General features: G+C 38.4%; 54 protein-coding genes (2 of these 54 running past the window's edge). 31 read left to right on the top strand and 23 right to left on the bottom strand.

The window, feature by feature from the left end; translation table 11 throughout:
• Window positions 1–243 carry the 3' end of a DNA-processing protein DprA gene (dprA, locus tag P0077_RS07860; protein ID WP_276168566.1) on the top strand. 861 nt of this gene lie to the left of the window's left edge, so only the last 243 of its 1104 coding nucleotides appear in the window; the start codon falls outside the window, past its left edge; it ends in the stop codon at window positions 241–243.
• A gap of 182 nt (window positions 244–425) precedes the next feature.
• Here the strand turns inward: dprA and trpS are convergent, their stop codons facing one another.
• A complete protein-coding gene (gene trpS, locus P0077_RS07855) occupies window positions 426–1394 on the bottom strand; it encodes a tryptophan--tRNA ligase (RefSeq protein ID WP_276168565.1) in 969 nt (322 codons plus the stop codon).
• A 72-nt stretch (window positions 1395–1466) separates the two neighbouring features.
• Between trpS and P0077_RS07850 the strand changes: the two genes are divergently transcribed.
• The gene (locus P0077_RS07850) at window positions 1467–2228 is read left to right on the top strand and encodes a lysophospholipid acyltransferase family protein (protein ID WP_194525263.1); all 762 of its coding nucleotides are present in this window, start codon (window positions 1467–1469) and stop codon (window positions 2226–2228) included.
• On the opposite strand, the gene P0077_RS07845 is transcribed toward P0077_RS07850, so the two are convergent.
• The 6 genes from P0077_RS07845 to recA form a co-directional block, all read right to left on the bottom strand.
• The gene (locus P0077_RS07845; RefSeq protein WP_276168564.1) at window positions 2225–3145 is read right to left on the bottom strand and encodes a YeiH family protein; all 921 of its coding nucleotides are present in this window, start codon (window positions 3143–3145) and stop codon (window positions 2225–2227) included. The two genes, P0077_RS07850 and P0077_RS07845, sit on opposite strands and share 4 nt — an antisense overlap.
• 75 nt (window positions 3146–3220) lie before the next feature.
• On the bottom strand, window positions 3221–4105 hold the full coding sequence (locus P0077_RS07840) for a LysR substrate-binding domain-containing protein (protein ID WP_276168563.1): 885 nt from the start codon (window positions 4103–4105) through the stop codon (window positions 3221–3223).
• 57 nt (window positions 4106–4162) lie between these two features.
• Complete coding sequence (locus tag P0077_RS07835; protein ID WP_276168562.1) at window positions 4163–5758, bottom strand: outer membrane beta-barrel protein; 1596 nt, start codon at window positions 5756–5758, stop codon at window positions 4163–4165.
• Window positions 5759–5814: 56 nt separating this feature from the next.
• Window positions 5815–6387 (bottom strand): RNA polymerase sigma factor, encoded by a 573-nt coding sequence (locus tag P0077_RS07830; protein WP_194525259.1) that lies wholly within the window; start codon window positions 6385–6387, stop codon window positions 5815–5817.
• Between the two features lie 93 nt (window positions 6388–6480).
• Window positions 6481–6909 (bottom strand): hypothetical protein, encoded by a 429-nt coding sequence (locus P0077_RS07825; RefSeq protein ID WP_276168561.1) that lies wholly within the window; start codon window positions 6907–6909, stop codon window positions 6481–6483.
• Between the two features lie 152 nt (window positions 6910–7061).
• Window positions 7062–8069 (bottom strand): recombinase RecA, encoded by a 1008-nt coding sequence (recA, locus tag P0077_RS07820; RefSeq protein WP_194525257.1) that lies wholly within the window; start codon window positions 8067–8069, stop codon window positions 7062–7064.
• A gap of 614 nt (window positions 8070–8683) precedes the next feature.
• Between recA and trhO the strand changes: the two genes are divergently transcribed.
• Window positions 8684–9715 (top strand): oxygen-dependent tRNA uridine(34) hydroxylase TrhO, encoded by a 1032-nt coding sequence (gene trhO, locus P0077_RS07815; RefSeq protein WP_276168560.1) that lies wholly within the window; start codon window positions 8684–8686, stop codon window positions 9713–9715.
• Between the two features lie 3 nt (window positions 9716–9718).
• On the opposite strand, the gene P0077_RS07810 is transcribed toward trhO, so the two are convergent.
• Window positions 9719–10888 (bottom strand): MFS transporter, encoded by a 1170-nt coding sequence (locus P0077_RS07810; protein WP_276168559.1) that lies wholly within the window; start codon window positions 10886–10888, stop codon window positions 9719–9721.
• A gap of 174 nt (window positions 10889–11062) precedes the next feature.
• On the opposite strand from P0077_RS07810, the gene P0077_RS07805 reads away from it, so the two are divergent.
• The 6 genes from P0077_RS07805 to P0077_RS07780 all read left to right on the top strand — a co-directional run bounded on the left by P0077_RS07805 (window position 11063) and on the right by P0077_RS07780 (window position 17079).
• Complete coding sequence (locus P0077_RS07805) at window positions 11063–12328, top strand: PSP1 domain-containing protein (RefSeq protein WP_276168558.1); 1266 nt, start codon at window positions 11063–11065, stop codon at window positions 12326–12328.
• Window positions 12321–12806 carry a gliding motility lipoprotein GldH gene (locus P0077_RS07800; RefSeq protein WP_276168557.1) on the top strand — a complete coding sequence of 162 codons (486 nt, stop codon included), beginning with the start codon at window positions 12321–12323 and terminating at the stop codon, window positions 12804–12806. Before P0077_RS07805 ends, P0077_RS07800 begins: the two co-directional genes overlap by 8 nt.
• Before the next feature lie 6 nt (window positions 12807–12812).
• On the top strand, window positions 12813–15161 hold the full coding sequence (locus P0077_RS07795; protein ID WP_276168556.1) for a penicillin-binding protein 1A: 2349 nt from the start codon (window positions 12813–12815) through the stop codon (window positions 15159–15161).
• A gap of 115 nt (window positions 15162–15276) precedes the next feature.
• The gene (locus tag P0077_RS07790) at window positions 15277–15978 is read left to right on the top strand and encodes a CoA transferase subunit A (RefSeq protein WP_276168555.1); all 702 of its coding nucleotides are present in this window, start codon (window positions 15277–15279) and stop codon (window positions 15976–15978) included.
• Between the two features lie 50 nt (window positions 15979–16028).
• Window positions 16029–16379 carry a four helix bundle protein gene (locus tag P0077_RS07785; protein ID WP_276168554.1) on the top strand — a complete coding sequence of 117 codons (351 nt, stop codon included), beginning with the start codon at window positions 16029–16031 and terminating at the stop codon, window positions 16377–16379.
• A gap of 46 nt (window positions 16380–16425) precedes the next feature.
• Window positions 16426–17079 (top strand): 3-oxoacid CoA-transferase subunit B, encoded by a 654-nt coding sequence (locus tag P0077_RS07780; RefSeq protein WP_276168553.1) that lies wholly within the window; start codon window positions 16426–16428, stop codon window positions 17077–17079.
• A gap of 364 nt (window positions 17080–17443) precedes the next feature.
• On the opposite strand, the gene P0077_RS07775 is transcribed toward P0077_RS07780, so the two are convergent.
• Window positions 17444–18601: a methionine aminotransferase gene (locus P0077_RS07775; protein ID WP_276168552.1), complete on the bottom strand. Its 1158-nt coding sequence runs from the start codon at window positions 18599–18601 to the stop codon at window positions 17444–17446.
• Window positions 18602–18713: 112 nt separating this feature from the next.
• Between P0077_RS07775 and P0077_RS07770 the strand changes: the two genes are divergently transcribed.
• Together P0077_RS07770 and P0077_RS07765 are read left to right on the top strand one after the other, a co-directional pair.
• Window positions 18714–19688 carry a ThuA domain-containing protein gene (locus P0077_RS07770; protein WP_276168551.1) on the top strand — a complete coding sequence of 325 codons (975 nt, stop codon included), beginning with the start codon at window positions 18714–18716 and terminating at the stop codon, window positions 19686–19688.
• Between the two features lies 1 nt (window position 19689).
• Window positions 19690–20079, top strand: coding sequence for a DUF2721 domain-containing protein (locus P0077_RS07765; RefSeq protein WP_276168550.1), 390 nt, complete (start codon window positions 19690–19692; stop codon window positions 20077–20079).
• A gap of 262 nt (window positions 20080–20341) precedes the next feature.
• On the opposite strand, the gene P0077_RS07760 is transcribed toward P0077_RS07765, so the two are convergent.
• Both P0077_RS07760 and P0077_RS07755 read right to left on the bottom strand, forming a co-directional pair.
• Window positions 20342–21331, bottom strand: a complete 990-nt coding sequence (locus P0077_RS07760; protein ID WP_276168549.1) for a succinylglutamate desuccinylase/aspartoacylase family protein — start codon at window positions 21329–21331, stop codon at window positions 20342–20344.
• 30 nt (window positions 21332–21361) lie between these two features.
• The gene (locus P0077_RS07755) at window positions 21362–22252 is read right to left on the bottom strand and encodes a RimK family alpha-L-glutamate ligase (protein ID WP_276168548.1); all 891 of its coding nucleotides are present in this window, start codon (window positions 22250–22252) and stop codon (window positions 21362–21364) included.
• A gap of 256 nt (window positions 22253–22508) precedes the next feature.
• Here P0077_RS07755 and P0077_RS07750 point away from each other — a divergent pair, with 256 nt between their 5' ends.
• The 5 genes from P0077_RS07750 (at window position 22509) to P0077_RS07730 (ending at window position 27136) form a co-directional block, all read left to right on the top strand.
• Window positions 22509–23177: a succinate dehydrogenase cytochrome b subunit gene (locus tag P0077_RS07750; protein WP_276168547.1), complete on the top strand. Its 669-nt coding sequence runs from the start codon at window positions 22509–22511 to the stop codon at window positions 23175–23177.
• 2 nt (window positions 23178–23179) lie between these two features.
• Window positions 23180–25183, top strand: a complete 2004-nt coding sequence (locus P0077_RS07745; protein WP_276168546.1) for a fumarate reductase/succinate dehydrogenase flavoprotein subunit — start codon at window positions 23180–23182, stop codon at window positions 25181–25183.
• Between the two features lie 6 nt (window positions 25184–25189).
• Window positions 25190–25936: a succinate dehydrogenase/fumarate reductase iron-sulfur subunit gene (locus tag P0077_RS07740; protein ID WP_194525242.1), complete on the top strand. Its 747-nt coding sequence runs from the start codon at window positions 25190–25192 to the stop codon at window positions 25934–25936.
• 89 nt (window positions 25937–26025) lie between these two features.
• A complete protein-coding gene (locus P0077_RS07735) occupies window positions 26026–26496 on the top strand; it encodes a very short patch repair endonuclease (RefSeq protein ID WP_194525241.1) in 471 nt (156 codons plus the stop codon).
• Window positions 26497–26590: 94 nt separating this feature from the next.
• Window positions 26591–27136, top strand: coding sequence for a type 1 glutamine amidotransferase domain-containing protein (locus P0077_RS07730; RefSeq protein WP_276168545.1), 546 nt, complete (start codon window positions 26591–26593; stop codon window positions 27134–27136).
• A gap of 365 nt (window positions 27137–27501) precedes the next feature.
• Here P0077_RS07730 and P0077_RS07725 read toward each other — a convergent pair whose 3' ends face one another.
• On the bottom strand, window positions 27502–30390 hold the full coding sequence (locus P0077_RS07725) for a VPS10 domain-containing protein (protein ID WP_276168544.1): 2889 nt from the start codon (window positions 30388–30390) through the stop codon (window positions 27502–27504).
• A 379-nt stretch (window positions 30391–30769) separates the two neighbouring features.
• On the opposite strand from P0077_RS07725, the gene P0077_RS07720 reads away from it, so the two are divergent.
• Window positions 30770–32062 carry an aminopeptidase P family protein gene (locus tag P0077_RS07720; RefSeq protein ID WP_276168543.1) on the top strand — a complete coding sequence of 431 codons (1293 nt, stop codon included), beginning with the start codon at window positions 30770–30772 and terminating at the stop codon, window positions 32060–32062.
• A gap of 50 nt (window positions 32063–32112) precedes the next feature.
• Here P0077_RS07720 and brnQ read toward each other — a convergent pair whose 3' ends face one another.
• Window positions 32113–33399 (bottom strand): branched-chain amino acid transport system II carrier protein, encoded by a 1287-nt coding sequence (gene brnQ, locus P0077_RS07715; protein WP_276168542.1) that lies wholly within the window; start codon window positions 33397–33399, stop codon window positions 32113–32115.
• Window positions 33400–33644: 245 nt separating this feature from the next.
• On the opposite strand from brnQ, the gene P0077_RS07710 reads away from it, so the two are divergent.
• Together P0077_RS07710 and P0077_RS20980 are read left to right on the top strand one after the other, a co-directional pair.
• Window positions 33645–33767, top strand: coding sequence for a hypothetical protein (locus P0077_RS07710; protein WP_276168541.1), 123 nt, complete (start codon window positions 33645–33647; stop codon window positions 33765–33767).
• 10 nt (window positions 33768–33777) lie between these two features.
• Window positions 33778–33996 carry a DUF1660 family phage protein gene (locus P0077_RS20980; RefSeq protein ID WP_038236978.1) on the top strand — a complete coding sequence of 73 codons (219 nt, stop codon included), beginning with the start codon at window positions 33778–33780 and terminating at the stop codon, window positions 33994–33996.
• Between the two features lie 209 nt (window positions 33997–34205).
• Here P0077_RS20980 and P0077_RS07700 read toward each other — a convergent pair whose 3' ends face one another.
• From P0077_RS07700 to P0077_RS07690, 3 genes are all read right to left on the bottom strand, one after another.
• Window positions 34206–35231, bottom strand: a complete 1026-nt coding sequence (locus tag P0077_RS07700) for an alpha/beta fold hydrolase (RefSeq protein WP_276168540.1) — start codon at window positions 35229–35231, stop codon at window positions 34206–34208.
• An 11-nt stretch (window positions 35232–35242) separates the two neighbouring features.
• On the bottom strand, window positions 35243–36292 hold the full coding sequence (gene thiL, locus P0077_RS07695) for a thiamine-phosphate kinase (RefSeq protein WP_276168539.1): 1050 nt from the start codon (window positions 36290–36292) through the stop codon (window positions 35243–35245).
• A gap of 94 nt (window positions 36293–36386) precedes the next feature.
• Window positions 36387–37265, bottom strand: a complete 879-nt coding sequence (locus P0077_RS07690) for a glycosyltransferase family protein (RefSeq protein ID WP_276168538.1) — start codon at window positions 37263–37265, stop codon at window positions 36387–36389.
• A 337-nt stretch (window positions 37266–37602) separates the two neighbouring features.
• Here P0077_RS07690 and P0077_RS07685 point away from each other — a divergent pair, with 337 nt between their 5' ends.
• The 10 genes from P0077_RS07685 (at window position 37603) to P0077_RS07640 (ending at window position 46102) form a co-directional block, all read left to right on the top strand.
• On the top strand, window positions 37603–37932 hold the full coding sequence (locus P0077_RS07685; RefSeq protein WP_194525232.1) for a HesB/IscA family protein: 330 nt from the start codon (window positions 37603–37605) through the stop codon (window positions 37930–37932).
• 62 nt (window positions 37933–37994) lie between these two features.
• The gene (sufB, locus tag P0077_RS07680; RefSeq protein WP_215913352.1) at window positions 37995–39440 is read left to right on the top strand and encodes a Fe-S cluster assembly protein SufB; all 1446 of its coding nucleotides are present in this window, start codon (window positions 37995–37997) and stop codon (window positions 39438–39440) included.
• Between the two features lie 48 nt (window positions 39441–39488).
• Window positions 39489–40241, top strand: a complete 753-nt coding sequence (sufC, locus tag P0077_RS07675; protein ID WP_194525230.1) for a Fe-S cluster assembly ATPase SufC — start codon at window positions 39489–39491, stop codon at window positions 40239–40241.
• A 71-nt stretch (window positions 40242–40312) separates the two neighbouring features.
• A complete protein-coding gene (sufD, locus tag P0077_RS07670; protein WP_276168537.1) occupies window positions 40313–41629 on the top strand; it encodes a Fe-S cluster assembly protein SufD in 1317 nt (438 codons plus the stop codon).
• Window positions 41630–41768: 139 nt separating this feature from the next.
• Window positions 41769–42359 (top strand): outer membrane protein, encoded by a 591-nt coding sequence (locus P0077_RS07665; RefSeq protein WP_276168536.1) that lies wholly within the window; start codon window positions 41769–41771, stop codon window positions 42357–42359.
• A 140-nt stretch (window positions 42360–42499) separates the two neighbouring features.
• Window positions 42500–43714 (top strand): aminotransferase class V-fold PLP-dependent enzyme, encoded by a 1215-nt coding sequence (locus P0077_RS07660; protein ID WP_276168535.1) that lies wholly within the window; start codon window positions 42500–42502, stop codon window positions 43712–43714.
• A 74-nt stretch (window positions 43715–43788) separates the two neighbouring features.
• The gene (locus P0077_RS07655; protein WP_276168534.1) at window positions 43789–44211 is read left to right on the top strand and encodes a SufE family protein; all 423 of its coding nucleotides are present in this window, start codon (window positions 43789–43791) and stop codon (window positions 44209–44211) included.
• 49 nt (window positions 44212–44260) lie between these two features.
• Window positions 44261–44590: an SUF system Fe-S cluster assembly protein gene (locus P0077_RS07650; RefSeq protein ID WP_276168533.1), complete on the top strand. Its 330-nt coding sequence runs from the start codon at window positions 44261–44263 to the stop codon at window positions 44588–44590.
• 6 nt (window positions 44591–44596) lie between these two features.
• A complete protein-coding gene (locus tag P0077_RS07645) occupies window positions 44597–45103 on the top strand; it encodes a DUF2480 family protein (RefSeq protein ID WP_276168532.1) in 507 nt (168 codons plus the stop codon).
• Between the two features lie 66 nt (window positions 45104–45169).
• A complete protein-coding gene (locus P0077_RS07640) occupies window positions 45170–46102 on the top strand; it encodes a DUF3078 domain-containing protein (RefSeq protein ID WP_276168531.1) in 933 nt (310 codons plus the stop codon).
• An 892-nt stretch (window positions 46103–46994) separates the two neighbouring features.
• Here the strand turns inward: P0077_RS07640 and hflX are convergent.
• Window positions 46995–48206 (bottom strand): GTPase HflX, encoded by a 1212-nt coding sequence (gene hflX, locus P0077_RS07635; protein WP_276168530.1) that lies wholly within the window; start codon window positions 48204–48206, stop codon window positions 46995–46997.
• A 77-nt stretch (window positions 48207–48283) separates the two neighbouring features.
• On the opposite strand from hflX, the gene P0077_RS07630 reads away from it, so the two are divergent.
• Window positions 48284–49258 carry an endonuclease/exonuclease/phosphatase family protein gene (locus tag P0077_RS07630; protein ID WP_276168529.1) on the top strand — a complete coding sequence of 325 codons (975 nt, stop codon included), beginning with the start codon at window positions 48284–48286 and terminating at the stop codon, window positions 49256–49258.
• 6 nt (window positions 49259–49264) lie between these two features.
• On the opposite strand, the gene P0077_RS07625 is transcribed toward P0077_RS07630, so the two are convergent.
• The 5 genes from P0077_RS07625 to hemB all read right to left on the bottom strand — a co-directional run bounded on the left by P0077_RS07625 (window position 49265) and on the right by hemB (window position 54342).
• On the bottom strand, window positions 49265–49978 hold the full coding sequence (locus P0077_RS07625) for a 3'-5' exonuclease (RefSeq protein WP_276168528.1): 714 nt from the start codon (window positions 49976–49978) through the stop codon (window positions 49265–49267).
• Between the two features lie 370 nt (window positions 49979–50348).
• Complete coding sequence (locus tag P0077_RS07620) at window positions 50349–50822, bottom strand: methylated-DNA--[protein]-cysteine S-methyltransferase (protein ID WP_276168527.1); 474 nt, start codon at window positions 50820–50822, stop codon at window positions 50349–50351.
• 21 nt (window positions 50823–50843) lie between these two features.
• A complete protein-coding gene (locus P0077_RS07615; RefSeq protein ID WP_276168526.1) occupies window positions 50844–51947 on the bottom strand; it encodes a CNNM domain-containing protein in 1104 nt (367 codons plus the stop codon).
• Between the two features lie 52 nt (window positions 51948–51999).
• Window positions 52000–53331: a serine hydrolase domain-containing protein gene (locus tag P0077_RS07610; RefSeq protein ID WP_276168525.1), complete on the bottom strand. Its 1332-nt coding sequence runs from the start codon at window positions 53329–53331 to the stop codon at window positions 52000–52002.
• Window positions 53332–53352: 21 nt separating this feature from the next.
• Entirely contained in the window at window positions 53353–54342 is a 990-nt protein-coding gene (hemB, locus tag P0077_RS07605; protein WP_276168524.1) for a porphobilinogen synthase, read from the bottom strand.
• 69 nt (window positions 54343–54411) lie between these two features.
• Between hemB and P0077_RS07600 the strand changes: the two genes are divergently transcribed.
• Complete coding sequence (locus P0077_RS07600; protein ID WP_276168523.1) at window positions 54412–57054, top strand: DEAD/DEAH box helicase family protein; 2643 nt, start codon at window positions 54412–54414, stop codon at window positions 57052–57054.
• Here the strand turns inward: P0077_RS07600 and P0077_RS07595 are convergent.
• Window positions 57041–57671, bottom strand: partial view of a hypothetical protein gene (locus P0077_RS07595; protein WP_276168522.1) — the 3' portion only. It continues 26 nt past the right edge of the window; 631 of the gene's 657 nt are visible here — the last part of the coding sequence; its start codon lies beyond the right edge, outside the window; its stop codon occupies window positions 57041–57043. The two genes, P0077_RS07600 and P0077_RS07595, sit on opposite strands and share 14 nt — an antisense overlap.

Here is a 57671-nt window from a genome sequence, read left to right as displayed (position 1 = left end):
TATTTGTTAGGATGGGACGTTGCCAAAAAAGCCACACCAACAATTCAAAAACAACTCTTTATAGAACTGGAGCCAACGGAGCAATCTATTTATGATTATTTGCAAAAAGATGGGAAGCAGTTGTTGGATAGTATTGCCCTTGAATGCCAGTTGCCTATTTTTAAAGTTTCATCAACATTGTTAAATATGGAAATGAAAGGAGTCATTCGTCCCTTACCGGGAAAACTGTATGAAGCTATTTAACAAAAACATAAATTTCTAATAGAAAACTACCGACCAGCTAGTCTGTACATTTATACTTAAAGCATGAAAGGTTGGTACTATAGACCTTTATCGATAAAAAACTTCTAAAAATCGGCTAAAAAGTAAAGTGTAAAATCACCTTCTAAAAGCAGAACCGACTCATGAGTCGGTTCTGTTAAAATTTAATAACCCAATTTTTCGCGTACTCTTTCAAGAACACCATCGGCAACTTTACGTGCTTTTTCAGCACCAATGGCCAAGGCTTCGTCCACTTCTTGAAGGTTGTTCATATAGTATTCATACTTCTCACGGGCATCACCAAACTTATCTACAATAACTTCGTAAAGCGCTTGTTTGGCATGGCCATAACCATAGTTTCCTGCAAGGTAGCTGGCACTCATTTCTTCAATCTGTTCTTGAGCGGCTAATATTTTATATAAGGCAAAAACGTTGTCGTTAGTCGGGTCCTTTGGTTCCTCCATAGGCGTACTGTCCGTCTGTATACCCATGATCTGTTTCCTTAGTTTTTTATCGGTCTGAAAAAGATTGATCAGGTTGCCCCTACTCTTGCTCATTTTCTCTCCATCCGTACCGGGAATGTACATGGTACTTTCTTGAACCTTACCTTCGGGTAGAACAAAGGTTTCTCCCAGTTGTGCATGAAAACGAGAAGCTACATCACGAGTAATCTCAAGATGCTGCATCTGGTCTTTTCCAACGGGTACAATATTGGCATCGTATAAAAGAATATCCGCGGCCATTAACATAGGGTAGGTAAACAATCCAGCGTTAACATCTTCTAAGCGGTCTGCTTTGTCCTTGAACGAATGCGCCAAGGTGAGCCTCTGAAACGGAAAAAAACAACTTAGGTACCAGGAAAGCTCCGTAGTCTGCGGTACGTCGCTCTGTCTATAAAAAACAGTTTGATCAATATCCAGTCCAAAAGCAAGCCAAGTAGAAGCTATAGCATAGGTATTTCTGCGTAATTCTTCCGCATTTTTAATCTGGGTGAGCGAATGCATATCCGCTATAAACAAGAACGATTCGTTCTTTGGGTCTTGAGCCATTTCTATCGCGGGTATGATAGCACCTAAGATATTTCCTAAATGTGGGGTGCCCGTACTTTGTATTCCTGTTAAAATTCTTGCCATTTGCTTATTTTCAAAGAAGCCCAAAGATAAAAGAAATGGGTTATACCTCATAAAATTGTTACTTTTGATTTTATGCCCAAACCACTTAAAAAAATAGGCTATACTTTGTACCGCATTTGGTTCTATATTCTGGTTGCCTTGCCCATCCTTTTGTTTTTTCCTTTTTTATTATTGAGTACGTTGTCCGAGAAATGGTATCCGCAGTTTTTTTGGATGGCCAGAAACCTTTGGGCCATGCCTATTTTGTATGGAATGGGGTGTCCGCCAAAAATATCTTGGGAGCAAAAAATCACGATGGGAAAAAGTTATATGCTCGTTGCAAACCATACCAGCATGTTAGATATAATGCTTATGCTTTATATCAGCAAAAATCCTTTTGTTTTTGTGGGTAAAAAGGAATTACAGAAGATACCCCTTTTTGGATTTTTCTTTAAACGGGTGTGTATTATGGTAGACCGAAGCGACGCTAAGAGTAGAACAGCGGTTTACAGGCGTGCACAAAAACGATTGAGCCAAGGATTGAGTATCTGCATTTTTCCCGAAGGTGGAGTTCCGGATGATGAAAGCATTCTTTTGGATGATTTTAAAGACGGAGCCTTCAGAATGGCTATTGCCCATAAAATACCGGTCGTTCCCATGACGTTCTATGATAACAAAAAGCGATTCTCATTTTCATTTTTTAGTGGAGGTCCTGGGCTGGTTCGTGCTAAAGTGCATCGGTTTTTTGAAACTAAAAAACTTTCCGAAGAGAATAAGGCGGGACTACGCGAAGAGGTGAGAGCGGTCATTTTGAATGAGCTTCAAATAAAACAACCGCTGCATAACCAAGACTAGTATAATATATAGACTAGGGATAGTACTGAAATAAATATCCAAAGAAGAACGGCCAAAACCATGGGACGGATACCTGTTTTCTTCAAGTCGTTTATAGAAATAGTCGAACCCACTAGAAACAAGGTCAATACCAAAAGATGTTTAGAGCCTGATACTAGAAGACTAGTTGCCGGTGCAGGGATAAGGTGGTAACTGTTTACGAGTATCGCTCCAATAAATAGAAGGATGAAATACGGCCACTTCACTTTTTCGCCTTTGGTTTTAAAAACAAACATAGAGAGAAGGGATAGTGGAATAATCCAGAGCATACGCGATAACTTCACGGTAGTAGCAATTCTTAATGCTTCATCACCATAGCCTAAAGCGGCACCAACCACAGAACTTGTATCATGTATTGCCACAGCACACCAGAGTCCAAATTGGTGTTGAGTGAGGTGCAGGTAATGCCCAACAGCCGGAAAAACAAATAAAGCTACAGAGTTTAACAGGAACACGACGCCTAAGGCAATACTTATGCTTTTACTTTTTGCGTTGATTACGGGAGAAATGGCCGCAATGGCACTACCACCACAAACTGAAGTTCCAGAGGTAATCAAATGTCCTAGTTTGGTGTCTAATTTTAGAAGTTTTGTGAGGAGAAAGCCTAGGCTTACGGTTAAAAGAATGGATAAGAAAGTTAAGGTAAAACCTTCTTTACTGGTCTCCAAGGTTTCTTTTATGAACATACCAAACCCTAAACCTACTACAGATATCTTAAGAAAGGAATGAATGGCCTTATGGCAATATGCCTTAAACGGGTTATTAAAAAATAAGGTAAAACCAAAACCAAGAAGTAGTGCCGTAGGGCTATTTACCCATCCGCTAACTACTAATAATGCTAATCCTATAAATATTGCTTTTGTCATTCTATCTTTCATATCAACTTCATTTACTGATACAAAAATAGGGGCGTTAAATTACTTTTAAGCAATTTAATATGCTATATGAAATAACTAAAAGTTATAGTTGTTTCTGGCGAATTTTTCAAAGTAGTCCATTACGTTAGATTGATAGCCTGTTCTAGAAACAAAGTAAAACCAACGTTCAATGGTAATATTCTTAATGTCTATAATTTTCAATTTATTGGCAATGAGGTCTTCATTTATAGCATGAATGGATAGTAGGGCAAAAGTATCCGAGTGGTAGAGATAATGTTTAATAGCTTCGGTGCTATTTAGGGTAACAATGTTGTTCAGTTTTTTAATCTGATGCTCTTTTAGAAAATCATAGATAATTTCTCTGGTACCGGAACCCATTTCCCGCTCGATCATAGGTAGTTTCTGAAGGGTCTCTGTGGGTATCGTATTTTGTTTGAAAGCCGAATTTTTGACGCTGGTAACCAGTACAATTTCGTCTTTTATAAATTTTTTATAGTGCAGTTTGCGGTTGGTGTTGCTGCCTTCCGTGATGCCAAAATTTAATTGTTGGTTTAGAATGGATTCTTCTATTTCTTCTGAATTGCCACTTTTTATATCAAAATGGGTATGTGGATGCTGCGTTCTAAATTTCGCAATAATCTTTGGAACTATATGGTTGATTAAGGTGGTACTTGCTCCAAAGTGAATGGAATCGGGAATATGTTCTTTCTGATGCAGAAACTGATTTTCTATTTCGGAATGTATATCTAGTATTCTATTGGCATAGACTAGAAAAGCTTTTCCGTCTTCTGTAAGTTCAATTGAATTCCGTTTTCTAAGAAAGAAAGTGGTTTTGTATTCATCTTCAATAGTACGGATGGCTTTGGATACGGCTGGCTGTGATATAAAAAGTTGCTCTGCCGCTTTTGTGAAACTAGAGTGAAATGCCACCGCCTTAAAAATTTGAAGCTTCTGTTTCATCAATTAGTTTTTACAGTGTGCAAACTACCTAAAAATAAAGAAGGGCTGAGAATAAATTTAGAATTTAAAATTAAGTCCACTGTAAACCCCAATGGTAAACGGATTGAAATCTCCGGATACATCTGAGAAGGTATTCAATTGATATTTAAAAACTGGTTCTACGTTAAAACGTATTTTAGGAGTGAATTTGTAATTAACACCAAACCCAATGTTGGTACTAAAGTTAACGGAGTTCACATTGTTCGCTTCACCTATTTCGGTTGTTAACTCCCCCGATGTAAGGGTTACGGAGTTGTCTATTAGAAACAATGAGCTTACACCGCCTAGTATATTCAAGCCAAATTTGCGATCTATCAATGCATAGTCAAGCTCTAAAGGCACTTCTAAATATCCAAATTGCTGTGCCATGGTGCCGTTTCTTTGGTTAGGATTAGCGTCTGTGACTTCAAAAGCAAACATAGCATCGGCATTTGCCAGACTATTAAAATTACTATTTTGGCCGGTGACCACTATGTTTTTTGCAGTACTGGCATAGTTAAGATTCTGTATTTTTTCTGAGGAGGCTTCTTGTAAGGTAGAGGTAAACCCAACATCGTTGGTGTCATACCCATAGTCTACTTTATTTACCCCGGAACGTATGCTTAATTTATCATTTAAAGCATAGGCGACGGTTAGACCGTAGCTAAGGTTAGTATTCCCGGATTTAGAATTTTCATTAAAAATGGAATTTACTGGCGAACCGTCACCAATTGCATTGTAATAAACGGGAGCAACATTAGGTCCTGCAGACCAACGACCGGTTTTTTCAGTGCTTACAATTTTTTCCTCAGCTTCAATTTCATCAAAAATGGATTTCTTTTCGTTTTCCTCTTTCTCTTTTTGAACGGACGTGATATTTTCTGCTATTTCTGTTTCGGAGACTGAAGCTGGACCATCTTCTTTTCGCAGTTTTGTTGCTGGGCTATCTCCATTGTTTATGTTTGAAGCTATGCCGATTGCATCACTAACATTAGTTTTTGATGTTTCTATATGCTCTTCGTTTGATGGAGAATGGTTTGATGCTGTTATAGGTTGATTGTCTTTCTCCAGGTTCGAAGCATAGTCAGCTTTGTTAGAGGTACTCGTAATGGTTCTAGCATTTTGGGTACCATTTGGTTTTTTTTCTGTTTGAGCAACTTCTGAAGTTATATTTGATTTCAAACCGGACTTTTCGTACGTACTTTTTTGAGAATTAGTTTGAATCTCATCAGCATTCAAAGTAGTCGTAGTTTTGTGCTCTGTTTCCTTATTTGAGGACTCTGGGGTTATTTCAGAATTTGTGGATATACTAGACTCACCTTCAGCAACTTCGTCTGTGTTGTCTAAAATAAACTCATTGGTATTTTCAAGGGTGTTTTCAATTGTATTTTCCTTTTGGTCAACATCTGTGAAACTACTAGGAGCTTCGTTTTTAGTCTCAAAGGGATAGAAAGCAACTAATCCAATAACCAATGCCGCCGCAGCTCCGCCCAGGGTCCACCAGATAGGAAAGGCCCTTTTCTTTTTCTTCTTGTTCAGAGAGGCTTCAATGGATGTCCAGACCCTTGGGTCCGGCACCTCCTCAAAGTCGCGAAACTTCTCCTGAAACAGGTTTTGTATATTTTTTTTACTCATTATTCAATGCTTAGGTACTTGGTATTTTGTTTTTTTGATGTACTCTTTTTCACAGGTCAAACGCAAAATCCTATCAAAAGGAAGATGAGTAGGCCAATGATGGCTTTATTCTTTGTAATCTCTATTTTTTCTTTTAACAACTTGCGTGCTCTGGCCAGATTACTTTTTGAAGTGCCCTGGGTGGTACCTAAAAGCTCGCTGATTTCTTTGTGGGTATACCCGTCTAAAACATATAGGTTGAATGTAAGGCGGTATTTATCCGGTAATTCTTGAATGTGTTTTAGTAATACGTCTAAACTTAAATTTTCATAGCTGCTATCCAATACCGTTTCTGTATCTTCAATTGCATCGCTTACTAAGCTTAAAGGCTCATCTTTACGGTATTTTTGAAGTACGGTATTGACGGTAATACGCTTTAGCCACCCTTCAAAAGAGCCCTTGTGCTTAAACTGCCCCACTTTTTCATAAATGACCAAAAAACTGTCATGCAAATTGTCTTCGGCTTCCGTGCGGTTACGCGAATACTTTAAGCAGATACCGAACAAGGTGCGAGAATAATCGCGATACAATTGTTCTTGTGCCTTGCGGTTTCCTTTCTTGCAATTAATAATGAGTTCTTCTAGACCCAAAGTGACGGCGTGTTTTTTAAAACATTTGGTTAATCGTTATATACTTGCTTAAAAAAGTTCTTGTGAAGTACTTACGATTTAGGTTAAAGATAATTATTCTTTCACTGGCACTTCAATTTCTATAAATTCAGCTTCTCCCTCAACATCATCGCCCGTATAAAATCTAAAAATATAAGGTTCGGTATAAAGAACTTCAAACTGAAATAAATCTTCAATTTCATCATTAGCCTCGGCGCAAGAATCTTTCTCTAAAGCAATACCAATGGCAGAAACGGTCCTAATTTGACTAGTGTCCGTAAAAGAACGGGTCACATCAAACCGATCAAATAAATTACAATCGTTAGTTCTTAGAATGTTAACGTTTACGTCATATACTTCTCCGAGTTCAAAGGTATCGGGCAAGGTGGCTCCTGTAATTTCTAAAGGCGTATACTTAAAGTTTATATCGTCATCATTTAAACTACAAGATACTGTAGTTAGCGCACATGCAATTGTTAAAAGCTTAAGGTACAATTTACCCATAGTATTCAAATTTTTTATAATAGATGGAAAATTGTTACAAGGGTTGCGTGAAGTATTCTTAAGCTTAGGTTAAAGCGTTGCGCCGTTATTATACGATTATCAATAGTCGTATAATAACGGCGCAAGGTACTCTTAAAAGAAGATGTTCCTAATTATTCTTTTAGAGCTTTAATAGCAGCTCTGATTTTTCCGTCCAATTCTTCAAAAAGTTCTGGGTTGTCTAATAACAAGGACTTTACGGCATCACGGCCTTGTCCTAGTTTTGTGTCTCCATAACTGAACCAAGAACCGCTTTTCTTAACGATTTCATACTCCACGCCAAGGTCGATTATCTCTCCGACTTTAGAGATTCCTTCGCCATACATAATATCAAACTCAGTAGTTCTAAATGGTGGTGCAACTTTGTTCTTCACAACTTTTACACGGGTTTTGTTCCCTTGAACATTACCATCAGTATCCTTAATTTGTGTAGATCTACGAATGTCAAGTCGAACCGAAGCGTAGAATTTTAATGCGTTACCACCAGTAGTTGTTTCAGGGTTACCGAACATTACGCCAATTTTCTCACGTAACTGGTTAATGAAGATTACGGTACAATTGGTTTTACTGATAGAACCGGTAAGCTTCCGAAGTGCTTGTGACATTAACCTTGCGTGAAGCCCCATTTTAGAGTCTCCCATTTCACCTTCAATCTCACTTTTAGGGGTCAACGCAGCAACGGAGTCAATAATAACAATATCAATAGCACCCGAACGAATCAAGTTATCGGCAATTTCCAATGCTTGCTCACCATTATCCGGTTGAGAAATAATCAGGTTGTCAATATCAACACCTAGCTTTTGCGCATAAAAACGGTCAAAAGCGTGCTCTGCATCAATAAAAGCTGCAATTCCTCCGTTTTTTTGAGCTTCGGCAATAGCGTGTAAGGTCAAAGTGGTTTTACCCGATGATTCCGGACCGTAAATTTCAATGACTCTACCACGTGGGTAACCACCTACGCCTAAGGCTATATCTAGGCCTAATGAACCGGAAGGGATGATTTCAACATCTTCCACCACTCTATCGCCCATTTTCATTACGGCACCTTTTCCGTAAGTCTTATCTAATTTATCTAAGGTTAACTTAAGGGCTTTTAGTTTTGCATCTTTTTCCGAGCTCATATTTTCTTTTTTTTAAGGGATGCTAAATTAGCATTTCTTTTATCATAATGCCAGTTCTGCCATTCATTTTCTAAAAATAGGCAGCTAGTTTTTTGTGTGTTCGCAATGCGTTAAAATTTATATAAATAATATAAAGGTTGGTAAGGAATCTGTTTGTTACACGTCTAAAACATAAGTGTTTATTAAAAAAGTTGTTCCTATTACGCAACCTTGAAGGCGGTGTAGTATCTTATTGAAAATATTGTTCCGGTAATTAATCGGAAACTAACTCAAATAAGTGCCCCCTTTTTAGTTTTAGGGGACAATGGTGATCGTTTCCTTTTTTAATGTTCTTTAAAGATGCTATGAAGAAGAAAAATTGGAACGGTCAATAAAGAGCCTTGATTTTGTCAGGGCTCTTTTTTATTTTTTACTCGATAATCAAGTTGAATATTCCAATGCTTTACTTGAAATCTAAGTGTATTCTATTTTATTGTTTCTTGGATCTACCCAAGGTAGTTTACGGTTGATGTGTGTCTTTTTGCTTCCGTTCTACCGTTATTAAAAAAATCCTCAATATTTCTTATCTTTGCCCACTTAAATTATTCTTTACAAACTTAAAACATTGGTATAGCATGCAACTGTACAATAACTTAAGTGCAAAAGAAAGAGCGGCACTTATTGAAGAAGCCGGTCAAGAACGTTTGACTATCTCTTTCTACAAATATGCACAGATCGGTAATCCGGAAATATTTAGAAATCATCTTTTCATCAGCTGGAACGAATTGGACGTTCTTGGGCGAATTTACGTAGCTCACGAAGGGATAAATGCCCAATTATCCGTACCTGCCGAAAATTTTGAAGAATTTAAAACCCATTTGGACAGTATTTCTTTTTTGGAAAATGTTCGACTTAACATCGCCATAGAGCAAGACAATCTCTCTTTCTTAAAACTAAAGGTAAAAGTGAGAAAAAAGATTGTGGCAGATGGTCTTGTTGATACTACTTTTGATGTTACCAATAAAGGAATACATGTTGGTGCTGAAAAATTCAATGAACTTATAGAAGACCCGGATACGGTATTGGTGGATATGCGTAATCACTATGAGAGCGAAATTGGTCATTTTAAAAATGCTATTACCCCAGATGTTGATACGTTCAGGGATTCATTGGATATTATTGAAAAAGACCTTGCGGACCATAAAGAGGATAAAAAGCTGGTCATGTACTGCACAGGGGGTATACGGTGCGAAAAGGCCAGTGCCTACTATAAACACAAAGGTTTTAAACAGGTTTACCAATTAGAGGGTGGCATTATAGATTATACCCGCCAGGTAAAAAGTAAAAATCTTGAAAATAAATTTTTAGGTAAAAACTTTGTTTTTGATCACCGGCGCAGTGAACGGATTTCCGATGATGTGATCGCAAGCTGTCACCAGTGTGGTAAACCATGTGACAACCATGTAAATTGTGCTAACGAAGCTTGTCACCTTTTGTTTATTCAATGTGATGAGTGCGCCCAAAAGATGGACAATTGCTGTTCGGACAGTTGTCAAGAAATAAATGCCTTGCCTTTTGAGGAACAGAAAGAACTGAGAAGAGGAAAAGGGGCTAGCAACAAGATTTTCAAAAAGGGAAGGTCAGAAGTCTTAAAGTTTAAAAAGTAAGATTTAAATTTTCTTATCCCCAAAACCCAGATGGACTATTAGTGATACAATTGAAAGGATTAGACCAAGAGTGGATACACCCATCCATTGGTAGTGCTGCCACGCGTAAGCGCCTAACACGGTTCCAAGGGCACCTCCTAAGAAAAAGATAACCATATAAACTGTATTTACACGGTTACGGGCGTTCTCATTTCGGGAGAATATAATGTTCTGATTGGCAATATGAAGTGATTGTTGGCCAAGGTCTACCAGGATAACACCAATTATAATGCCTATGATGGAGTGATGGGAAAACAAAAATACCGCCCAAGAGAGAATTAAAACTAAGGTAGATATAATAACAATTCGGTTTTTGCTCATACGGTCGCTTAGTTTTCCTACTACTGTGGCTGCTAATGCACCTACCACTCCAATAAGGCCAAACATACCGGTAATACCACTTCCATAGCCAAAATTATCCTCCATTAGAAAAACTAAAGTCGTCCAAAAAGCACTCAGCCCTGCAAATGAAAGTCCGCCTCTTACTGCTGCAAGTCGCAATGGAGGTTCGGTTTTAAAGAAATGAATTAATGATTTCATCAAGTCTTTATAACTGCCCTCATAAACAGGTTTGATCTGTGGCAATTTTAATTTTAAAACAATAAAGAGAATGAGCATCATTGCCGTGGCTACAAAATACATGGTGCGCCAACCGAATTGCTCCCCTACAAAACCGCTAATGACACGGCTTGCTAAAATACCTATTAACAATCCGCTCATAACTATGCCAATGGCGCGCCCCCTATTTTGCTCATTGGATAATTGTGCTGCCATAGGAACGAACAATTGAGGCAGGGCAGAGGTACACCCAATAAAGAAACTGGCAATAACAAGGAGCCATAATGAAGTAGAGAATCCTGCAGCCAATAGGGATAACAGCATGAGGACAAAATCGATTTTCAATATTTTTTGATTGGATATCATATCACCCAAAGGGACTACAAAAAGTAACCCAAATGCATAGCCCAACTGAGAGGCCAGTGCAATATTGCTCACTGCAGATTCCGTAACCCCCAGACTTACTGAAATCATGTGCAGCAAAGGTTGGTTGTAATAGAGGTTTGCCACAATTAAGCCAGCCGATAGGCTCATGAGATAGAGAACGGTATTGCTTAGGTATTTTTGTTTTTCCATAAATCTGAGCATCTATTTTTTTGAACATAGAGCTTACGAGCACAAAGGAACGAAGAACCCGCCTAAGTGAGATAACTTTCTATCACATTAAAAATTTAGTACCTTTACATATAAAATTAGTACGAACCTTATTTGGTCAAAAACCCCCGTTTAGACCAAACCAACATATAAAATATGGGCTGTAGCAGTTGTTCGACCGGTAAGGACGGACAACCTTCTGGTTGCAAGAATAATGGAACTTGTGGTACCGATGGTTGTAATAAATTAACCGTCTTTGATTGGCTTTCCAACATGTCGCTTCCTAATGGTGAAAAGCCGTTTGATTGCGTAGAAGTTCGATTTAAGAACAGTAGAAAAGAATTCTTTAGAAATAGCGAAAATTTATCATTATCAATAGGCGATATTGTGGCGACGCAGGCACAATCGGGTCACGATGTGGGTATGGTTACCCTTGTTGGTGAATTGGTAAAAGTGCAAATGAAACGAAAGAAGGTGAATTTCAAAGATGAAAACCTTCCGAAAATTCATAGAAAAGCATCGCAGAACGATATTGATAAATGGCAAAAGTGCCGTGACAGAGAGGAAGGAATAAAGAAGCGTGCAAGAGAGATAGCGATTATTCTGAAGCTTCAAATGAAGATTTCAGATGTTGAATTTCAAGGTGATGGTTCCAAGGCCACGTTTTATTATACGGCAGAGGATCGTGTTGATTTTAGGCAGTTAATCAAAGATATGGCCAAGGCTTTCGGTATTAGAATCGAGATGCGCCAAATCGGGTATCGGCAAGAAGCCCAACGTTTAGGTGGTATAGGTTCTTGCGGTAGAGAATTATGTTGCTCTACTTGGTTGACCGATTTTAGATCCGTAAGTACCTCTGCAGCCCGTTACCAACAGTTATCATTAAATCCACAAAAATTGGCTGGCCAGTGTGGAAAACTCAAGTGTTGTTTAAACTATGAGTTAGATATGTATTTGGATGCGCTTAAAGATTTCCCTGCACAAGACACTAGGTTATTTACTGAAAAAGGACTCGCATTCTGCCAAAAAACAGATATTTTCAAAGGAATGCTCTGGTTTTCCTATAAAGATGACCCGGCAAATTGGCATACGTTGACCAAGGAGCAGGTTCAGGAAATTCTTACCAAAAATAAAAAGAAAGAAAAAGTTGCCAGCCTAGAGGAATATACGGTAGATAATTTCGTTAAGGAAGAAAAGGTGTTCGAGAATGTGGTTGGGCAAGATAGCCTTACCCGTTTTGATAGACCTAAGCGATCTTCAAGAAATAGAAATCGTAAGAAAAATAAAGCCAAAGCAAATAGTGGCGGAAACCACAATAACAACAATAAGAATAGAGGCAATAAACCTGCCAGTGCAACAAATGCTACAAAGAACAAAAGAAGGAGAAATAATAACCCTAAACGGCAGCAAAAAAATGGCTAGGTTTTTACTGGTTTTTGCTGTTGTAGCCTTATGTTTTGCATGTAATGATAATTTGGTTAAATCTGAATTTCAGGCTACTAAAGGCGGTTCATGGGGCAAAGCGGATAACATTGTTTTTTCGTTTTCTGAAATAGATACTACACAAAGACATAACATGTTTATTACCGTGCGCAATGACGCTACCTTCCCGTACAACAACCTGTTTTTAATTGCAGAACTGGAATTTCCATCGGGAGAAACGGTGAAAGATACGTTGGAGTACGAGATGGCTTTACCAGATGGTACTTGGTTGGGAAAAGGATATGGTAGCATTAAAGAAAATAAATTATGGTACAAGGAAAACATCGTTTTTCCTTCCTCTGGCGTATATAATTTACGTATCTGGCATGCCATGCGAAAAAATGGTAGTGTTAACGGGGTTGAAAATTTAAAAGGCGTTACAGACGTCGGGTTTGAAATAGAAAAAAGTAACGAGTAACGTATTATGGCCAAGAAGGTGGTTAAAAAGAAAAAAACCAATGGGTATTTTAAATACATCAAATGGTTCTGGATCCTGTTCACTTCAGGTATTCTATTAGTGGCATTAATATTTTTATTGGCTTCTGAAGGTCTTTTGGGCATAGATATGCCTGAATATGAATATTTAGAAAACCCACAGACCAATTTGGCTACCGAAATTATTTCTTCGGATGCCAAAACATTGGGTAAGTTTTATTTGGATGATAACCGTACACCAGTGCCTTATGATAGTCTCCCTCAAAATTTGGTAAACGCACTTATCGCCACAGAAGATGCTCGTTTTTACGACCATTCCGGTATTGATGCTTTCGGGTTTATGAGAGCACTGGCGTATCTTGGTAAAAAAGGAGGTGCCAGTACCATTACACAGCAGTTGGCACGTCAACTTTTTGTGGGTGTACGCTCTAAAAACAAGGTTGAGGCTATCCGACAAAAAATAATGGAATGGGTATTAGCTACCCGTTTGGAAAGGCAGTATACCAAAGAAGAGATTATTGCCATGTACCTTAATCAATATGATTTTCTTAATAATGCAGATGGCATACGTTCTGCAGCAAAAATCTATTTTGGAAAAGAGCCGCAGGAATTGAAAACCGAGGAGTCTGCCGTATTGGTGGGAATGCTTAAAAATTCGTCCTATTTCAACCCTATAAGAAGAGAAGAGTTGGTCACGAATCGTAGAAATACGGTGTTGGGTCAAATGGCGAAGTACGATTATATCACGGAACACGAGAAAGACTCATTGCAGGCCACGAAGATGGATATCAACTTTAATCCAGAATCGCATAAAGAAGGTTTGGCTACCTATTTTAGAATGTATTTGCAAGGTTTTATGAACGATTGGATTTCCAAAAACCCTAAACCTGCTTTAGAAGGAGGCAGGGACAAATGGAATTTGTATCTAGATGGCCTTAAAATATATACGACTATAGATTCACGGATGCAGACCAATGCTGAAGACGCGGTTCGTAGTCATATGTCTAACCTTCAAGATGAATTCTTTCATCAAAATACACCGGACAGAAACCCAACGGCACCATTTTTGGATTTAGAGAAGTCTGATATAAATCGAATTTTGGAGCGTGCAATGAAAAACTCTCATCGTTGGCGACAAATGAAATCTGAGGGTAAATCTGAAGAGGTAATCCGAGAATCTTTCAAGAAAAAGACAGAGATGACCGTTTTTGATTGGAATAGTGACGGTCGTGAGCGTGATACAATTATGACGCCTTTAGATTCTATTAGATACTATAAAACATTCCTAAGAGCGGCAATGATGTCTATGGAACCGCAGACAGGTCATGTAAAAGCTTGGGTAGGTGGTATTGATTATAGACACTTTCAGTATGATAATGTTATTCAAGGATCGCGTCAAGCAGGGTCTACTTTCAAGCCTTTCGTTTATGCTGCGGCTATAGATCAATTACGATTATCGCCTTGTGATGAACTACCGGATACGCAATATTGTATAGAAGCCGGAAAACATGGTAATATGGAGCCTTGGTGTCCAAAAAATGCCGATGGAAAATACTCTGGTAAAAATTATACGTTAAAAGCGGCACTGGCAAATTCGGTTAATACTGTAACGGCACAATTAATAGACCGTGTAGGTCCAAGGTCCGTGGTTTCCATTGTAAACAACCTAGGTCTGAACCGGGAAATTCTAGAGGTACCTTCCATAGCATTGGGTACCCCTGAAATAAATGTGTACGAGATGGTTGGGGCGTATGGCGCATTTGCCAATCAAGGAGTCTATGTAAAGCCCGTTATGGTAACCCGCATAGAAGATAAAAATGGTACGGTTCTGTATGAATATGTTCCAGAAACCAAAGATGTATTGAGTAAAGATGTTGCCTATGCCATGGTAGATCTAATGCAAGGTGTTACCGAAGGTGGTTCGGGTACGAGATTAAGGCATTCTTACCAGAAAAACACTACGGCATATAAAGAGGTTATAACAGGGTATCCTTACGGATTTACGAACCCAATAGCGGGTAAGACCGGTACGACACAAAATCAGAGTGATGGTTGGTTTATGGGTATGGTGCCTAACCTGGTAACCGGTGTTTGGGTAGGTGGTGAAGAAAGATCGGTTCACTTTAAATCCATAACGTATGGTCAAGGGGCTTCTATGGCGCTACCTATTTGGGGGCTGTACATGAAAAAGAACTATGAGAATAAGGATTTAGGCATTTCCGATGGGGAATTTGATAAACCTGAAAACATGTCCATAAATATAGATTGTAGTAAAGTTGAAGAGGATAATGATGAAAATGAAGGTTTGGATGATGATTTAGACGACTTGGATTTTTAAAGAATAGAAGCAGATAAATGCTTGATAAATTGCCCGTGACTTTCACCGAAAGTCACGGGCAATTTCGTTTTAAAATTGTAACTTGACTGCAATAGAAATCTTTTATTCCTTTAGTATGATCTCTAAAAAAGTAACTGATGTAAAAGAAGCCTTGCAGGGTATTCAAGACGGAATGACCTTTATGTTAGGTGGTTTCGGGCTGTGTGGAATTCCGGAAAACGCGATTACCGCACTTGTAGAATCCAACATCAAGGATATTACTTGTATTTCCAATAATGCCGGGGTAGATGATTTTGGGCTAGGATTGCTATTGCACAAGCACCAGATTAAAAAAATGATATCTTCTTATGTAGGAGAGAACGAAGAGTTTGAACGGCAAATGTTAAGTGGCGAATTGGAAGTGGAATTGACTCCGCAAGGTACATTAGCCGAAAAATGCCGTGCGGCACAAGCAGGTTTTCCTGCTTTCTATACGCCGGCGGGTTATGGTACCGAAGTTGCTGCAGGTAAGGAAACCCGGGAGTTTAACGGAAAAATGTATGTGCTGGAGGAAGCGTTTAATGCGGATTTTGCATTTGTAAAAGCATGGAAGGGAGATGAAGCCGGAAATCTGATTTTTAAGGGTACCGCCAGAAACTTTAACCCCTGTATGTGTGGAGCGGCCAAAATTACCGTTGCCGAAGTTGAAGAGCTTGTTCCTGCAGGTGAATTGGATCCCAACCAAATTCATATTCCCGGAATATTCGTGCAGCGTATTTTTCAAGGGAAAAACTATGAAAAACGGATTGAACAACGAACTGTGCGGTCGCACAATTAATAAATGATTCAATGTGTCAATCTAACAATTGGGTGTTTTAAAGCTATAATATGGTAAAAAAAGAAAACCCAGTTGTTGTGAAATCTATTGATTTTGCCTTGAAAATTATAAGTTTTTGTGAATTATTGAAAGAAAAGGGAAAGTATATTATTGCCAATCAACTTTTAAAGGCGGGAACTAGTATTGGAGCAAATATCCATGAAGCGCAAAATGCTGAGAGTAGGGCGGATTTTATACATAAAATGAAAATAGCTCTTAAGGAACTAGAGGAAACCAAATATTGGTTGATATTATGTGAAAGAGCTACCACATATCCTTTTAAACAGGATTTAAAAACTGATATAAATGAACTAGCTTTAATTATGTACAAAATTGTGAGTACGAGCAAAAAGAATAAATAAAAGCGACATTGGTAAATTTTCTCATTTTTTAATTGATAGATTAATTATGTTAGATAAAAACGGAATCGCAAAGCGAATTGCAAAAGAGGTTAGAGACGGTTATTATGTTAATCTAGGAATCGGTATTCCTACTTTGGTGGCCAACTTTGTGAGAGATGATATAAATGTAGAGTTTCAGAGTGAAAACGGCGTTTTGGGCATGGGGCCTTTTCCTTTTGAAGGGGAGGAGGATGCAGACATTATAAATGCTGGAAAGCAAACCATTACGACCCTTAATGGTGCTTCTTTCTTTGACTCGGCTACCAGTTTCGGAATGATTCGAGGTCAACATGTGGACCTTACTATTTTGGGTGCTATGGAAGTTGCTGAAAATGGTGATATCGCCAACTGGAAAATTCCGGGAAAAATGGTCAAAGGTATGGGTGGCGCCATGGATTTGGTGGCTTCTGCCGAAAATATTATCGTAGCCATGATGCATACCAATCGTGCAGGAGAATCTAAACTTTTAAAGAAATGTAGCTTACCGCTTACGGGGGTCGGCTGCGTAACGAAGATTGTAACTAATCTTGCTGTAATTGAGGTAACTTCAAAAGGTTTTAAATTGCTGGAGCGCGCTCCAGATGTTTCGGTTGAAGAAATTGAAAAAGCAACAGAGGGTACGCTAATCATTGAAGGTGAGATTCCTGAAATGAATTTGTAAGTAAAATTACCTCTCGATTTAATCGGGATGTACCCGGAATTCTACCGATTTGTTATTTCACAACAAAAACATACTACTTCACAACAAGTTTTTTTTAGCTAGGACCTTAGGCCGTATTTTTATGGTGTTATTAATCGAAAGTCGCATCCCAAATCCGATTTTACCTAAACTTACGACCTATGGAAGCCCAAATTAACCAAACACCAGAAGAGATTCAAGTGTACAAAAATGATTTTTTCAGCGGAATTGTCATGCTGACCAGAAAATTATTTATGCTGTAAAGCATTTTGAAAAAAATTAAAAAAAAGTGGCTCACCCAAAGGCCGCTTTTTTTTATGCCTTTTTTTAAGGTTTTGCATCAGATTTAAAACGACTGAAGAATGTCAATAGCTTGTTTCAATGTTTCATTTTTCTTTGCAAAACAAAATCGTAAAACTCCGTCTTGGCGGTTATTCACATTAAAAGAAGATATGGGTATGCTTGCCAATTTGTACTCTGTAATCAATCGCTTTGCTAAATCTTCATCACTCTCCTCTGTAATTTTACTATAGTCCAACAGCTGAAAATAAGTTCCCTCAGAGGGTTTAAATTTAAACTTGGAGCCTTTTAATCCTTCTAAAAATAAATCTCTTTTTTCTTGATAGAAAGAAGGTAGGCTTAGATAGTTTTCCTCTTTCCATAAATAGTCCGTCATGGCGCGTTGCATAGGGTGGTCAACACAAAACACAGCAAACTGATGTGTTTTTCTAAATTCACGCATCAAAACTTCGGGAGCGGCACAATAACCTATTTTCCATCCGGTTACGTGAAAAGTTTTTCCAAAAGAGGCACAAACAAAGCTACGCTGTGCTAAATCATCAAACCTAGAAGCACTTTGATGTGCATTTCCATCAAAAATAATATGCTCATATACCTCGTCGCTAACCACAATGCAGTTGGTAGGCTTTAGAATTTCCTGAAGCTGCAGCATATCCTCTTTAGAGAAAATCCGCCCGCTTGGGTTATGGGGCGTATTAACGATTACCATTCGGGTTTTCTCTGAAATTTTAGTCTTGAACGCTTGCCAATCGGGTTTGTAACCATCAGCGTCCAATTGTACATAAATGGGAATTCCGCCATTGAGTTCAATTGCGGGCTCGTAGCAATCATAGGCAGGTTTGAATACGATCACCTCGTCACCTTTGTTTACAAACGCGGTAATAGCTGTAAAAATAGCCTGTGTTGCCCCGACGGTGACAGTAATTTCAGTTTCGGGGTTATAGATTCTATTATGAAGTATTTCAATTTTTTGTGAAATAATTTCCCTGAGGCGGTAATATCCTTGCATTGGAGCATATTGGTTATGACCGTTTTGCATGGCGTTTGTAACCAGATTCCTTAATTTACGGTCTATCTCAAAATTTGGAAAACCCTGAGATAAATCTATGGCGTTATGCTGGCGGGCCAAATTGCCAACAGTAGTAAAAATTGTAGTCTTCGCATTCGGAAGTTTTGATGCAAATTTCAGGTGAGAAGAAGCCATTTTACGTGATTCGGTTAAGATTTCAATTTACAACATTAATAGGCATATACTTTTTCTTTTTTAAATAAACTTAGCTACAATCTCTTATATTTATGCATCCAAAATATGTAATATGTGTAATTTTCGAACCTTAGTTTTTATACTTTCCGTAGTTTTTGTTTCTAATACGGCTATTTCTCAATCATCTCCATCAAAAAAAATGAAAGCGCTTATTGTGGACGGCCAGAACAATCACGAGCAATGGCCTAAAATCACATATATGTTAAAAACCGAAATGGAGAATACCGGTCTATTTACGGTTGAGGTGGCTCGTTCGGAATATACATGGAAGGGAGATAAATACATTTCAGAATTTCCAATAGCCGGTGTTCAGGAAACGGAGGCAAAAGAAAAGCCGGAACATGACCCCAATTATAGTCCCAAGTTTTCAAAGTACGATGTGGTCATCTGTAATTTTGGATGGAATGCTGCTCCATGGCCTGAGGAAACACAAAAGAAATTTGAGAAATACATCAAAAAAGGAGGTGGACTAGTTGTTTTTCACGCGGCCGATAATTCCTTCCCTAAATGGGAAGCTTATAACGAAATGATTGGTTTAGGAGGTTGGGGAGACCGAACCGAAAAAGATGGTCCGTATGTGTATTACAATAATGACGGCAAACTTATTCGTGATGATAGTCCTGGGAGTGCCGGTGCACATGGCCCACAGAGCGAATATCAAATTCAGATAAGAGAAGAGCACCCAATTACAAAGGGAATGCCCCCTGTGTGGTTACATACCAAAGATGAATTGTACAATAGCCTTCGAGGACCCGCAGAGAATATGAAGGTTTTAGCAACGGCATATTCCGATCCGGAAAATAAAGGCACTGATAGGCATGAACCTGCTTTAATGTCTTTAGAGTATGGTAAAGGGCGCATATTCCATAATATTATGGGGCATGTGGATTACTCGGTGGAATGTGTTGGCTTTTTAACCAGTATGCTTAGAGGCGCTGAATGGGCCGCTACAGGAAAGGTAACACAAGCGATTCCAGAGGATTTCCCAACTGCCGACAAAACAAGTTCAAGAAAGATCAATAAATAATATGGAGCTTACATTAAGCATTCCTGCTTTGCTCTTTCCGGCAATCTCACTAACTATGTTGGCGTATAATGCACGATATTTAGCCATTGCTGCCTTGATCAGGCAATTGCATCAGAAGTATGAAGAAACTTCTTCTCCTGCGATTGCCCTACAGGTAAAAAAGTTGCGAAAGCGTTTGTCCATAATCAAGAATATGCAGGCGACTGCAATATTCAGTTTTTTATTGGCAGTGATTACCATGAGTTTAATTTATCTGGAATTCGGCTTTTGGGCCAACCTCGTTTTTGGCATCAGTCTTTTGGCTCTTATGGTGTCGTTGATGCTCTCTTTAATTGAAGTTCAGTTGTCTACTAAGGCACTGGAAATTCAGCTAGAGGATATGGAAAAATAGGCTTTTTTGGTTTGAAAAGAGTTATTTCACAAAACCGACTGCATAGTCTAATTTATACATTGCTAAAGTGACCTGCTCTTGGGCAAAGCCTCGTTTTTCGCTTGTTATTGGTCGATGAACGACCGTATTTCTTGATGTCTATCGGTAAAAGGAATTCCAAACAAACCTGTTGGTCGGTTTTTTTTAATGCGCTTTTAATGTTGATGAATCACCTACTCTTTGCCAACTCGACTAAACTTCGAGGATATCGGACGAATGTCTGTTATCTATCCGCTTGTATGACACCTTCATTGGTAGGTTTCCCAATATGAAATAAAGCTTCCCCTTGATTGACTACAGCTTGATGATTGATGCAAAAAACTAGACCATCAAAAGGCGCTTTTACGGTTTTCTTTCTTTTGGCGTAAGGGTCGGATACAATGCCTAAAACTTGTCCTTTTTGAATTTCACTTCCGTTGGATATACTGGGAACAAACATACCCGCAGTTGGTGCACGCAACCATTTTCTTTCGCCAAGATGAACGGTATTGTTCCGTTCAATATATTTGGGGTCTAGGGTCGTAACCATATCAAGGTGCTTCATGACGTTGAGAATTCCTTGCATGCCTTCAATAATGGAATACTCATCAAAACGCATACTTTCACCTGCTTCGAAAACCACCGTAGGTTTTTTCAATAAAAAAGCCGCATTTCTAAACGAGCCTTTTATAAGTTTGGATGCAAATGAAATTGGGGCATTGAATACCTTGGCCAGTTTTTCACTTTGCTCATCATTGTGGGTGTATCTAATTTGAGGAAAGTTATGCCGTTGACCTCCGCCCGTATGCAAATCTATTCCATAATCTATTTGAGAAAGAATAGCTGAGGTATAGTGATAAGCAATTCTACCGGCCATTGAGCCTGTTCTTGACCCAGGAAAGCTACGGTTTACATCTTTGCCATCAGGAACATCTCTTGAATAATGTATAAATCCGAAGATATTCAGAATGGGAACGGCAATTACTGCGCCTCTAGTGATATTGAACCGTTTTTCAGATAACATACGGCGTACAATTTCAATACCATTGATTTCATCCCCATGCAGACCCGCTTGTACCAAAAGAGTTGGGCCTGGTTTTTTGGCATTGAAAACGTAAACTGGTATGTCTATTAAGGTTCCAGTAGGAAGCCTGTCAATACTAATATTCAACAGTTTTGTCTCTCCAGGCTTTACGCTTTCGCCCTCAATGGTAATTGTTTTATTGGTTTCCATATATGCTCCCGATGTTCCTTTTTTCTATGTTTACTTTCTCTTTTTTCTACAGTTTCGTTCTACGAACCGCACAATTTCTTTAGCAATATTAACACCGGTAGCTGCTTCTATCCCCTGAAGACCGGGTGAGGCGTTCACTTCAATTAACAATGGCCCTTTTTTTGAACGGATGAGATCCACGCCGGCTACACCAAGTCCTATATATTTGGCCGCATTTAGTGCCATGGTTTCTTCTTTTTTGGTGAGTTGCACAGCTTCGGTGCTTCCACCACGATGAACATTAGATCTAAATTCATCATTTCCGCTTCTACGCTTCATACTCGCAATAACTTTATTCCCAACCACAAAAACACGAATGTCTTCGCCATTACTTTCTTCAATAAACTCCTGCAAGAGAATACTGGTATCCATTTTATAAAAAGTATCAATAATAGATTTAGCAGATTTTTTAGTTTCTGCCAAAACAACGCCTAGCCCGTGTGTGCCTTCCTGTAGTTTTATTATGAGAGGAGTACCTCCCAATAATTCAATCTGTTGCTCAATATTGTCAGGGTCTATGGAAAACAAGGTGTCCGGAATAGGAATTCCTTTATTTGCCATAAACTGAAGTGCCTTTACCTTGTTTCTGGCTTTGGAAATTCCTTGTGAATGTGCCGAGCTAAAAACCTCGTTCATCTCAAATTGTTTTACAACGGCCGCTCCATGGCGCGTGACTTTAGTGCCTATACGCGGAATAATGGCATCAAAAGCATCAATTATATTTTCTTCCCTAAAGAATACTTGAGGTTGGCCATTACCTATTTTTACGGAACACTTGGTATGGTCTACCCATTCAATATAATGCCCTAAATTTTTGGCTTCGTTTGCTATTCTTTGGGTAGAATAGACATTCATGCTTACGGAAAGAAGACCAATATCCATAGTAGTGTAGCTCTGAGTACGTTTTCACCCTTAATATCGGTCAAAAAATGTATATACCGTAAACAAGAAGTGTAAATTGATGGACAAATGTACACATAGAAAATTTCCAAAGCCAATCACTATTAGCTTCTGGGTTTAAATCTTTTACTTAAAACGTTTCTAAATACTTTGCTAAACATCCATAAAGTTTGTTAAAGCCAAGCTTATGACCTAATTTTGTATGCAGTCTTTTAAACTAACTCCAACGTAATATAAAATGAGCGGATTGATACAATCTTCGATAGCCCGAAAAGTGGTCATGGCCCTATCGGGTCTTTTTTTGGTCTTTTTTCTAGCACAACACTTTGTCATTAACATTACCTCTGTAATTGCCCCCGATACTTTTAATGAGTGGTCGCATTTTATGGGTTACAACGGATTGGTGCAATATCTCTTGCAGCCTATCCTTATTACTGGTGTAATCGTTCACTTTGCAATGGGTATTGCACTAGAATTAAAGAACAATAAAGCAAGAGCAATAAAGTATAAGCAGTATAAAGGCAGTGCCAATGCTTCTTGGATGTCCAGGAACATGATAATTACCGGTTTGGTAGTTCTTGCTTTTCTAGGCCTTCACCTGTACGACTTTTGGGTACAAGAGATATCCTATAAATACATAGCTGCTAACCCAGAGGACCCCACACGTTACTTAGAGGAAACTGTACATAAATTCCAGCCTTTCTGGCGTACCATCATTTATGTTATCTCATTTGTGTTGTTGGCCTTGCACTTATGGCATGGTTTTGCTTCGTCTTTCCAGACCGTAGGGGTGAACAATAAGTACTCTGCAGGTATCCAGACTTTTACAAAAATATATTCAATAGCGATTCCATTAGGATTTATTTTCATCGCTCTTTACCATCATTTTAACCCAATAACACATTAATTATGGGCATATTGGATTCAAAAGTTCCAAAAGGGCCATTGGCCGCTAAATGGACCCAACATAAAAACGATATTAATCTCGTAAACCCAGCTAACAAACGTAATATAGATATTATAGTTGTAGGTACCGGGCTTGCAGGTGGTTCTGCCGCTGCTACTTTAGCGGAATTGGGCTATAACGTAAAAACATTTTGTTACCAAGATTCACCACGTAGGGCACACTCTATTGCAGCTCAAGGTGGTATTAACGCAGCAAAAAATTATCAAGGTGATGGGGATAGTGCCTATCGTCTTTTCTACGATACCATAAAGGGTGGTGATTACCGCTCTAGAGAAGCTAACGTATATCGTTTGGCAGAAGAGTCGGCTAACATTATTGACCAGTGTGTTGCGCAAGGGGTTCCTTTTGCAAGAGAATATGGCGGATTGTTAGATAACCGTTCTTTTGGTGGGGTTTTGGTTTCTCGTACGTTTTATGCGAAAGGGCAAACAGGGCAGCAGCTTTTATTAGGTGCTTATTCTGCCATGAACAGACAGATCAACCGTGGTAAGATACAATCGTTTAACCGTCATGAAATGATGGATATGGTTCTTGTTGATGGAAAAGCAAGAGGAATCATTGCACGTGACTTGGTTACGGGTAAAATTGAACGTCACTCTGCTCACGCTGTGGTTTTGGCAACTGGAGGTTACGGAAACGTATTCTTCTTGTCTACCAATGCAATGGGTAGTAACGTAATGGCGGCCTGGAGAGCACACCGTAGAGGGGCTTTCTTTGCTAATCCTTGTTTTACACAGATTCACCCAACTTGTATTCCGGTTTCCGGAGATCACCAATCTAAGCTGACCTTAATGTCAGAGTCGCTTCGTAATGACGGGCGTATTTGGGTTCCAAAACGTAAAGATGATGCCATTGCCATTAGAGAAGGTAAGTTGAAGCCTATTCAGCTTAAAGAAGAAGATCGTGACTACTATTTAGAAAGAAGATATCCTGCGTTTGGTAACTTGGTGCCTCGTGATGTTGCATCACGTGCCGCTAAAGAACGTTGTGATGCCGGTTTTGGTGTAAATAAAACAGGTGAGGCCGTTTATTTGGATTTTGCTTCTGCAATTCAACGTTATGGAGAAGAAGAGGCATTGACTCACGGTATTAAAAATGCCGATGATAAAGAAATAACGCGTTTGGGTAAAAAAGTTATCGAAGCGAAATACGGTAACCTTTTTCAGATGTACGAGAAAATCGTAGATGAGAATCCGTATGAGACGCCTATGATGATATACCCTGCGGTTCATTATACAATGGGAGGTCTTTGGGTAGATTACAACTTACAGACAACTATAGAAGGATGTTACTGTGCCGGTGAGGCTAACTTTAGTGATCACGGAGCCAACCGTTTGGGGGCATCCGCATTAATGCAAGGACTTGCAGATGGTTATTTTGTGCTTCCTTATACTATTGGAGACTACCTTTCCAAAGATATTAGAACAGGAGCTATCCCAACGGATTCCCCAGAATTTGATGCGGCTGAAAAGGCTGTTCAAGATCGATTGGACAAGTTGATGGCGGGTAGCGGTCAGCATTCAGTTGATTTTTATCACAAGAAATTGGGTAAAATCATGTGGGACAAGTGTGGTATGGCTAGAAATGCAGAGCACTTGCAAGAGGCCATAGATGAGATTTCTGCCCTCCGTGCTGATTTCTGGGCGAATGTAAAAATCCCTGGAAAAGCAGACGGAATGAACCAAGAATTGGAGAAAGCAGGCCGTGTGGCAGATTTTCTTGAGTTGGGTGAACTGTTCGCTAAAGATGCATTAACAAGAAATGAATCTTGTGGTGGCCACTTTAGAGAAGAGTACCAAACTGCGGAAGGAGAAGCATTGCGTGATGATGAGAACTTTAAATTTGTTTCCGCTTGGGAATACAAAGGAGAGCCTAAAGATGCAGTTTTGCATAAGGAAGAGTTGAACTACGAGAATATCGAATTAAAGACAAGAAGTTATAAATAGATAACTATGAAGCTTAATTTAAAAATATGGCGTCAAAAAGATGCCAACGCCAAAGGTGAATTGGTTACCTACCCCATAAAAGGTATAGAAGGCGATATGTCTTTCCTTGAAATGTTAGATGTTCTTAATGAAGAATTGATTAACAAAGGAGATGAGCCCGTACAATTTGATCATGACTGTCGTGAAGGAATCTGTGGTGCATGTTCATTGCAGATAAACGGTGAGCCTCATGGGCCTGACCGTTTGGTGACCACGTGTCAATTGCACATGCGTAAGTTTAATGATGGTGATACTATTGTTATTGAGCCTTTCCGTGCAACTGCATTTCCAGTAATAAACGATCTAATAGTAGATAGAAGTTCTTTTGATAGAATTCAGCAAGCTGGTGGTTACATCTCTGTAAACACATCTGGTAATACAGTTGATGCTAATGCTACGCCTATCAATAAACATGCAGCAGACGAAGCTATGGATGCCGCTACTTGTATTGGTTGTGGTGCTTGTGTAGCAGCTTGTAAGAACGCAAGTGCTATGTTGTTCACTTCTGCTAAAGTATCTCAGTTTGCTTTGTTGCCACAGGGGCAGGTAGAAGCAGTAGATAGAGTACAGAACATGGTGCGTCAGATGGATTTGGAAGGATTCGGAAACTGTACCAATACCGGTGCATGTGAGATAGAATGTCCTAAAGGAATTTCTTTGGAGAACATTGCCCGAATGAATCGTGAATATTTAAGTGCGACTACCAAAGGATAAGACAGTACGAGTGTTTACCGCACTCTTTTAGATATAGAAAATCCCAAACTCCTATTTATGGAGTTTGGGATTTTTTGTTATTTTAAAGTATGTCCAAAGCATATTCCAAAGAACGAATTAAAGTCCCTCGGTTCAATGAAGAATCGGGTTTCTACACGACCCCAAAGCGTTCTAAAATCATGAGCAAAATAAGGGGAAAGAACACCAAGCCTGAACTGGCTTTTAGAAAAGCACTCTATGCCGCAGGTTATAGGTATCGCATTGATTATAAAAAACTGATCGGTAAGCCTGATATCGCATTAAAAAAGTACAAGACAGTCATATTTATAGATGGCGAATATTGGCACGGCCACAATTGGGAAGAAAGAAAACCCAAGGTGAAGACTAACCGCGAATTCTGGATTGCTAAAATAGAAAGGAACATGCAGCGCGATGAAGAAGTCAATGCCGAATTAGAACGTTTAGGGTATAAGGTATTTCGTTTTTGGGAGACCGAAGTGAAGAAAGAATTAGATAGATGTTTGGCAGAAGTAATTGAACATTTAGAAGCTTATGGATAGAGCAAAAATCATCAGGTTTACCGTCAAGGAGTTCTGTATGTTGAGGTTATATTGCAAGTGAAATAAATTAATAATCATTTAAAATACAACATATATGAAGAGGATAGCAATTTTAGCTACAAATGGATTTGAAGAAAGTGAATTAAAATCTCCTAAGGAAGCTATGGAAAAGGAAGGCTTTCAGGTAGATATAGTAAGTTTAGAATCAGGAGAAATTAAAGGATGGGCAGATGGCAATTGGTCCAATTCCTATAAAGTAGATAAGACCATTAATGAGGTAACTGCCGATGATTATAATGCATTGATGTTACCAGGTGGGGTAATCAATCCTGATAAGCTAAGAAGAGAAGAAAAGGTATTGACCTTTGTTAGAGATTTCTTTAAGCAAGAAAAGCCAGTAGCGGCCATATGTCATGCGGCATGGACACTAATTAGCGCTGACGTTGTAAAAGGGCGTAAAATGACAAGCTTTAACTCTATTAAAGACGATGTAGTCAATGCCGGAGCGCAGTGGGTAGATGAAGAGGTTGTAGTAGACCAAGGTTTTGTAACCAGTAGAAATCCTAATGATTTACCGGCCTTTAACTCTAAGTTAGTTGAAGAAATTAAAGAAGGTAAGCATGAAGAACAGCACGCTTAAGAATATAATGCCTAATATTTAATTTGAAAGCCCTTGTTTTTACAAGGGCTTTTTGTTGTGAAACAGTGTCTTTCATCGATGAAATGAACCGTTTGTATTTTTCACAACAGACTTGCCTTAGTTCACAACAATAATTTAGGAGAGCAGGAAAACCGCCGTAAGTTTACAGTGTAATTAAGTGATAGCAATGACCCCAAATCAACTCTAGAACTTAACCGAAACAAGTAACGAATCCCAAGTCCGCTACTTAACCTACAGAGCTTATAAAAAATACCGGTCCCCACTGGGAAAATCAAAAAAACCTACTTAAAAATAGAGCCCCGATTTCGGGGCTCTATTTTGTTTTATACCCAAGTTGTCAATGCCTAATCAATGATGAAGGTAGCTTCTGAATGGTTTTTATTGACCTTCAGCTGTACTGTATATTCACCTTTCGGCAAATAGGTTTTCTCGTCTTTTGCAACGTCAAGTTTCTGTTTATTCTTTTTTAAATACGATGCTTTCCCCTCTTTCGTAAAAGCTAGATCATAAGAAAGAATATTTAGTCCTTTATCAGCATTAACCGATGTTTCACTTACTATAATACCTTCGGAGGTACGAATTTCCGCCGTAAATTTCTGCTCTTTAGAACTATAGAAAGTGATGTCAAGCCCAGGTGTATTCGGTTTAGACCAAGTGTTGGTAGCGTTTCCCCAGTTATCGGAGTGTTTTATGTCATCTAGTTTAAAAACATGTACATCTTTAGCAAGTAGTTCCGATGTCATTTTTTGTAAGGTCGAAATATCAGCCTTATAAATACTTCGTCCGTGAGTGCCAATTAACAGGTGTTTGGCTTCCGGTTGAATTACTAAATCATGAACGGCAACATTGGGCATTCCATTTTGGAAAACTTCCCAAGAATTGCCTTGATCAAAAGAAGTGTAGAGTCCGTTATCGGTGCCGACGAAGAGGAGGTTTTCGTTCTCGGGATCTTCGATAATTACATTTACGGGCGAATCAGGAATTCCAGAAGAAATGGTCGTCCATGTCTTTCCATAATCTTCGCTTTTAAAAATATAAGGCGTAAAATCATCCCAGCGGTATCCGTTTAAGCTAACGTATACCCTTTCTCTTTTGTGTTTGGAAGCTACAATACGGCTCACCCAAAGATTAGGGCCGTTCTGTGAGTTCTTAAGGTTCGAAAACTGAGATAAATCTATATTTTTTGAAATGTTGTCCCAATTGGTTCCACTATCTTTTGAGATGTGTATGAGTCCGTCATCACTACCTGCATAAAGCAATCCAAAGGAAAAAGGTGATTCCGAAAGGGTTGTGAGCGTACCGTATGCTACGTTACCTTTTTTGCCACCATGGGTCAGATCTGGTGAAATAGTTTCCCAATCATCACCTTGGTTCATGGATCGGTGTAGTTTGTTTCCCCCTAAATAAAGAATATCTTGGTTATGGGGTGATAAGAGAATTGGGGTTTGCCAGTTAAAGCGGTAAGGCACTTCCCCTAATTCATGTTTTGGCTGAATGTAGTATCGCTTGCCGTTATTTTTGTTAATACGATAGTAATTGCCAAATTGATATCCGGTATATACAGTAGTATGGTTGCGACTATCAGTCGCTATCTGCATGCCGTCACCTCCCATAAGGGATTTCCAAGGATATTCTCCGGTTTGATGCCATTGTGAATCTTCTTTCGCATTATGTGGACCTTCCCAAACACCATTGTCCTGAAGGCCTCCGTACACATGATAGGGCTCTTGGTTGTCCACGTTTATTGCATAAAACTGCCCAACGGAGGGTGAGTTGTTTTTAATCCAATTTGCACCATCGTCATAAGAAATGTTCACTCCGCCATCATTACCGTTAATTAAGTGGCCAGGCTTTTGAGGGTTCACCCATAGCGCATGGTGATCGGCATGTACGTTCTTTCCATTGATAGAGGTGTAGGTTTTACCCCCATCAACGGATTTTATAATGGGCACACCTCCCAAATATATTTTATTTATATAATTAGGGTCTACCCGTATTTCTCCAAAATAGTAGCCGTAGCTATATAGTAATCCGTCAATATAATCCTCATTTTGTTTTTTCCAGGTTTTGCCACCATCATCGCTACGATACACTTCGGCGCCAATTACTGGCGTATCAAAAAGAGAAGTGTTCGCATTCTCCAAATACGTAGTAATATCTGCGGGTTTTGCTACACCGCTGCGAATCATTTGCTTCACATTTTCCGCACGGTATTTTTCCTGAAAATTATTGGTTTTAAGAAAGGCATTAAGCTTCTTGTCATCTAGTTTTAGAAACTCCGACTCGGACATTGATTTAAAATCTTCTTTAGATAATTCCTCACTTTTTTTATCTGAATCTTCGGTTTTCTCACGGTGGTTCTGATTGTCAAGAAGGGCATAAACCGTATTTTCATCGTAAACCGCTAGCCCTATACGACCAACACCGTAATCAGTAGGAAAGCCACTGGCATCCGTAGAAATTTTCTCCCATGAAGTTCCTCCATCCGTACTTTTATAAATATTTGAATCATTTCCATTCCCAAGAAAATCCCATGCTTTTCTATCCTTTTCCCAAGCAGAAGCGTATAAAATATTGAAGTTATTTGGAGTTTTAGCTATATCGATTATTCCCGCTGTATTGCTCACAAACAGTGTTTTTTTCCATGTTTTGCCACCATCTGAGGTTTTGTAAATCCCTCGTTCAGTATTTGCGGAATATAGATGTCCGGTAACCCCAATTACAACTTCATTTGGATTTTTATTGTTAATAAGAATGCGACCAATGTGATGCGAATCGTTCAAACCCATATGCTGCCACGTTTTACCGCGGTCCGTAGATTTTAAAATTCCGATACCCGCATAAGAAGACCTTGAGGCATTGTTTTCGCCTGTCCCTACCCAAATTGTATGCGTTTTCCAATGCACGGCAATATCACCAATGTTTTGCGTTTCAGAATTGTCCATTACCGGGGTAAAAGATGTTCCATTATTATTGGTGTACCATAGTCCACCACTGGCATAAGCAGCATAGAATTCTATGGGATTATCTGGGTTGACATCTAGGTCCACAACTCTTCCGCTCATAACGGTGGGTCCAATATTCTGTAATGGTATATTTTTTACCAAGGATGTGGACGTCATCTGTTCCTTTAGAAGAAGAGCTTTTGAAATCTTTTCTGCGGATGTAGGCGTAATTTGTGCAAACATTTGTGAGCCCAAAAAGAGGAATAAGGCAGCGATGGAAAATTTCATAAAATAGATTTTCTTTAAGATGAAAGTAGACAAAACTGGATTAAAATGCAGTCTTACAACCGTAAAGTACAGATTATACTTACAAGTAAACCCTGATATACTAACAGTTAACGAGAAAACAGTTAAAAATCGTAGTTTCTATTGTGTCCTAGCTTAAAATTTTGTTAATTTATTCAAGTGTTAAAGTTCAAAGTATAAGATTTATCCTGTGCTACTCTATATAATATAAGGTTCGTTCTCAGTTTAAACAGGTTCGGACAATTGAACAAGTAACATAACCAACTTTAATTATGGACCCCAAAGGTTTTAACAAACCTTTGGGGTCTTACCATTTGCGGGTAGTTGTAAATCATTAATTTTGATAAAATTCAAAATTGATATGAAGTACGAGCAAATAAAGAGTAGTCTATTTATAAAAAATAGAAAGAAATTTATGGCGGAAATGCTGCCAAATAGCATAGCCGTCTTCAATTCCAACGATATTTACCCTATTGGTGCGGATAGCACTTTGCCTTTTGAACAGCATAGAGACCTTTTTTATTTAAGCGGCGCGGACCAGGAAGAAACTATGCTGATTTTATTTCCTGATGCCGTAGCTGAAAAACATCGTGAAATCTTATTCGTAAGAGAAACAAATGCACATATAGCCGTTTGGGAAGGTGAGAAATTGACCAAAGAGAAAGCAACCGAAGTGTCGGGTATTGAAACCATTTATTGGTTACAGGATTTTGATAAGGTATTTTTTGATTTGATGACGGAGGCCGAAACCGTATATTTCAACACAAATGAGCATTATAGACAGGCGGTAGAGACCCAAACGAGGGAAGATCGTTTTATAATAGATTGCAAACAAAAATTTCCTGCGCACCGAGTTGCAAAGAGCAACCCTATACTACAAAAGATCCGTGGAGTGAAAGAGCCAGAAGAAATCGATTTGATGCAGACGGCCTGTAATATTACGGATAAAGGTTTTAGACGTGTTCTTGATTTTACCAAACCGGGAGTTTGGGAGTATGAGATCGAAGCAGAACTTTTGCATGAGTTCATTCGCAACCGTTCTAAAGGGTTCGCATATACGCCTATCATTGCTTCCGGAAACAATGCCAACGTATTACATTATGTTGAAAACAATCAACAGTGTAAAAGTGGGGATTTAATTTTGATGGATACTGCCGCTGAATATGCCAACTACTCATCTGATTTAACGCGAACCATTCCTGTAAACGGAAAATTTACACCACGACAGAAAGAGGTTTATGAAGCCGTTCTTAGAGTAAAAAATGAAGCAACAAAAATGTTGGTGCCTGGTACAATTTGGGCAGATTATCATGTAGAATGTGGTAAACTTATGACTTCAGAGCTTTTAGGTTTAGGTCTATTGGATAAGGTTGACGTTCGGAATGAAAACAAAGACTGGCCAGCGTACAAAAAGTATTTCATGCACGGAACTAGTCACCATATAGGATTGAACACCCACGACTACGGGGAACTGAAAAAACCAATGGAAGCGAATATGGTTTTCACAGTTGAACCTGGTATTTATATCCCTGAAGAAAAAATGGGTATCCGTATAGAAGATGATGTGGTCATCCAAGAAAAAGGAGAGCCCTTTAATTTAATGGCCAATATTCCTATTGAAGTTGATGAGATTGAAGAGTTGATGAATAAGTAAATTGATCAAGCTTTCATTTTTTATATTAAAGTAATACCCGTCGGGGTCGTTTATGATTGCTTTTTTTGCAAGAGATTTGCTGCAACAAAAACGACCCCTGCTGGTAATACCCATCCTAGACTATAAGGACTTAATGGAATAAAAAACTGGACTTTGGAAATAGTTTCTGTAAGTCCAATACTTCCCAGAAAATCAGGAACGCTAAAAATAATGGTGGTTATCACCACTGCTCTGAATACTTTTTCGGAAGCGAATTTATTCGGCACTATATTTAAAAGAATAAGTACAATAGTAATGGGGTAGATAAACATAAGTGCCGGTAAGGCCACGGCAATAATATATCCTACATTAAATTGTCCCATCAAAATTCCTAAAACACAACCCAATATAGCTGTTGCTAGATATACGGGCTGTGAATCATGAAATCTATATTTTATAAAATCTGCAGTTCCTGTAACTATTCCCACGGCAGTGGTAAAACAGGCAAGACTTACCAAAATACTCAGAAACAGATTGGCGGTACCACCCAAAGTCTTTAAGCTGATTCCACTCAATAAAGCTGTTCGTGAAACGTCTGCACTAAATTCACCTTGCATAAGTGCCCCGGTAACAATAAGTCCGGCGTAGATAAGAAACAGGCTTAGACCGGCCAACCTACCTGAACGCCTGATCAACCTTTTCTTTTCATCGTAAGAAGCATTCTTTTTCTTTAGATTGATGGATACAATAATTACACCGCCTACAACTACGGCTCCAATGGCGTCAAAGGTCTGATACCCTTCAAGGATACCATCAGAAAATGGATTTGGAAATACCGTCTCGTTGAAAACAAAATCATACGAAAAAATAGCTGTACCTATAATAAGGAATAAAATAAGAATAATGGCAGGGGTCAGAAGCTTGCCAAGAATATCCAAAATTTTTGACCGATTGATAACAAATACAAAAACCAGCGAGAAATATATAATACTGGTTAGAAGGGGCGGCGAGTCAAAAAACGGTTGGATAGCCATTTCGTGCGTTACAGCAGCCGTTCTTGGAGAGGGCAGACTAATAGAAATAATGTAAATGAGTAAAGAATAAATAAGTCCAAAAGTAGGAGAGACTTTCTTGCCAAAGTCGAATATGGTGCCCTGCAGTTTGGCGTGTGCCATAATACCCATTATAGGAATAAGTACAGCGGAAGCACAAAAACCCAAAGCAACGAGCCACCACAATTCACCGGACTTATTACCCAGCAGTGGAGGTAATATAAGATTGCCGGCACCAAAGAATAATGAGAACAGTGCAAATGCAGTAACTAGGACCTCTTTGGTTTCCTTATTTATGACAAACATTGATATGAGTTATATTGAAGATCATTTCTGTAGATTTTATTAAGGTTTACGCTTCATCGAAAAAATGGGAGGTTATTCATCGATATCGATGAACTACAAAATTAAACCTTCATGTTTTTTGGAAACTACTAAAATCGCCGTAAGATACCGTAAATTCACCTGATAACAAATGTAGAAAAGGCCGATTATAAAGTGTTGTTCATCGAATAAAATGTATTTCATCGAAAAAACGGCACATTGAGAGAATGGCATCCAATAAAAAAAGATATGATGGCGTTCAAGTAAAAGAGTGCCTTAAAAAACACTTAAACGATCAGACCCAAATTTTTGCAGAAGCGGTTTCCCAAGGACCGATGATGCGTTTTTAAACCTACAACCATGAAGAAGTTTTTTTGCAGTTTATTCGGGCATCACTACACGGTGTCAAAAAAAGTGACCCTCCACATTAAAGAGTACAAATGTATCCATTGTGGAAAACAAGTGACAACAGACGTAAGTGGAAATCTTTCAACACTTACCCCAGAACTGCAGGATATCAATAAAACCTTAGAAAATATATTTCAGAAAAGACATAGGGCAGCAGAGCATGCCGCCTAACTATGCTTTGGCACCGAAATTCTGAGCCGTAAAACCCTCGGAATTTTAAACTTATTTCCGGAAATTTAGGAAACAGCCTCGTTCTCCACTGTCGTTCGCCCCACAACAGTATAAGTTAGGTATGTCCTTTATTTTCGGGAATTTTTTGTTTAAAAACTTGGTAAAAACGGTAGTAAATATCTTATTTTTAGGTTGTTGGGATGTTTTTTTTATTCTATCGTTTTCAAAATTTTAGTACTGATGAGGTCTATTTTTGCATCGGGTAAATCATGGCCCATATTGTCAATCCATAAGCTATCTACCTCTGGAATAATAGAAGCCATTTTTTTTCCATGTTCAATGGGAATAACGGGATCTTGTTTTCCATGAATTACAAGTACAGGTAATTTTAATTTTGAAAGGGCACCATATCTAGGTTTTGCTGCTTCTATAGCTTTTTGATGCTGCCGGCCAGCGGTATAATGATATCCATCACGCTTCGTTAGGTTATAAAGAGCTGCCTCTGCAAGTGGTTTTATGGAAATATCGCCTGTTGCATCGCCCATTAAAATCTTTTTATGCACAAATTGAAGCTTTACCTGGCTTTTTTTACCGCCAAAAATACCGTATTTGATTACCGCGCTTATCATTTGAGATAAAACATCAGGCGACGGCATTGGCAAGGTTGAATCAAAAAGATCGGCAGAAGACATAATAGACGTAAGGCTGCTAAACCTGTCCTCATTTTCTATGGCGCTTATTTGTGCGATCATCCCTCCCATTGAAACTCCAACAATATGTGCTTTCTCTACTTTAAGAGTATCAAGAATTGTAATGTGGTCGTTGGCCATCTGTGCTAAAGTATAGTCTTTATCTGTCTTTTTTAAGCGCTCCGTCAGCCCCGTGCCTCTATGGTCAAATCGCACAACTTCGTAACCGGAATCAGTAAAATTAGTAATGAAACTAGGCGGCCAGCTCAAGGCATCATTTGCAGCGCCCATCACCAAAATTACGGTGCCTTTTTTGTTTTTTTTTGCCGGAATGCTTTCGTACCAAAGCTTCCAGCCGTCAGAAATAGCATAACCAGTTTTGCCCGTTACAATCTCAGGTATGGGTTCATGCATAACCTCGGTAATCATACTTTCTGTTTCACTGGAGAGCTTGGGAACGGAGGCGCATGCATAGAAGAGAAAGAATACTATTGCAAGTACGGAAAATTGCGAAATTAGTTTCCTAACTCTCGTATGCTGTTTCATAAAAAGAAAGCTTAGTCGTTGGACTTAAAAGAATTCCAACCTTGAGCGGTTAATTCTATTTTGGTGTTTGCACGGGTTACAAGATGGGCTCCTTCACTTTCATCCGTCATATGGCCAATAACGGTTAGGCTAGGATTACCTTTAATTTTGTCAAAATCGTCTTGAGAAACAGTAAAGAGAAGTTCATAGTCTTCCCCACCGCTTAAGGCTACCATAGTGCTATCAATATTAAATTCCTCGCATGCAGAAATTACAGTGGGGTCTAACGGAATTTTGTCTTCAAAGAGGTTGCACCCAACCTTGCTATTTTTGCAGATATGAAGAATTTCAGATGAAAGTCCATCACTAATATCGATCATGGCGGTAGGCTGCACTTCTAGGTCTTTCAAAAGTTGAACAATATCTTTGCGCGCCTCTGGCTTTAATTGTCGTTCTACAATATAGGAGTACGGTGAAAGGTCCGGTTGGTTATTTGGGTTTACCTTAAAAACCTCTTTTTCGCGGTCTAGGACTTGCAACCCCATATAGGCGGCACCCAAGTCGCCACTAACCACCAAAAGGTCGTTTGGTTTGGCTCCATCACGATACGTGATTTTTTCTTCTTTTGCCTCTCCAATTGCAGTAATGCTAATAAGCATTCCCGAGGTGGATGAAGTAGTATCTCCTCCAATTAAATCTACATTAAAAACCTTTGCCGCAAGGGCAATACCTGCATAGAGTTCTTCTAGCGCTTCAAGTGGAAAACGGTTAGAAACGGCTAATGACACCGTGATTTGAGTAGCCGTGGCGTTCATGGCGTACACATCGGATAGGTTGACCATTACCGCTTTATAGCCCAAATGTTTTAAGGGCATGTAGCTGAGGTCAAAATGTACGCCTTCTATAAGTAGGTCTGTTGTTAAAACCGTTTTTTCCTTATGGTCAAATACAGCAGCATCGTCACCGATACTTCTAAAGGTCGACTTCTGTTTTATTTCAAAATTTTTGGTCAAATGGTCAATGAGTCCAAACTCACCTAATTTTTCCAAAGATGTACGTTCTTGATTTTTATCTTCTAGCATTTTGCAAAAGTAAGAAGTATAAATTTATATCAAATCGTTTAAGGAGTGGAAAATAGCAGTTAATATTATTAAACCTTTCATTAAGGGAATACAGTTACCTTTTAACTATTTTGTAGTTTTTGTAATAGGTATCTATGCCAAAGTATTTTTTTAATATTTTTTTAGAACGATCCTTAAGGCTTATGCGGCTCATGGAAATTTCGTAGTCAAATGTCCAGTTTTTCATTTCTATCCGTGGTATGATAATTTTAGGATGACTGCCTTTGAAAGGAGCTATTTTATGTATACTATTTTCGTAGATATATTTTTTGGGGGCTGTTTTCGCTTTTTCTAGTTCTTTTTTACCTCTGTAGAGCGAACCAAAATTTGATTGTTTTCTTTGCATGGCCTCAGGTTCTCTTACCCAGCCATAATGGTATACAAAAGCATCTATAGATTTTACGTTAAGCTTTTCGTTGTCATTTTTTCTAAATCCTTGTGCATCTTTATAGGAATAGATATTAGCGTTATTTTTAATGACTCTTATTTCATGTGAATACCAATTGGAAGAAGCTCCAATGTAATCGAACGAACCATAAAAATGAAGATATTTAAAGAGTAGGCCGTCTACGTTTTTATTATCTTTAGATTCCAACATTGCTCTCTTAATTGGGGTCAAGCAGTTCTCATGAATAACTTCATCAGCTTGAATATAAAATGCCCAATCTGAATCTGTTGAAATGTGTTTTAATGCTTTATTCGTTTCAGCCGCTAAAACTTTGCCTCCCTCTCTTAAGCTATCATCCCATTCCGTTTCAACGATTTTTATTTTTTCATCGTTGATACTCTGAATCAATTCTAATGTGCCATCATCACATTTGCCAATAGCTATTATAAATTCGTCACATAGCGGTAAAATGGATTTTATAGATTCTATTACCGGATATTCAAAACGAACGGCATTTTTAACGAAAGAAACCCCTGATATTTTCATTGGAAATTGATGTAAATTTTTCTAAAAATATTAAAATACTTTAACATTGTTTTTTTAAATTTTTATTTGTGTTACAACGATAGTATTCTCTTTTCATTTTGGTGAAAGGGTAGCAATAGTTGTGATGAGATATTTGGTTTGCAAAATGTGAGTGCAGTGGTCGCAATATTGTTAACGAAAAACTGACTGCTAATGGTTTGCACTGAGTTAAACGAGCTGTTTCAAATTAAGATAGAAAAACCTTATTTGAATATACGTTATAATAATGTTAGTTCTTATGGTAAAACCCTACTAATGCCGTATATTTGTGAACTATTTAGATTAAATCCAAATGCTTATGATTCAAGTATCTGAGACTGCGAAAAAGAAAGTGATTGACTTAATGACCGAGGGAGGATTTGATGCCTCTAAGGACTTTGTTCGCGTAGGTGTCAAGAGTGGTGGGTGTAGCGGCCTATCGTATGAACTCGATTTTGACAAAAAAATGGATGAAACCGATAAGGTTTTTGAAGATAACGATGTGCGCATTATTGTAGATAAAAAAAGTTTTCTCTATTTGGTAGGGACAACTTTAGAATATTCTGGCGGACTGAACGGAAAGGGTTTTGTTTTTAACAACCCAAATGCACAACGCACCTGTGGGTGTGGAGAGAGTTTCTCGTTGTAAACGGGAACAATTAAGAAACTAATTATTCAATTGCCTTAGTGTAATTGGTATAAAAGGAAAAAATGGCATATACAGAAGAAGAACTAAAAAAGGAACTCGAAACTAAGGAGTACGAGTACGGTTTCTATACGGATATTAAGTCTGATACTTTCCCGAATGGGTTAAATGAGGAAATCGTCATCGCCATTTCCAAAAAGAAGGAAGAGCCTGAATGGATGACCCTTTGGCGCTTGGAAGCCTTCAAAATTTGGAAAGAGATGGAGGAACCGGAATGGGCAAATGTACATTACACCAAGCCGGATTTTCAAGCGATCAGTTATTATTCCGCACCGGTAAAAGCGGACCCAAATAAAACGCTAGACGACGTAGATCCAGAGCTGTTGGAGATGTACAAGAAATTGGGTATTTCCGTAGACGAGCAAAAGAAATTGCAAAATGTTGCGGTTGATATTGTTATGGATTCGGTTTCTGTAGCAACAACTTTCCAAAAGACTTTGGCTGAAAAAGGAATCATTTTTTGCTCAATTTCCGAAGCAATAAAAGAACATCCTGAATTGGTTAAGAAGTATTTAGGATCTGTGGTTCCACAGAAAGACAACTTTTATGCGGCTTTAAATTCTGCGGTCTTTTCAGATGGTAGTTTCTGCTACATTCCAAAAGGGGTGCGTTGCCCAATGGAGTTGTCAACTTACTTCAGGATCAATCAAGCAGGTACAGGTCAGTTTGAAAGAACGCTGGTAATTGCAGATGAAGATAGTTATGTAAGCTATTTGGAAGGCTGTACAGCCCCATCCAGAGATGAAAACCAGTTGCATGCTGCGGTTGTAGAATTGATTGCGTTAGACGATGCCGAGATAAAATACTCAACGGTACAAAATTGGTTCCCTGGTAATAAAGAGGGTAAAGGTGGAGTGTATAACTTCGTTACTAAAAGGGGTTTGTGCGAGAAAAACGCTAAAATTTCTTGGACGCAGGTAGAAACTGGTTCTGCTGTAACTTGGAAATATCCTTCCTGTATTTTAAAGGGAGACAATTCTATTGGGGAGTTTTATTCTATTGCGGTAACAAACAACTATCAGCAAGCGGATACCGGCACCAAAATGGTGCACTTGGGTAAAAACACGCGTAGTACCATTATATCTAAAGGTATTTCCGCAGGAAAATCACAAAATAGTTATAGAGGCCTTGTGCAGGTAAATAGTCGCGCAGAGAATGCGCGTAACTTTTCTCAGTGTGATTCACTCTTAATGGGTAACGAATGTGGTGCCCATACATTTCCGTATATAGAAGCAAAGAATAAAAGTGCTCAAATAGAGCATGAGGCAACTACCAGTAAAATTGGTGAAGACCAAATTTTTTATTGTAACCAAAGAGGTATTGATACTGAAAAAGCCATTGCTTTGATCGTAAACGGATTCAGTAAAGAAGTTCTGAACAAATTACCTATGGAATTTGCCGTGGAGGCTCAAAAATTATTGGAAATTAGTTTAGAAGGGTCGGTAGGATAGTACTTGGCCAAATGCAGTATAGTTAGATAAATAAATAAGATTCGCAAAATGCTAAAAATAGAAAATTTACACGCTAGTGTAGAGGACAAAGAAATATTAAGAGGTATTAACTTAGAGGTAAAAGCTGGTGAGGTTCATGCTATAATGGGGCCTAACGGTTCTGGGAAAAGTACCTTGGCATCAGTAATTGCAGGTAAAGAGGAGTTTGAAGTGACTGAAGGTAGTGTTTCCTTAGAGGGAGAAGACTTGGAGGAGACATCTCCGGAAGAGCGCGCTCACAAAGGGGTTTTCCTGTCTTTTCAATATCCTGTTGAGATTCCTGGGGTTTCGGTAACGAACTTTATGAAAACTGCCATTAACGAATCTAGAAAAGCAAGAGGCCTTGAAGATATGCCCGCTAAGGATATGTTGAAGTTGATTCGCGAGAAATCCGAATTGTTAGAGATTGACCGTAAGTTCTTGTCTCGTTCTTTAAACCAAGGTTTTTCAGGTGGTGAAAAGAAGCGAAACGAAATTTTCCAAATGGCAATGTTAGAGCCAAAATTAGCCATTTTGGATGAAACCGATTCTGGTCTGGATATTGATGCCCTGCGTATTGTAGCTAACGGCGTTAACAAACTAAAGAGTAAAGATAATGCAGTAATTGTAATTACACATTACCAACGCTTATTGGATTATATCGTTCCTGATTTTGTTCACGTATTGCACAATGGTAAAATTGTGAAGTCCGGTGGAAAAGAATTGGCTTTAGAGCTAGAGGAAAAAGGATACGATTGGTTAAAGCAGGAAACTGCAGTTTAAGAAGTAAAAAGTAAAAGTGATGAGTACAAAGGCTCGTTACTTAATACTCATTACTTAATACTTATTAGAATATGGATTTAAAAGATAAATTAATTTCTTCATTTATGGCGTTTGAGAACAACGTTGATGTTGAGCATTCAGTGCACGATGTTCGAACGGAGGCCATGAAGAATTTTGAACTTAAAGGTTTTCCTAGCAAGAAAGAGGAGGCGTGGAAATATACCTCTTTGAATAGTCTTCAGAAGATAGATTTTAGCATTTTTCCGCGTCAGGAAAATACCCTTGAGTATAAAGATGTAAAAAAGTATTTTTTACATGAAATAGACTCGTATAAAATTGTTTTTGTAGACGGTATTTATAGCTCATATCTGTCAGATACTACTCATGATGTGGTAGATGTCTGTCTAATGAGTTCTGCGCTTACGAAACCTATGTACAAACCTGTTATTGATGTTTATTTTAACAAGATAGCATCTAAAGATGAGTCGTTAACGACCTTGAATACTGCGTTTAGTAGAGAGGGAGCGTATATTTACATTCCTAAGAACAAAATGCCTAAAAAGCCAATTGAGATTATTCATTTTGCAACGGGTAATGAGGAGTCTATTTTATTACAGCCCAGAAATTTGGTGGTAGTAGAAGAAAATGCGGAGGTTCAAATAATTGAGCGCCACCAGAGTTTGACATCAAATGAGGTTTTGACCAATGCGGTAACAGAAATTTTTGCGGCTAAAGATGCAATAGTCGATTACTATAAAATTCAGAATGATGCACCTACCGCTTCCCTGGTAGATAACACATATATTGATCAAAAAAGTAAGAGTGTTGTTAAGGTACATACTTTTTCGTTTGGTGGAAAGTTGACTCGTAATAACTTGAACTTCTTTCAAAATGGAGAGTATATAGACTCAACAATGAAAGGGGTAACAATTTTAGGAGACAAGCAGCATGTAGATCATCATACATTGGTCCATCACATAGAACCGAACTGTGAGAGTCACCAAGATTATAAAGGTATTTATGGTGATAGTTCTACAGGTGTTTTCAATGGTAAAATTATAGTAGATAAGATTGCCCAGAAAACGAACGCTTTTCAACAGAACAATAATATTTTGGTAAGCGATAAGGCCACTATTAACACTAAGCCGCAGCTGGAAATTTTTGCGGATGATGTAAAATGCTCACATGGTTGTACTATTGGCCAGTTAGATGAAGACGCTTTATTCTATCTTCAATCACGTGGTATTCCCAAGAAAGAAGCACGTGCTTTATTAATGTACGCTTTTGCCAATAATGTTTTGGAAAGTGTACGTATACCAGAGCTAAAAACACGAATTAACAAATTGATTGCTAAAAAATTAGGTGTTAATCTAGGGTTTGATCTATAGCATATTAGATGCTTTTTAGCAAAAAATTATCATAAAATACAGAAATTATTTAACGGCACTTTAGGAGTGCCGTTATTTTTTTGAAGGAAATTACTTATAGATTTACGAACGAATTATAAACCCTTAATTAATCGTTCAGATGAGAAAATTTTACTTTTTAACAGTTTCAGTATTTTTTTTAAGTGTAAGCGTATTGGCCCAAGATCAAAAGTGGAGTGTAGAGGCTAACTATCCCTTGTCTGTTGGGGATGAACTGGGAAATGATGCTCCTGGTATTATAGACCTCGGCGTAAAATATCGATTTTTAGATTTAAGTATTGTAAAAATTGGAGCAGGTATTAATGCAGGAGTGTTCAAAAAAAATATAGATGATCAGGTCAGCCCTACCAATACGGATTTTGACGAAACCAATTGGTTGATACAGCCTAAAGTTTTCGCAGAGTTCAACATACCGGCATTAACAAAGCTTCACCCTAGCATAGGTTTAGGGTATTCCATTATTGAGTCTAAATATGAAGGTTTAGTTTCTGGTGAATCCTATAAAAACACAGTTTCATCAGGGGGCTTAAATGTAAACCTAGGGCTTGCATACGACATTACTGATAGATTCTTTTTACAAGTGCAATATGATTATATAAGCGTCAAAGATACATATGAATATGATGGTACCAATGTAGGGGTAGATTATAACCTCGGTTATTTAAAGTTTGGAGCTGGTTTTAGGTTTTAACTAAAATATCAATCTGTAATGAAATCCAAGATAACTATCTTGGATTTTTTCTTTTATACCAATATCCGAAATTTATAAACCCGCATATTTACACTGTACTTTAAGGCATAGTCGGTATCTTTGTATTCAATATAATTGTTATGATAGACGTTACTAAAATTCGACAAGATTTTCCTATTCTCAACAGAGAAGTGAACGGGAAGCCTTTGGTATACTTAGACAATGCTGCCACATCTCAAACGCCACAGCAGGTTATTGATGTGATAGTAGATTACTACCAGAATTACAATGCCAATATTCACAGGGGGGTACATGCCCTTTCACAAGAAGCAACGGATAAGTACGAAGTAGCACGACAAAAGATTCAGGAGCATTTTAATGCTAAAAATTCATATGAAATCATCTTTACATCAGGAACGACCCACAGTATAAATATCGTTGCCAACGGATTTACAACACTACTTGAAAAAGGAGATGAGATTTTGGTTTCCGCTATGGAACATCACTCTAACATAGTGCCTTGGCAAATGTTGGCTGAAAAAACAGGTGCTGTTTTAAAGGTAATTCCAATGAACCTAGAGGGTGAGCTGAAGATAGATGTCTATGAAGAGCTACTTTCTGACCGTACAAAGCTGGTTTTCTGCAACCATATTTCAAACGCGTTGGGAACTATTAATCCAATAGAACAAATTATAGATAAAGCACATGAGGCTGGCGCTGCAGTTTTGATTGATGGCGCTCAGGCTGCTCCTCACGTTAAAGCGGATATGCAAAAGCTAGATGTTGACTTTTACACCGCTTCCGCTCATAAAATGTGTGGACCGACCGGAGTTGGCATGTTGTTCGGAAAAGAAGAATGGTTGAATAAATTGCCTCCTTATCAAGGAGGTGGGGAAATGATTGCAGAGGTAACTTTTGAAAAAACTACCTATGCAGATCTGCCCCATAAATTTGAGGCAGGAACACCAAATATTTGTGGTGGTATTGCGTTCGGAGCTGCTCTAGATTATATGAATGGTATTGGTTTTGATGCTATTGCAGAATATGAACATCAATTACTTGAATACGCAACGCAAGAACTTTTAAAAATAGAAGGGCTAAAGATTTACGGCACCGCAAAAAACAAGACTTCCGTAATCTCCTTTAATATAGAAGGATTGCATCCTTATGATATAGGTTCTATTTTAGATAAGTTAGGGATTGCCGTACGAACTGGTCACCATTGTGCACAACCAATTATGGACTTCTATAAAATACCGGGTACCGTTCGTGCTAGCTTTAGCTTCTATAATACTATGAGTGAGGTAGATGATTTGGTCGCTGCCGTTGTTAGGGCCAAAGGCATGCTAGAATAGCAACTAGCGTTATCATTCTCTTAAAGAGTTGAAATCCATAGATACTTATTGTATTTTTGCCCAAAATAACGACAATGCAGATAAAGGAAATACAGGAAGAAATAGTAGACGAATTTTCGATGTTCGATGATTGGATGCAGCGTTATGAATATATGATTGATTTAGGTAAGAGCCTTCCTCTTATTAATGATACTTATAAGACCGAAGATAATATTATTAAAGGTTGTCAAAGTAAGGTATGGGTACACGCGGAGTTAGAGGAAGATAAGTTGGTGTTTACTGCTGATAGTGATGCTATTATAACAAAAGGTATAATCGCCATTTTAATACGGGCTTTTAGCAATCAGAAACCACAGGATATTATTGATGCAGACACGGATTTTATTGATGAAATAGGTCTAAAAGAACATCTTTCCCCAACTAGGGCAAACGGTTTGGTGAGTATGATAAAACAGTTGAAGCTGTATGCGGTAGCTTACCAAACACAACTAAATTAGGGTAGCTGTTTTTAGTGCTACCAGATTTTTAAAAAATAATCTCAAGAAAATGAGCGAAGAAACAACAATAGATGGCCAGGAATTAGGTGAGAAAATAGTAGTTGTACTTAAAACTATCTATGATCCAGAAATTCCGGTAGATATATATGAGTTAGGTTTAATTTATGATGTTTTCGTGAATGAAGACAACGAGGTTAAAATATTAATGACCCTTACATCTCCAAACTGCCCAGTGGCGGAATCTCTTCCTGCCGAGGTAGAGGAAAAAGTTAAGTCCTTGGATATAGTTAAAGATGCAGAGGTGGAAATTACCTTTGACCCACCATGGACTCAAGATTTGATGAGCGAGGAAGCTAAATTAGAATTGGGCTTGTTATAAAATAATATGGCTGACGAAATAATCAATAGAGTTGCGGAGAGTAAACTGGTTACATTTAACCTAGAAGATTATTATCTTCCTGGCAAGCGTGTGATTTTTGATATTTCCGATTGGTTGCTAGAAGGCTTTATTTTAAAGGAAAAGGAATTTAGGGCTAGTGCTGAAGCTCACGATTGGTCGCAATATCAAGATGCGTATGTGGCTTTGCACTGCTCAACGGATGCTATTGTTCCAGGTTGGGCATATATGTTGTTGGCTACAAAACTTCAGCCATATACTAAACGGTATATAAAAGGCTCGCTTGAAGAATTGGAGACGATTCTTTACGCTGATGTTATAAATAATTTAGATGTTACTGAGTTTAAAGATAAATTGGTAATTGTTAAAGGCTGTAGTAACAAGCCTGTTCCTCCTAATGCTTACGTATTGATTATAGGTAAGTTACAACCCGTAGTAAAATCCCTCATGTACGGAGAGGCATGTTCTTCAGTGCCTTTATTTAAAAGAAAGTAGACATTTGTTATTAAAATAAGTGACAATTAGTACTTTTGCGTGTCTATAATAATAAACACAAAAACCATGAGAAAATTACTGCTAACATCTTTGGCTATGCTTACCTTTTCGGTAGGTTTTGCCCAGACATTAGATGAATTAAAAGCTGAACAAGCTACGAAAAAAGACTCCATTAGCGCTATTCAAAGTAGGGTGGATGCTCTTCAAGGGCAAATTGATGCTTTCCCAGGATGGAAAATAAGAGCATTTGGTACTATTGGTGCCAACCTATCTAAATTTAATAACTGGTATTCACAGGGAACACCAGATAACTCCGCCGGAAATATAGGGGTTACGGTTAACGCTATTGCTAATTTAGATAGAGAAAAATTCTTCTGGAGAAATTCTGCCAACGTTAATTTGCAATGGGTAAAATTAGATGATAAAAATGACCCAAGTGATGACGAAGGTTTTGACGGAACAACAGATGTTTTTAATATCACGTCGCTTTACGGTTATAAGTTGAATAAAAACTTTGCTGTTTCAGCATTGATGGAATATCGTACATCAATTATCAATAATTTTAATGACCCTGGTTATTTAGATTTTGGTGTGGGTGCTACTTGGACTCCTATTCCTGATATGGTAGTTGTTATTCACCCATTGAACTACAACTTTGTTTTTGCTGATAACGATGCAGCTTATGAATCATCTGCAGGTGCTAAAATCGTTGTGGATTATGCAAAGCAATTAGGTGCAATTAATTTTAAGACTAACTTCTCTACTTTTCAGAGCTACAAGAGTGGTGACCTTTCCAACTGGACATGGATCAACTCTTTTGGTTATACACTATGGAAGGGTATTGGTGTAGGTTTTGAATTTGGGTTGAGAAACAACAAGCAAGAGGCATTGGGTAATGCATTGGCGGCTGTTCCTGTACCGACTCCAGCACCTACTTTTGATAATATTGATAACGACTTGCAGAGTTACTACCTTTTTGGTTTGAACTACGCTTTTTAAGAGAAAAGAAAACGATTATATAATGAAAACGCCCCGATACTATATCGGGGCGTTTTTTTTAGTTAAGTAGGATACGTTAAGTTTGGTTGTACAGTCAATAAATCAAACTTTATTTAAGTAATTTATTCGGGACGTACACTAAAATTTCAAATACAAGACGAATGTATGCGGGAACGTGGTGAACGCTAAATTTTTGTTGTGAACCTATCTTATTTTGTGGTGAAATCCGTTAAAATGAACATATCTCGGTTGAAATGCACATCAGAAAGTACACTAGATTTCAAAACAAACCTACTTAACAAAAAAGCCCGTCTAGACGGGCTTTTTTGTTAAGTAGGTTTGTTTATACTTTTAATTGCAATTTGGGATCACAATTTTTAAGCTTTTCGTAGGTCAAGTCCGGATTTGGGATTCGTACTTGTTTAGGTTAAGTTCAAGATTCGATTTGGGGTCATTACTATCACTTAATTACACTGTAAACTTACGTCTGTTTGCTCAGCTGTCTAAATTATTGTTGTGAACTGGCTCAACTCTGTTGTGAAAAATACAAGCTGTTAGGTGTGCTCGATGAACGGCATGTTCTTCTTGCTTTTAAACAGATGGGGTAAAACTATAGATATAAAAAAACCCTCTTTTAAGAGGGTTTTTTTATCAAGTAGGTTTGGTCAATTTGGTATTATTTTTTTGTCAAGCAATGGGTTTGGGGTTCATTACTTGTTTCGGTTAAGTTCAAGATTCGATTTGGGATCAATACTATTACTTAATTACACTGTAAACTTACGTCTGTTTGCTCAGCTGTCTAAATTATTGTTGTGAACTGGCTCAACTCTGTTGTGAAAAATATAAGTTGTTCGGTATCCCCGACGAATGGTAAGCGAACCTGAAATAGGTGCTAGTATTGATCTAAATGTTCAGGATATAAAAAGTTATTATACGGAAAACGGGTTACATGAATATCCCGCACCTCGTCATATACCCTTTTTCTAAACTCATCTAGATTCTCTTTATTTAAGGCAGATATAAACAAAGCCTTATTTCCAACTCGCTGCATCCAGGTTTTTTTCCACTCTTCAATGGTAAAATGCCTTTCGTTCCTTTCGGTTATTAAATCGTCCTCGTCTATCTCCGCATGCTTATATTGGTCAATTTTATTGAATACCATTATAGTATTCTTATCGGCACTATCTATTTCATCAAGAATTTTGTTGACGGATTCAATATGCTCTTCAAATTGTGGATGTGAAATATCAACAATGTGGAGTAACAAGTCTGCTTCACGAACTTCATCCAAAGTACTTTTAAAACTCTCTACCAACTGTGTAGGTAGTTTTCGGATAAACCCTACCGTGTCACTCAACAGAAAAGGCAAGTTGCCTATGACCACTTTCCTAACGGTCGTATCAAGCGTTGCAAAAAGCTTGTTCTCTGCAAACACTTCACTTTTGCTGATAACGTTCATTAAAGTAGACTTTCCCACATTGGTGTAGCCTACTAGGGCAACACGTACCAAAGCCCCACGGTTACCACGTTGGGTTTCCATTTGGCGGTCTATCTTGGTGAGTTTCTTTTTCAATAACGAAATACGGTCACGTACAATACGTCTATCCGTTTCAATTTCGGTTTCCCCTGGTCCGCGCATTCCGATACCACCACGTTGACGCTCAAGGTGTGTCCAAAGACCCGTTAAACGAGGTAGTAAATATTCATACTGCGCCAGTTCTACTTGGGTACGTGCATAGCTAGTTTGTGCACGCTGCGCAAATATATCCAAGATGAGGCTGGTACGATCTACAATTTTACAGCGCAAAAGTTTTTCTATATTTCGCTGTTGCGCCGGTGAGAGCTCATCATCAAAAATAACGGAACCTATATCGTTGCTTTTTACGAATGCTTCTACCTCTTCCATCTTACCTGAACCTATTAGGGTTTTTGGGTTGGGAACGTCCATTCGTTGTACAAACCGCTGTACAACTTCTCCACCTGCGGTATAGGTTAAGAACTCAAGCTCATCAAGATACTCGGTAACTTTTTCTTCGCTCTGTTCGCGATTAATAATACCGATTAAAACGGCCTTTTCGTGATCTATGGTCTTCTTTTCTAACATATCTAAACTAAAAATGCAAATTTAAGCAATACTGACCGACCTATTTTCGTAATTTTAAGAGCCCAATCGAGAAATTTATGATTTTTTCATTTTTCAGAAAGAAAAAGGGAAGCCATTTAAACACAATTAGCTTCTACAACCTAGAAAATCTATTTGATACTATAGATGACCCTAAAACTCTCGACGATGATTTTACTCCAAAGGGCCGTAAAAAGTGGTCTTTAAGAAGGTACAAAAAAAAGTTGTATAAACTTGCGAAAACCATATCTGAAATTGGGAATTCAGAAACCCAAAGTCCGCCAGTTCTTGTTGGCGTTGCGGAGGTTGAGAACCAGCAGGTTATGGAGGATCTTCTTGCAGCAGAACCTTTGGCGGACATTAAATATAGTTATGTGCATTACGATTCGCCCGATGAAAGAGGAATTGATTGCGGATTGATATATCACAAAGACCATTTTAAAGTGTTGCATTCTGAGCCCATTGCCCTGTTACTATACGAAGAGGATGGTAGAAGAGATACGACTAGGGATATTCTTTATGTAAAAGGAAAACTGAATAACGAAGAGGTTCATATTTTCGTGAATCATTGGCCTTCACGAAGAAGTGGGAATTCTACAACCGTGCATAAACGCCTTTTAGCCGCCCAAACCATAATAGATTTTATGGCAACAATTGAAGCGAACGAAGCCAATCCCAATTATATAATTATGGGTGATTTTAACGATGGGCCAAAGTCTGAAAGTATTCGGTCACTTATGGAGAGCAAAACACTGTACAACCCCATGGAAAAATTACTTACGCCAGAGCGGGGTAGTGCCAATTACAAAAGGGCATGGATGCTTTTTGACCAAATTATGGTTTCTCACAGTTTTCTAAACTTTGAAAAAGGAACCCATAGTTTTGCGCATGCCAATATTTTTGATGAACATTATCTTACGGAGTTTAAAGGAAAGTATATGGGCTCACCTTTTCGCACTTATGTTGGTAATAAGTATATGGGTGGCTATAGTGACCATTTTCCGGTGTACATTCAGTTGAAATACAATGCCTGATTTTTTCTAGATGCTTTTAATATTATCATCCTCAACTAACTCATCACCACGTAAACGTAAAAATACTTGCGCTGTGGTGACCACATCAAGCTCGCAATAGGTAACGATTCTATCTAAGTCTTTTTCGTTGTAATAAACTTCGCGCACCATACTACCATCAATATCTTGTTTTGGTGATGGGATGCCTAAAATATTTGCTAATAGTTTTAAGGACGTAAAGTTCTTATAGTCTCCAAACTTCCAGAGTTCCATGGTGTCCAGATGAGGAATTTCCCATGGTTTTTTACCGAACAGATTCAGTTTATAAGGCAATTCAATTCCGTGAATTATCATCCTTCGAGCGATATATGGAAAATCGAATTCTTTGGCGTTATGACCACAAAGTAAATGTTTGGGAGAACTGAAATGTCCGTTCAATAAATTCTTGAATTCTTTTAAAAGTTTGTCTTCCTCTCCATAAAACGAGGTAGTTCTAAAGGTTTTTGTTTCGCCATTTACCCGAAAGTATCCCACGGAAATACAAACTATCTTACCAAATTCTGCCCAGATTCCCGCCCGTTCATAAAATTCTTCAGCGGTAAATTCGTCTTTACGTTGGTATCTGGACTTCTGCTCCCACAGCTCTTTTTTCTCATCGTTAAGAGCTTCAAAACTGGGTTCTTCTGGTACGGTTTCGATATCTAAAAAGAGAATATATTCAAGATTTATTTTCTGTAGCATATGATTTATGTTGAAAATAGAAAAAGTAAAATAAGAAAAATCTTTAACACGAAGCTTTCAATTTTAGTTTCATCGCTGTAATGCTTTTATTTAGGGTGATTGAAATACCGAATTTAATTCCAAAATGTGTTATACATCGGTTAGAGTGGGCCTTTAAATGATTAAAATAGCGGTCAAGATGTTGTTGTAAATTTTGAGGTTAATAAAGAGTAAAAACCGAAAACAAACCATATGGTCGGTACAAGGTTGTACAACGAGAACCCACCGAATTTACTTATGCCATGAAATGCAATCATGTACAGATGAAAGGTGATTTAGTGTTGATTGTAGAACGGAATTATTAAGTAACAGACCAACCAGTCTGCTAGAACTAGAAAAGAGATTGTTGTTTTACAGGGCTTTCGTGATCTAAAAGCCACTTTTTACGGTGTAGGCCACCAGCATAACCGGTTAAAGAACCATCGCTGCCAATAACTCGGTGACACGGAACTACGATCCATAGTGGGTTTTTACCATTTGCGGCCGCAACCGCACGTATGGCTTTTACGTCGCCCAAAGTTTTGGAAAGGTCTAAATAGGAGACGGTTTTGCCAAATGGTATTTCTTCCAATGCTTTCCATACCCGTTTTTGAAAATCGGTTCCCTGGGGGTTTAAATTAATATTGAAATTATTCCGTGTGCCATTAAAATATTGTTCTAGTTGATCCGTGGCATCTTTTAGAGCATTTGGAATGTGGGTAGAAATGGTTTGCTCCTTATCGGATACAGTAATAGATGACAAGCCTAAGTCGTCGCCTTCAAGTTTGGCAACCCCAAGGGGAGTATGGATAAAAGCAATTTCCATAGCGGTTGTTTTGTACTACTATTAATCGAGTATTCCAGAGCGTTTTGCGCGTGTATTCCAGTTTTTACGAGCTAGTTCTTGCAAGTCTGCAACATTGTCGCTCTCGTCCATTATTTCCAGCCCTAAAAGCGTTTCTATAACGTCCTCCATGGTAACCAGGCCGCTCACAGAGCCGTATTCATCTACCACTAGGGCAATATGCTCTCTTTTGGCAATTAGCGTGTCAAAAAGTTTTGGGATGGGTGTGTCCCTTTCGGTAATTAAAATATCACGTTTAATTTCTGAAAGTGGTGTGTTCCCATTGTTGTTCACCATTTCCTCAAGGATATTATCTTTCAGGACAAAACCATTTATATGGTCTATTTTATCGCCATAAACAGGAATTCGTGAAAAGCGCATTTTAGGGTTGGCCTCAAAAAATTCGGCTATGGTTTTATTTCCCGAAGCAATTTTCATCACCGCCCTTGGGGTCATTACATCTTTTACCAAAACTTGGTCAAAACGCAAAAGATTTTTAATAATGGTAGATTCTGATTTTTCAAAAACACCTTCTTCACGGGCCATATCCGTCATTGCAGTGAAATCTTCTCTACTAAGCACACTACCGTGATGCCCTTTTCCTCCCACTAGTTTTGTGAAGAGCTGCAATAGCCATAGAAGTCCGGTATATTTAAGTGCAATGACCATAATATTCAGAGCTTTAGCCGTGAAATTGGCAAGTTGTCTCCAATAGGTGGCACCAATTGTTTTTGGAATGATTTCCGAAGCAACCAAAATAAGAATGGTCATAATGGTAGAGACTGCACCTACCATTAAATCCTCGGTAAAAGTAACTCCAAAGATGCTACGTGTAGAACTGCCGTATAGTTCCGCATAAGCCACTTTGGCCTGAACCCCTACCAGGATGGCACCTACGGTATGGGCAATAGTATTCAGCGTTAAAATAGCGATTAAGGGTTTATCTACATCCTTTTTTAATTCCTCTAGTGTAACCGCATAGGTCTTGCCTTCTTTCTTTTTTACATTTACAAAAGTAGGGTTGATACTTAGCAGTACTGCTTCTAAAATAGAGCAGAGAAAAGAAACGAAAATGGATACTAAAGCGTAAAAAATTAATAAGCCCATGAAAGAATTTTAGTAAAACGAAGATACCAAATTAAAGTATAATGTCTTGGTCTTATTTACTTGGTAATGTGGCTTTATAAAAAATTTGCTGTATTGCAGGCCTAATATTCAGGTGGTATAGATTTCTGTTTTCTCTTGTGGGGTTCACCCGATTGGACAGAAAAATATAAACCATTTGGTTTTCTGGGTCGGCCCAAACAAAGGTGCCCGTAAAACCACTATGACCAAAACTATCTGTACCTACTTCCGGTGCGGGATAGGATTTGGATAAAGGCTTTTTATTATTTCCCAAAAGCGGTTTGTCAAAACCAAGACCTCTGCGATTATCATTTTCAGGAAATTGTACCCGTGTAAATTCTTTGACCGTAGCCTCTGTAAAGTAACGCTTACCATCATACACACCGTATTGCATATACATTTGCATAAGTTTTGCTAAATCTGTAGCAGAGGCAAAAAGTCCTGCATTGCCGGATATACCACCTAATAAAGCGGCATTCTCATCGTGCACCCAGCTTTGCGTTAAGGTGTGACGAAAGAGCGTATCGTTTTCGGTGGGAACAATAGCATTGGAAAACCCCTTAGGTTTCGGCTTAAATCCCATAGTGGGCGCATTCAAGGGTAAATAGAAATTTTTCTCTAGATAATACTCAAAAGAATCTCCGGTCAACTGTTCAACGAGTTCTGGAAAAATTAAGAATGCGAGTCCGGAATATGAATATTTCTTTTCTCCGGATACATCTGACCGGTCAATAAGGCGATACATTTTTTTGTTGAACCTATTTTTTACGTAAAGTCCATCGTAGGCTTGGTTTTTAAACCTTCTATTGGAGGAAGTTCTAACAAATCGCTTCTTTATCTTACCGTTTTTCCTGAAAACTTCATTCAGGAAAACGATATATGGCTTAAGTCTCGCTTGATGCGCTAGAATTTCACGTAATGTAATATTTTGCTTGTCTTTTATTCTTTTCCAGCGTGTCCAATACGTACTAAAAGGAGCATCTAAATCAAGCTTCCCTTCATCAACCAATTTCATAATGGCTGGTAGGGCAGCAGTAATTTTAGTTACCGAGGCCAAATCATAGATGTCATCTAATGCTACCGGTTGTATACTATCATACGTATGATAGCCGTAGGCTTTGTGAAAGATTATCTTCCCGTTTTTAGCCACTAATATCTGGGCTCCAGGAAAAGCATTCTTTTTTATACCATTTGTTATTATTTTTTCAACATTCGTGTTGATGTATGCTGAATCTAGTCCAACTTCAGCGGGATTTCCATAAACCAATGCATCGTTCAGCCCAATGTTTAAAGGTATAGAAGTGCCTTCCTGTGCAAGCGCGAACTGAATGGTTAAAATAAAGAATAAAAGCTGAATTACTCTCAACAATGATTTTTAGAAGTTTTATTAGCCCAATAATTTAACGGCATCTTTAGCAAAATAACTAGCAATGATATTGGCTCCGGCTCTTTTTATAGCAGTAAGTTGTTCTATCATTACCGCGTCATGGTCCAGCCAGCCTTTTTCGGCAGCGGCCTTTACCATGGTATATTCACCACTTACTTGGTAAACTGCCACGGGAACATCAACCTCATTACGAATTTCACGTACAATGTCTAGATAACAAAGCCCGGGTTTTACCATTACAATATCAGCACCTTCATCCACATCCATTTCAGTTTCCTTAAGTGCTTCAAAACGGTTGGCATAATCCATTTGATACGTTTTCTTGTCTTTAGGTACGTTTTTGATATCCACAGGAGCAGAATCTAAAGCGTCTCTAAACGGACCGTAAAAAGCACTTGCATATTTAGCGCTGTAACTCATAATTCCCGTATGGATCAAACCTTCGTCTTCCAACGCTTCACGAATGGTAAGAATGCGGCCATCCATCATATCGCTTGGAGCAACGATATCCGCACCTGCCAAAGCATGAGATACGCTCATTTCTGCTAAAAACTCAGAAGTTTCATCGTTAAGGATTTGCCCGTTTTCGATAATTCCGTCGTGACCGTAAGATGAATAGGGATCCATAGCAACATCGGTCATAACCAACATGCCAGGGCAAGCGTTCTTCACGGTTTTAATGGCACGTTGCATAAGCCCGTCTTCGTTTAATGCTTCGGTACCCTTATTATCTTTTAAGTTGTCCGGTACTTTTACAAAAAGAAGTACGGCATGTAAGCCCATTTTCCAAAGCTCTTTAACTTCAGCCTCTAAATGGTCTAAACTTAACCTGTAGTAATCCGGCATTGACGGAATCTCTTCCTTAATGTCCTTGCCTTCGGTTACAAAGAGCGGCACCAGAAAATCCTTGGGTGATAATATGGTTTCGCGCACTAAACTTCGGATAGATTCGTTTGTTCTTAGTCTGCGGTTTCTTCTAAGTGGGTACATGTTTTTACCTATTTTTGAATATCCAAAGTTACTTATAATCCTCCTAAAAAACGGAAAAACGACCAACTCTTGACGGAACTAAAACATAGCTTGAATTTTAAGTTTGAATGGCGGAGTTATCAGCAGAATTTTCTTGACAATTTTGAGGAACATATAACGGATAACCACCTTCATGTGGTGGCTCCCCCAGGCTCTGGAAAGACCATATTGGGTATAGAGGTTTTACGAAGGGTGAACAAGAGAACCTTGGTTTTAGCACCTACTTTAACAATTAGAAACCAGTGGCGTGATCGTTTAGAATCATTTTTTCTAAATGAGAATTCTTTGGTGGATTATACTACGGATATTAAAGAGCCTCAGTTTCTGACCTTTTCTACATATCAGTCGTTGCATGCGCTAAACAAACGTTTTTTAGATAATGACGATGATTCCTTACTTGGGTTTATTGAACGGAATGGCATTCAAACGGTTGTTCTAGATGAAGCTCACCATTTAAAAAACGAATGGTATAAATGTTTGATGCTTCTGAAGCAAATTGAGGGTTTAACGGTTGTAGCATTGACTGCCACGCCGCCGTACGATAGTTCTGGAGCTGAATTGAACAAGTATTTTGAACTGTGTGGGCCGATAGACGATGAAATTGCAGTACCTGATTTGGTAAAGAACGGTGACCTTTGTCCGCATCAGGATTTTATTTATTTCTCTAAACCCTCAGAAGCACAGATAAAATATATTGTTCAATACCGTGAGAACATCATTGCGTTTATGCACGAATTGAAAGCGGACGAGAGTTTTCAAAACCTCCTTTTGGAACATCCATTTTATAAAAGCACGGAAGAGGTGCTAGAAGAAATTTATGAGAAACCTTCATTCTTATCCGCCATATTAATTTTCTTAAATGCTGCGGGTATCGAGATTGATAAGGAGAAATTACTTTTCTTGGGATTTGAAAATACTTCTGTAGATTTTCCAACCCTTACCTATGATTGGTTGGAGATTTTATTCCAGGAGCTTTTGGTAGTGCAACGGGAAACCTTAATTACGTACGAGCCCGTTTTGAATGCTATTGAAAAACGCTTGAGTCGCATTGGTGTATACGAAAAACGCAAGGTCAACTTTGTGGGGGATGAGCAGCTGTATAAATCTTTGGCGAGTAGCCCCAGTAAATTACAAAGTATTGATAGTATTATTGAAAAGGAACAAAAGGTTCTTGGCGATAACTTGAAGGCCGTTGTTCTTACCGATTTTATCCGGAAAGAGTTCCTAGATTTTAAAGGCGATGAAGTAACTGCACTTAATAAATTGGGCGTGGTTTCTATTTTTCAATACCTACGTGTTAAATCTGCCCAAAGTCAAAATTTGGGGATACTAACAGGTTCTTTGGTAATTCTTCATAAGACAGTTATAGATAGTTTTCAGCGAATATTGGGTGAGGATTCCTTTGGTATGCAACCAATGGCCGCGGATGCAGATTTTGTTACGATTTCGGTTTCTGGGAATGCTAAGAATAGCATTGTTGCCGCTGTAACAGAACTGTTTCAGACAGGAAAAATTAAAATACTAATCGGTACCAAAGCTTTACTAGGCGAAGGTTGGGACGCTCCAGCCATAAACACTCTGGTTTTGGCATCGTATGTAGGTTCCTTTGTGTCATCAAACCAAATGCGAGGTAGAGCGATTCGGTCCGATATAACTGAGCCTTCTAAAACGGGAAATATTTGGCATTTAGCATGCCTTGACCCAACTATAAATGATGGAGGTAAAGATTTGGAAAAACTGAAACGAAGGTTTACTGCCTTTTCGGGAGTTTCCATTAGTGGGAAAGCTTACATTGAAAATGGATTGGATAGGTTGCAACTTCCCGAGGTCTTTGGTGAAGAAACGAACCTAGAAGCATTAAATGAAACCATGGTGCACTATGCTGCGGAGCGGGACCTTCTAAAAAAGAGATGGCATGAGGCTATTGATAAAGGTAGTGTATTGGTGCGTGAGGTGAAAGTGCCTTATGTGGGAAAGACATCGTTTCAGAAAGTTAAAAAGATGCGATCTGTAGATGCTGCACAGTATTTGTTGATTGAGGTAGTTGCGGGGTTAGGATTGTTTCTTCCTGAGTTTTTAATTAAGAATATAGGTACATTGTTGAATAAGGGTATTTTTCAGCTTATATATTTCTTATTGGCAGGTGTAGTAATTGGCTTTGCGCCTAAAACATATAAAGCACTTAAATTATATTTCCTATTTGGGAACTCAACTAGAAAAACGGAAAAAATAGGGAAGGCATTATTGGCTTATCTTATAAAAACGAAACAGATACAGGTGGGACAATCAGAAATTCTTGTGGAAACCGAACAACATAGTAATGGTAGTTTTGCCTGTTATTTAATAGGGGCGACCAACCACGAAAGTTCCTTGTTCGTTAATTTGTTACATGAAATACTTGCACCTGTTGAAAATCCAAGATATTTATTGATAGGTACTAGTTGGGTAAAAAGGAAATGGGATGTTCGTAATTATTATGTAGTTCCACAGGACTTGGGAAAACGAAAAAAAGACGCTTTAGAATTTCACGGTTTTTGGAAGAAGCATGTTGATAATTCGGAACTACTTTACACACGAACGAAAATAGGCAGAAGAGAGTTGTTAAAGGCGCGCTTGGCCCACGTGGTTCATCAATTTAAGGAGGTTTCCGAAAAAGCGATTACTTGGAAATAATCCGTTCGGTATTTTCTTTGCACCGTATTAATTGGGTTAACTCTTTGCCGTAGCCATAGGCAGACCATAAGGTAGAGTCCTTTTTAATTTTAATTGGGTCTTCATCGGCATCAATAAAGCGTTTGGTGGCTCCAACCAAGGGATGGTCCAGACTTTTTATTTTTATAATTGAACTATTTCCTGGTATAGTCAATTCGCCTTCGTAATCATAACAGAAAACAAGTACTTTATCACCCACACTTGCATTTGTGTTACTAAAACAATCTGTAGTAAAGAATTTTTGGCTTGCATAACTGCTATTCCCCATATCTTTAATTTTATAGACTTCATCCACTGCTATAGTACCCTTTTGTGAAATGTATAAAGGGGCGGCATCATTATTGGCTTTTTCAAGGTTGACAATTGTACCCGAAAAAACAAGGGAATATTCTTTACCACAGTACCCAATGAAGGGTCCGGATTCTTCCCACCAGTAGGTGTAACCTACATTTAATGTGTCTTGGGTGAATACTATTTCTAGGTCGCTTTTAGATCGTTTGGTGTCACAGGAAGTCCCTATTGCCAGAATTGCAAAAGCTAAAATCAACTTAGAGATAAAGTGATTGCTTAAGTAAACG

The sequence above is a fragment of the Zobellia alginiliquefaciens genome, from assembly GCF_029323795.1.
GTDB classification, from domain to species: Bacteria; Bacteroidota; Bacteroidia; order Flavobacteriales; family Flavobacteriaceae; genus Zobellia; species Zobellia alginiliquefaciens.
The sequence above is the reverse complement of the archived record's forward strand: the minus strand, read 5'-3'. Positions and strand labels throughout refer to the sequence as shown.

Excerpts from the sequence above, each read along its gene's own strand:
- trpS (WP_276168565.1), bottom strand. The coding sequence starts at position 1,394 with ATGGCAAGAATTTTAACAGGAATACAAAGTACGGGCACCCCACATTTA.
- P0077_RS07850 (WP_194525263.1), top strand. The coding sequence starts at position 1,467 with ATGCCCAAACCACTTAAAAAAATAGGCTATACTTTGTACCGCATTTGG.
- P0077_RS07845 (WP_276168564.1), bottom strand. The coding sequence starts at position 3,145 with ATGAAAGATAGAATGACAAAAGCAATATTTATAGGATTAGCATTATTA.
- P0077_RS07840 (WP_276168563.1), bottom strand. The coding sequence starts at position 4,105 with ATGAAACAGAAGCTTCAAATTTTTAAGGCGGTGGCATTTCACTCTAGT.
- P0077_RS07835 (WP_276168562.1), bottom strand. The coding sequence starts at position 5,758 with ATGAGTAAAAAAAATATACAAAACCTGTTTCAGGAGAAGTTTCGCGAC.
- P0077_RS07825 (WP_276168561.1), bottom strand. The coding sequence starts at position 6,909 with ATGGGTAAATTGTACCTTAAGCTTTTAACAATTGCATGTGCGCTAACT.
- recA (WP_194525257.1), bottom strand. The coding sequence starts at position 8,069 with ATGAGCTCGGAAAAAGATGCAAAACTAAAAGCCCTTAAGTTAACCTTA.
- trhO (WP_276168560.1), top strand. The coding sequence starts at position 8,684 with ATGCAACTGTACAATAACTTAAGTGCAAAAGAAAGAGCGGCACTTATT.
- P0077_RS07810 (WP_276168559.1), bottom strand. The coding sequence starts at position 10,888 with ATGGAAAAACAAAAATACCTAAGCAATACCGTTCTCTATCTCATGAGC.
- P0077_RS07805 (WP_276168558.1), top strand. The coding sequence starts at position 11,063 with ATGGGCTGTAGCAGTTGTTCGACCGGTAAGGACGGACAACCTTCTGGT.
- P0077_RS07800 (WP_276168557.1), top strand. The coding sequence starts at position 12,321 with ATGGCTAGGTTTTTACTGGTTTTTGCTGTTGTAGCCTTATGTTTTGCA.
- P0077_RS07795 (WP_276168556.1), top strand. The coding sequence starts at position 12,813 with ATGGCCAAGAAGGTGGTTAAAAAGAAAAAAACCAATGGGTATTTTAAA.
- P0077_RS07790 (WP_276168555.1), top strand. The coding sequence starts at position 15,277 with ATGATCTCTAAAAAAGTAACTGATGTAAAAGAAGCCTTGCAGGGTATT.
- P0077_RS07785 (WP_276168554.1), top strand. The coding sequence starts at position 16,029 with ATGGTAAAAAAAGAAAACCCAGTTGTTGTGAAATCTATTGATTTTGCC.
- P0077_RS07780 (WP_276168553.1), top strand. The coding sequence starts at position 16,426 with ATGTTAGATAAAAACGGAATCGCAAAGCGAATTGCAAAAGAGGTTAGA.
- P0077_RS07775 (WP_276168552.1), bottom strand. The coding sequence starts at position 18,601 with ATGGCTTCTTCTCACCTGAAATTTGCATCAAAACTTCCGAATGCGAAG.
- P0077_RS07770 (WP_276168551.1), top strand. The coding sequence starts at position 18,714 with ATGTGTAATTTTCGAACCTTAGTTTTTATACTTTCCGTAGTTTTTGTT.
- P0077_RS07765 (WP_276168550.1), top strand. The coding sequence starts at position 19,690 with ATGGAGCTTACATTAAGCATTCCTGCTTTGCTCTTTCCGGCAATCTCA.
- P0077_RS07760 (WP_276168549.1), bottom strand. The coding sequence starts at position 21,331 with ATGGAAACCAATAAAACAATTACCATTGAGGGCGAAAGCGTAAAGCCT.
- P0077_RS07755 (WP_276168548.1), bottom strand. The coding sequence starts at position 22,252 with ATGGATATTGGTCTTCTTTCCGTAAGCATGAATGTCTATTCTACCCAA.
- P0077_RS07750 (WP_276168547.1), top strand. The coding sequence starts at position 22,509 with ATGAGCGGATTGATACAATCTTCGATAGCCCGAAAAGTGGTCATGGCC.
- P0077_RS07745 (WP_276168546.1), top strand. The coding sequence starts at position 23,180 with ATGGGCATATTGGATTCAAAAGTTCCAAAAGGGCCATTGGCCGCTAAA.
- P0077_RS07740 (WP_194525242.1), top strand. The coding sequence starts at position 25,190 with ATGAAGCTTAATTTAAAAATATGGCGTCAAAAAGATGCCAACGCCAAA.
- P0077_RS07735 (WP_194525241.1), top strand. The coding sequence starts at position 26,026 with ATGTCCAAAGCATATTCCAAAGAACGAATTAAAGTCCCTCGGTTCAAT.
- P0077_RS07730 (WP_276168545.1), top strand. The coding sequence starts at position 26,591 with ATGAAGAGGATAGCAATTTTAGCTACAAATGGATTTGAAGAAAGTGAA.
- P0077_RS07725 (WP_276168544.1), bottom strand. The coding sequence starts at position 30,390 with ATGAAATTTTCCATCGCTGCCTTATTCCTCTTTTTGGGCTCACAAATG.
- P0077_RS07720 (WP_276168543.1), top strand. The coding sequence starts at position 30,770 with ATGAAGTACGAGCAAATAAAGAGTAGTCTATTTATAAAAAATAGAAAG.
- brnQ (WP_276168542.1), bottom strand. The coding sequence starts at position 33,399 with ATGTTTGTCATAAATAAGGAAACCAAAGAGGTCCTAGTTACTGCATTT.
- P0077_RS07710 (WP_276168541.1), top strand. The coding sequence starts at position 33,645 with ATGGCATCCAATAAAAAAAGATATGATGGCGTTCAAGTAAAAGAGTGC.
- P0077_RS20980 (WP_038236978.1), top strand. The coding sequence starts at position 33,778 with ATGAAGAAGTTTTTTTGCAGTTTATTCGGGCATCACTACACGGTGTCA.
- P0077_RS07700 (WP_276168540.1), bottom strand. The coding sequence starts at position 35,231 with ATGAAACAGCATACGAGAGTTAGGAAACTAATTTCGCAATTTTCCGTA.
- thiL (WP_276168539.1), bottom strand. The coding sequence starts at position 36,292 with ATGCTAGAAGATAAAAATCAAGAACGTACATCTTTGGAAAAATTAGGT.
- P0077_RS07690 (WP_276168538.1), bottom strand. The coding sequence starts at position 37,265 with ATGAAAATATCAGGGGTTTCTTTCGTTAAAAATGCCGTTCGTTTTGAA.
- P0077_RS07685 (WP_194525232.1), top strand. The coding sequence starts at position 37,603 with ATGATTCAAGTATCTGAGACTGCGAAAAAGAAAGTGATTGACTTAATG.
- sufB (WP_215913352.1), top strand. The coding sequence starts at position 37,995 with ATGGCATATACAGAAGAAGAACTAAAAAAGGAACTCGAAACTAAGGAG.
- sufC (WP_194525230.1), top strand. The coding sequence starts at position 39,489 with ATGCTAAAAATAGAAAATTTACACGCTAGTGTAGAGGACAAAGAAATA.
- sufD (WP_276168537.1), top strand. The coding sequence starts at position 40,313 with ATGGATTTAAAAGATAAATTAATTTCTTCATTTATGGCGTTTGAGAAC.
- P0077_RS07665 (WP_276168536.1), top strand. The coding sequence starts at position 41,769 with ATGAGAAAATTTTACTTTTTAACAGTTTCAGTATTTTTTTTAAGTGTA.
- P0077_RS07660 (WP_276168535.1), top strand. The coding sequence starts at position 42,500 with ATGATAGACGTTACTAAAATTCGACAAGATTTTCCTATTCTCAACAGA.
- P0077_RS07655 (WP_276168534.1), top strand. The coding sequence starts at position 43,789 with ATGCAGATAAAGGAAATACAGGAAGAAATAGTAGACGAATTTTCGATG.
- P0077_RS07650 (WP_276168533.1), top strand. The coding sequence starts at position 44,261 with ATGAGCGAAGAAACAACAATAGATGGCCAGGAATTAGGTGAGAAAATA.
- P0077_RS07645 (WP_276168532.1), top strand. The coding sequence starts at position 44,597 with ATGGCTGACGAAATAATCAATAGAGTTGCGGAGAGTAAACTGGTTACA.
- P0077_RS07640 (WP_276168531.1), top strand. The coding sequence starts at position 45,170 with ATGAGAAAATTACTGCTAACATCTTTGGCTATGCTTACCTTTTCGGTA.
- hflX (WP_276168530.1), bottom strand. The coding sequence starts at position 48,206 with ATGTTAGAAAAGAAGACCATAGATCACGAAAAGGCCGTTTTAATCGGT.
- P0077_RS07630 (WP_276168529.1), top strand. The coding sequence starts at position 48,284 with ATGATTTTTTCATTTTTCAGAAAGAAAAAGGGAAGCCATTTAAACACA.
- P0077_RS07625 (WP_276168528.1), bottom strand. The coding sequence starts at position 49,978 with ATGCTACAGAAAATAAATCTTGAATATATTCTCTTTTTAGATATCGAA.
- P0077_RS07620 (WP_276168527.1), bottom strand. The coding sequence starts at position 50,822 with ATGGAAATTGCTTTTATCCATACTCCCCTTGGGGTTGCCAAACTTGAA.
- P0077_RS07615 (WP_276168526.1), bottom strand. The coding sequence starts at position 51,947 with ATGGGCTTATTAATTTTTTACGCTTTAGTATCCATTTTCGTTTCTTTT.
- hemB (WP_276168524.1), bottom strand. The coding sequence starts at position 54,342 with ATGTACCCACTTAGAAGAAACCGCAGACTAAGAACAAACGAATCTATC.